A 57,671-nucleotide genomic window follows, 5' to 3' on the forward strand; every position below is an offset into this window, starting at 1 on the left:
TCCTGCCCCAGCACGACATAGAGCTGGCCATTCCAGCGGGTCAGCAGAGCGGCCTCCGTCGTCGTCGTGGGCGGCGAGGCGAAGAAGCGGGACTGCGGGTGGATCAGGACCGGCTCCCCACCGCCCCGGCTGGCTTCCATATCCGCCTGGAGCGCGGTCCAGTTATCGCCCGCTATCGGCAGAATCTGCTTGAACCGGATCGTCCAGCCCGCCGTCTCCACAGTATCGCCGGGGCGGGCGGCCACCAGCTTTTCCACCGTGAAGGCCGAATCGTAGGCCATGCCCGCCAGGCTGACCGCGCAGCCCAGATGCGCGATCACCATGCCCCAGGTGAAAAGCGGCGTGCGACGCAGATTGCGCTTCCAGAGCGGCGCGACACTCCCCACAGCGACGGCCAGGGCGATCACCAGGCCGAGGAAAGGCAATATGCCGATCCGTCCCCAGGCGAATGCCGATAAGGCGAGGAAAACCAATCCCGCCATTATCAGCGGGACGGCTATGCGCCGGCTCACCTCCCGCATCCGGTCGCGCCGCCAGCGGGTCAGCGGCCCAAGGACCATGACGATCATCAAGGCAAGTGCGACAGGCCCGGCGATGCGGTCGAAATAGGGCGCGCCGACCGACACCTTATGGCCGAAGGCCTCGGTCAGCAGCGGATAAAGCGTGCCGATCAGCACCAGCCCCAATATGACCGACAGCAGCAGATTGTTGACGACCAGCATGGTTTCCCGGCTGACCAGCTCGAACGGCGCGCCCTCGCGGACCGCGCCCACGCGCCAGCCGAACAGCGCCAGCGCCCCGCCGATATAGATGCCGAGCAACGCCAGGATGAAGGTTCCGCGCTCCGGATCGACGGCAAAGGCATGGACGCTGGTCAGGATGCCCGACCGGACGAGGAAAGTGCCGACCATCGACATGGAGAAGGCGACGACCGCCAGCATCACCGTCCAGGCGCGCAGGGCGTCGCGGGTGGCCAGCACGGTCACGCTATGCAGCAGCGCCGTCGCCGCCAGCCACGGCATGAGCGAGGCGTTCTCCACCGGGTCCCAGAACCACCAGCCGCCCCAGCCCAGCTCATAATAGGCCCAATAGCTGCCCGCCGTGATGCCGAGCGTCAGCAATATCCACGCCCCCAATACCCAGGGCCGCATGGCGCGCGCAAAGGCTGCGTCGACCTGCCGGGTCAAAAGCGCCCCCACGGCAAAGGAAAAGGCGACGGACAGGCCGACATAGCCGAGATAGAGGGTCGGCGGATGGAAGGCGAGCCCAGGGTCCTGCAGCAGCGGATTGAGACCCTGCCCGTCCGGGGCCGGCGGGTCGATCCGCGCGAAGGGATTGGAGGCGAAAAGCAGGAAAGCGTAAAAACCAAGGCTGATCGCCGCCTGTCCGCCCAGCGTCGCCATATGGGTTTCACGCCGCAAGGCCCGCTCGAATAAGGCGACGGCCGATCCGGCGACGCCCATCACCGTCACCCAAAGCAGCATCGACCCTTCATGATTGCCCCAGGTTCCAGCGAATTTGTAGAGCCACGGCTTCATCGAATGGCTGTTGGTGGCGACGAGCAGGACCGACATGTCGGATCGCAGGAACAGCATGATCAGCAAGGCGAAGGCCGTCGCGGTCAGCACCCCCTGCGCGACCGCCACCGGACGGACGGCGCCCAGCAGCTCGCTCTTGCCGCCCGCCAGGCCGACAGCGGCCAGCGCCAATTGGAGCAGCGCCAAGGACGCGGCGAGCCATAATGCGGCAAGGCCGGCCTCAGCGATCATGCTGCCGCTTTCCTCCCGAATGCTTCATGGCCATGAACCAGATGCCGGGCCTGCTCCGCCCCTTCGAGTTGCGGAGCGCGGGGCCTGATGGATACTGAACCAACCCCAGCATGACCTTGCCAATGAAGCTGGCTCTCGCTCACCTTTCGGCCTTCATCTTGTGGGTTTTTTCATCATAGCTCATGCCTTCCAGTTCACGCGGCATGTAGCGTTCGTCGTGCTTGGCCAACAGGTTGGTGGCCTGGAATGTGCCGCCCGCATCGAAAGCACCTTCTGCCACCACACCTGAACCTTCGCGGAAAAGGTCGGGCGTGATGCCCTTGAAGCTCGCCGGAACGGTCGCCTTGCCGTCGGTGACGTCGAAATGGATGGTGACGCCGTCGCTGGCGCGCTTCAGGCTGCCCTTGACCACCATGCCGCCCAGCCGGATCGCCTTGCCCGGCTCGACGCCCTTGGTCTTAACGTCATTGGGCGCGTAGAAATAAGCCGCCTCGTCCTTCAGCGCGGAAGCGGCCAGCAATCCCGCGCCGATCAGCGCGAGCAGGGCCACCACGGCCAGGATCAGCCTTTGATGCTTTGCCTTCATGCCCTGTCCGCCGATACCCTGTCCGCCGACGCCCTGCGTTCAGCGTTGCGCATCGCGCGCCAACTGAACAGGCTGATGAGGCCGGTGCCCGACAAGGTCAGCGCATAGGCGCCGATGACGAAAGCCCACTGGTTCATATCCTCACCCCCGCGCCAGCCTTTGCATGCGCGCTTCGATCTTGTTCTGCGCCAATATGGCGCGCATGCGCATCAGCACGATCGCGGCGAAAAGCAAGGTAAATCCGGCGAGGGTGAAGCCGAGCGGCCAAAGCAGCGCGGTATCGATGCTGGACCCGCGCAGCGTGATGCTGGGCCCCTGATGCAGGCTGTTCCACCAGACGACGGAGCGGTTGATGATCGGGATGTTGATCGCGCCCACCAGCCCGAAAATGGCTGTCACCGGGCTCACCCCGCCGCTGCCCTGCCGCGCGCTGGCATTGGCGAGCGCGATGTAGCCGAGATAGAGGAAGAACAGCACCAGCATGGAGGTCATGCGTCCGTCCCATTCCCACCATGTACCCCAGGTCGGCCGGCCCCAGATCGATCCGGTGACAAGGCAGATCGCCGTGAAGAAAGCGCCCGGCATGGCGATGGCCCGGCCCGCGACGGCCGCGAGCGGATGGCGCCAGACGAGCTGCATGAGGGCAGCGACGGCGATCCCGGTCCATCCGCCCATGCCCAGCCACGCGGCCGGCACATGGATGTATAGGATGCGCACCGTATCCCCCTGAAGATAGTCCGCCGGGGTCACGAACAGGCCGCAGCCGGCGCCGGCCAGCAGCAGGATCAGCCCCGGCCAGAACAGCCAGGCGGTCAACGGCCGGGCAATTTTGAGGAAGCGTGCAGGATTGGCGAAACGATGCATGAGAAGAGGCTATTAGCCTCCCCAATGGCTCAAGGCCAGTAGGCCTTTTTCCCAATTTCATCGCTGGAAAATAGCGGCCGGTAGGTATTGCATCCCTTTTTTGTGACAGGCAGGCGACAAATCGTCCTCAACGCACTATATGCGCGCGAAAGCCGTCCCGATGAGGGCGCACAGGATCGGCAGTGGACCATCAAAAACCCATGTTTACGACCAACCCGTTCGACGACGACAAATTGCGTGAGGAATGCGGCATTTTCGGCGTCTTCAACGCTGAAACCGCCTCCGCCATGGTGGCACTTGGCCTTCACGCGCTCCAGCATCGCGGCCAGGAAGCCGCGGGCATCACCAGTTGGGACGGCCATGATTTCCACACCCATCGGGCGATGGGGCATGTGGCCGGGAATTTCGACCGCGACGAAGTGATTCGGGGCCTTCCCGGCACCGCCGCCTGCGGCCATGTCCGCTATTCCACCACCGGCGAGACATCGCTCCGCAATGTCCAGCCGCTTTATGCGGAACTGAGTTCGGGCGGTTTCGCCGTCGCGCATAACGGCAACATCTCCAACGCCATGAAGCTGCGGCGGGAACTGATCCGCCGCGGTTCCATCTTCCAGTCGACGTCGGACACGGAAGTCATCATCCATCTGGTCGCCACGTCCACCTATCGCACGCTGCTCGACAAGTTCATCGATGCGCTGAAGCAGGTCGAGGGCGCGTATTCGCTGATCGTCATGACGCCCGAAGGCATGGTCGCCTGCCGCGACCCGCTGGGCATCCGGCCGCTGGTCATGGGCAAGCTGGGCGATTCGATCATCTTCGCTTCGGAAACCGTCGCCTTCGACGTGGTGGGCGCGGAGCATGTCCGCTCCATCGAACCGGGCGAACTGGTCATCGTCACCCATGACGGCGAGGTGCGCAGCCACCGTCCCTTCGGCGACACCCATGCCCGGCCCTGCATCTTCGAACATGTCTATTTCAGCCGTCCCGATTCGGTCGTGGACGGCTCCAGCGTCTATTCGGTCCGCAAGGCGATCGGCGCGCAACTGGCCATCGAAAATCCGGTCGAGGCGGACTTCGTCATCCCCGTGCCCGACAGCGGCGTTCCGGCAGCAATCGGCTATGCCCAGCAATCGGGCATTCCCTTCGAGCTGGGCATCATCCGCTCGCACTATATCGGGCGCACCTTCATCCAGCCGGGCGACAAGGTCCGCCATCTGGGCGTGAAGCTGAAGCATAACGCCAATCGCGCCCTGATCGAGGGCAAGCGGATCGTCCTGATCGACGATTCGATCGTGCGCGGCACCACTTCGCTCAAGATCGTGCAGATGATGCGCGAGGCAGGCGCCAAGGAAGTGCACATGCGCATCGCCAGTCCGCCGACCAAGCATAGCTGCTTCTATGGCGTCGACACGCCAGAACGGACCAAGCTGCTGGCGCACCGTCTGGACATTGGCGGGATGCAGGACTTCATTCATGCCGACAGCCTGTCCTTCATCTCGATCGACGGCCTGTACAAGGCCTTGGGCGAGGCGAAGCGCGCCGACATACGGCCGCAATATTGCGACGCCTGCTTCACCGGCGACTATCCCACCACTCTGACCGACCAGGACGAAGCCGTGGTTCAGAACCAGCTCGAACTGCTGGCCGAACGAGTGGTCTGAACGCCTTTCCTACCGCTGGACGGACAGCCCGACGCTATGCGGCCTCGGGCTTGTTCCTTCCTGACCCCATGAGGGATATTCATGTCGATCCAACCCCTTTCCAGCCAACCCCTTTCCGGTAAGCTCGCCCTCGTCACCGGAGCGAGCCGCGGCATCGGCGCCGCCACGGCGGAAGCGCTCGCCGCCGCCGGCGCCCATGTCATCCTGACCGCCCGCACCACGGGCGGGCTGGAAGAGGTGGAGGATCGCATTCACGAGGGCGGCGGCAATGCGACCATCGCGCCGCTGGACCTCATCGACGGCGAAAGCATCGGACGATTGGCGCATGCCATTTCGGGTCGCTGGCAGGCGCTGGACATATTGGTCCTGAACGCGGCGACGCTGGGCAGCCTGGCTTCGGTTCCAGCCATCGACGCCAAGGAATTCGCCCGGTTGCTGACGCTCAACGTCGCCGCGCCCCAGGCGCTGATCGCGGCGTTCGACGGCATGCTGCGGGCGAGCGGCGATGCGCGCGTGGTGGCGATCACCTCTTCGGTCAGCGCGACGCCGCGCGCTTATTGGGGCGCCTATGGCGCTTCGAAGGCGGCGCTCGAAACCCTGGTCGGCGCCTATGGCGAGGAAGTGAAGAACATCTCCGCCATCCGAACCCATATCGTCGATCCGGGCGCCACCCGTACAGCGATGCGGGCGCGGGCCTTTCCGGGTGAAGACCCGGCGACGCTCAAGGAACCGGCTGCCGTGGGCCAGGCGATTCTCGATCTGGTGATTGCGGACACGCCCGACGGATACCGGACGCGTATCGATTAGAGGCTGAGCCTTGGGGATGACTGGACTGGCCGGTTGCGGGCATGGCACTTCCCCTATCCACCCGCCAAGGCCGCTAGAGCAGATTCCGATCCGATTGCATCGGCTCGACTGCTCTAAATTTTTGTTTTGTCGCGTTTTCCGAGTCAGCAGATGATTCCATCTGCTTGGAAAACGCTTGTCTTATGACATTGCGGTCCGTTTGGGTCATGCTGGATTGCCCGGGCCGGGGTGGCCACCCCGGCCCGGGCGGAAGGGGACGGATCGTGAAAGCGCCGGTCGTTGTGGGACCGGGTTAGAGTAGGATCGCCCCTTTCTTTTCCATCAGACCCGAACGGATACCGGGGTTTTGGACCCGGATGACAAGCATGGGACAGCGGAAAAGATGAGCGACAATCTACCACAGACGATCGGCATCGACATCTCCAAAGCGAGCCTCGACTGCCATGTCCACCCTGCCGGCGCCGAACGCCAGTTCGCCAACACCGCCAAGGGCCACAAGGCGCTGATCGCCTGGCTGCGACAATGGCCGGTCGAGCGGATCGCCTATGAGGCAACCGCAACCTACCATCGAGCGCTGGAGGCGGCTCTGGCCGACTGGCCCTGCGTTAAGCTCAACCCAGAGCGCGCCCGGCGCTTCGCCCAAGCGACTGGCACTCTGGCCAAGACCGATCGCATCGATGCCATGTTGCTGGCCCGTATGGCGGCCACCTTGCAGCCGCCGGTCAGACCCGCTCGAAGCGCACAGCAGGCGCAGATGGCGGAGCTCATCAATGCCCGAGACGGCCTCGTGCGCGATCGCACCGCGCTCAAGAATCGCGAGAAGAACCTCACCATCGCCTTCCTCAAGCGCCAGTGCCGGCAGCGGCTCGAGCAGATCGATCGGCATATCGAGGCGCTCGATACCGAGATCGCCAACCTGATCGCCGCCGATGCTGCGCTCGCCCGCCGGCATGAGATCCTCACCAGCATCGCCGGCGTCGGAACGCTGACCGCCAACCAGCTCATCGCCACCATGCCCGAACTCGGCAGCCTCGAGAACAAGCAGGCCGCATCCCTCGCCGGTCTCGCCCCCGTCGCTCGACAGTCCGGACAATGGAAAGGCAAGAGCTTCATCCGTGGCGGACGCGCCAACGTGCGGCAGGCTCTCTATATGCCGGCCCTCGTCGCCGCCCGGTACAATCCCGATCTCAAGGCAAAATATCAGCAGCTCGTTACTGCCGGGAAGCCCGCCAAGATCGCCATCACCGCCGTCATGCGAAAGCTCGTCGTCACCGCGAATGCCCTGCTCAAAGCCGATCGATGCTGGACGCAATCTCCGGCTTGATCATCACGGATACTCTAGCCGAACCGAATTCCTCCCGCCCTAAGCCGGCTTCACCAGCGTGACCTGCGCGACATCGATGGTGCCGCCGCGAAAGCCGCCTTCGCAATACATCAGATAATAGCGCCATAGATCGACGAAATGCTGGTCGAAACCGGCCGGCAACCATCCCCTGTCGACCGCCCGGTCGAAGCGTTCGCGCCACCGCCGCAGCGTTTCGGCATAGTGCAGACCGAAGCGGCGTACATCACGCCACTCCAAACCGTTTGCTTCGGCCAAGGCCCGGAAACGGCTTTCCGAAATCAGCATGCCACCGGGGAAGATATAGGTCTGGATGAAATCCGCGCCCCGGGCGTAGCCTTCGAAGATCGCATCATCGATCAATATATATTGTATGGCTGCCCGCCCACCGGGCCTGAGCAGACGCTCGATCGCCCCGACATAGGCCGGCCAGTAACGTTGCCCGACTGCCTCCACCATTTCCACGCTGGCAATGGCGTCATATTGCCCCTGCGCGTCGCGATAGTCGCGCAATATGATGTTCGCTCCCGACCCCAGGCGGTCACGTGCGAAATGCGCCTGTTCCACAGACAGGGTCAGCCCGTCATAACGGATCGGGCAACGCGCCATCGCCTGTTCGGCCAAGCCGCCCCAGCCGCAGCCGATTTCCAGCAGCGAATCGCCATCGCCGATGTCGAGCCGGTCGAGAATGGCGTCGACCTTCCGCTGCTGCGCCCGCTCCAGGCTTTCGATCCGGTCGTCCGGGTCGCGGAACAGGCCGCTGGAATAATGCATGCCCTTGTCGAGCCATGGCTGGTAGAAATCATTCCCCAGATCATAATGATAGGCGATGTTGCGCCGCGAACCCTTGCGGCTGTTGCGGCGCGCCCAATGGAACGCGCGCCCGATCCAGCGTGCCGGCCCATGCGGCCGGGCGACATTGCCCAGGTTGGCGGCATTGGCCATGAACAGGGCGAAGAGCGGAACCGGATCGGGACTGGTCCACTCTCCACGCGCCCAGGCCCTGTACCAGCCGGCCGATCCCCCGGCGATCAGGCGAATCAGCGCCCGCCAGCGCAGCAGATGAACCTCGCATTCCGGTCCCGCTGCGCGGCCGCCGAGCAGGCGCCGGCTGCCGTCCGGCAGAATGGCGAGCAAAGAACCCTGTTCGAGCCCAAGGTCGATGCGGTCGAGCAATTTGTGGAACTGCCGGGCGGCGAGACGATCCGGCCAGCCATGGCTCCGGCGCTCCAGCGGTCGCCTGACCGGCACTGCGGCCCGGCCACGACGGGGTTCAATGGCGTTCATGCTTCCACTCTGCCCGATGGTTTAACGCGTCGCAATCATGGCCTGATCCCGCGCCATGCGGCGAGAGCCCGTTCACGCCCCTCCCGATGACCGATGCACTTGGCCGGATAATCGGACGAACGCGCGTCATGCGCTTCGGGGTCGTGAATGATGTCATCGTTCAGATGCGCCAGTTCCGGCACCCAGGCCCTGATATAGTCTGCGGCGTCGAACTTTCCCGACTGGGTCAGGGGCGCCATGATCCGCGAGAAGATATTGGCATCGACGCCGCTGCCTGCAACCCATTGCCAGTTGACGCTATTATTGGCGTAGCTCGCATCGACCAGCGTATCCCAGAACCAGCGCGCCCCATGCCGCCAGTCGATCAGCAGATGCTTGATCAGGAAGCTGGCCGCGATCATGCGCACCCGATTATGCATCCAGCCCGTCGTCCAGAGCTGCCGCATGCCGGCATCGACAATGGGATAGCCCGTGCGCCCTGTCTTCCACGCCTTGAAATCGGCACCAGCCTCGCGAAGATCGCGCCAGGGCATCGCGTCGAAGGCTGGCCGCGCATTTTCCGATCCATAGGCGGGCATGGCCCATATCTGCGTATGGGCATAGTCGCGCCAGATCAGTTCCTTGAGGAAGGTCGTCGCATCGCCGGGCGCTCCGGCAACCCGGCGCCAGACATAGGCGGGGGAGACCTCCCCGAAATGGAGGTGCGGCGACAGGCGAGAGCTCCCCTCCTGCGAGGGCAGGTTCCTGGCCCTGTCATAATCCGCCACCTGGTCGAGAAAGGCGGCGACATTGGCCCGCGCCCCCGCTTCCCCAGGAGTCCAGTCGCGTGAAAAGGCCCTGGCCCAATCCGGCTTGGTCGGCAAAAGGCCCCATCGGTCCAGCGAATCGCTTTTCGGCCAACGTCCTGGCGCATCGATGCGCGAAGGCGCGCGAACCGGTTCGGCCGGCGGCATATGCTCCATCACGGCGCGGGCGAAGGGGGTATAGATCCGATAGCTGTTTCCTTCGCCCGTCCGCACCGCGCCGGGCGGCAGCAGCAATGCGCCGTCATGCAGGCACAGCTCCAGCCTTTTGACGAGCGACTTCTCCGCATTGCGCCACCAGGGTTCGTAATGATGCAGGGCATGCACGCGCCGGGCGCCCGTTTCCTCAGCGATCTGGACGATCTGATCGATGCAGTTTCCCTGCCTCAGGATCAGGCGCGATCCCTTCTCCCGAAGATTTTCGTCCAGGCTCTTCAGGCTATGGTGCAGCCACCAGCGCGACGCTCCGCCCATCTTCCATTGGCGCGGCGCCTGATCGTCCAGCACATAGACGGGAATCACCGGCCCTTCCTGCACGGCGGCTGCCAGTGCGGCCTGATCGGCAAGGCGCAGGTCCTGACGAAACCAGAGAATTACGGGGTCTGACATGCGATCGGGCATGCCATGGGCCGCCCGATGTTCCAAGCCCCCGCCCATTTGAAGCGATGCACAGCACAAATCGCCGCGTCAGGATTTTTCCGGCATGGACGCGCCGCCCCGCCCCGCTTATTCTGCACTGCACAAAGCGACGGGCGGGCTGGAGCCTCCGGATGGCTTGTCGGGATTAACGACCAGGGACTATGATGGCTTCGATGCCGAATGATTCAGAACTCGCCTACCGGCCATGCGTCGGTGTCATGCTCGTCAACATGGATGGCAAGGTTTTCGTCGGTCAGCGGATCGATAATGCGGTGGAAGCCTGGCAAATGCCACAGGGGGGCATCGACGACGGCGAAGATATGAAGGCGGCCGCCCTTCGGGAGCTGAACGAGGAGACCGGCATCGTTCGCGAGCATGTGGAGATCATCGCCAAGGCGCGCGAAGAGCATTTCTACGACCTGCCGCCGGAACTGATCGGCAAGCTGTGGGGCGGCAAATATCGCGGCCAGCGGCAATATTGGTTCCTTGCGCGTTTCCTGGGGTCGGATGAGGACATCGACATCCAGACGGCGCATCCTGAATTCCGCGAATGGAAATGGACGGAGCCGGAGAGCCTGCCTGACCTGATCGTGCCGTTCAAGCGCAAGCTGTATCGGGATATTCTCCAGGAATTCAGGGATTTGATCTGAAAACAAGGGTTAAAATCCGCCGCCATGCCGGTATGAGAAGGCGCATGCGTTACTGGCTGGCCGTTCTGCCCCTCTTCCTCTCCACCCCGGCGCTCGCCGATTACCCCGTGCTCCTGCCGCCATCGGTGCGGGAAATGCTGGAGGCGGCCATCGCCAACGGCAATGAGACCGAGATCGCGACCGTCGCGAAGATCGCCAAGCAGACCAATCCCGGTTCCGCCGACGAGATTCAGCGCATGGTCAACAGTTGGAAGGAACGGACCAGGGCGACGCAGGAAACCGTGATCCGCGAGGCGCGCTTCACGGAATTGTGGACGGGCAAGATCGAAGCGGGCGGCTTCCGCTCCACCGGTTCCACCAGCGAAATCGGCATCAGCGCCAGCGCAGCGGTCAAGCGCACCGGTATCCAATGGTCGCACAAGCTGGCCGCCAGCGTCGATTACCGGCGCGCCAACGGCGTGACCTCGCGCGAACGCTATACCGCCAGCTATGAGCCGCGCTATGAATTCGATCCACGGGGCTTCGCCTATGGATTGACGCAGTTCGAGCGGGATACGTCGATCGGCTATGACGCGCGCTACACCGCCTCGGCCGGCATCGGCTACAAGCTGATCGTCAGCGATCCGGTCGACCTCTCGCTGGATGCCGGTCCTTCGATCCGCCATGCCAAATATGTGACCGGAGAGCGGGAGACCAAATTGGGCGCCCGTGCCTCCATGGACTTCGCCTGGCGCCTGACCCCTGCGCTGACCTTCAGGCAGACAGCCTCCGGCTATGCCGAAAGCGACGTCTATACGCTGAATTCGCTGACCTCGCTGGTGACGAAAGTGGGAACACGCTGGTCGGCCGCCTTTTCCTACAATGTGCAATATGAATCGGAGACGCTGCTTTCGGCGCGGGATTCGGACACGATGAGTCGCCTGACCCTCACCTATGATTTCTAGGCGGTCGCCGACTTTCAGGACCAGGGGTGGAGGCGCGCCCTCCGCTCTGATAGGGTCGTCAGGATGAGAGGCATTTCGTCGTTCGAACGGAGCGTCATGGAAAGCGCCGCCGACGCGCCCATGCTCGCCCAGACTGAAAAATGGGCGGCGGTGAACAGCGGGTCGCGCAATCTTCCCGGCCTTGCGGCCATGGCGGCCATGCTTGCCGATGCCTTCGCCGGCCTGCCGGGCGCGATGTCCCTTGTCGATCCAGAGCCGGTTGAAACCGTGCGCCCCGACGGTCGTCTGGCGATGGTCGCGCATGGCAGCCACCTGCGCCTCTCGGTCAGGCCGGAGGCTCCGGTGCAAATCCTGCTCACCGGGCACATGGATACGGTCTTCCCCGCCGACCATGGCTTTCAGGCGCTGCGGTGGGTCGATCCGTCGACGCTGAACGGACCGGGCGTCGCGGACATGAAGGGCGGGATCGCTGTCATGCTCGCCGCCTTGCGCGCGGTGGAAACCGCACCGGATGCAAGGCGGCTGGGCTATGACGTCATCATCAACAGCGATGAGGAGGTCGGCAGCCCTTCCTCGGCGGCGCTGTTGCGGCAGGTCGCGACGGGCAAGATCGCGGCCTTCACCTATGAACCGGCCCTGCCCGACGGCACACTGGCCGGGGCGCGCGCCGGCAGCGGCAACTTCGCCATCGTCGTCACCGGACGAAGCGCGCATGCCGGGCGCAATCCGCAGGATGGCCGCAACGCATTGCTGGCGGCCGCCGACCTGGCGTTGCGGCTGAAGGCGGCGAGCGGCGGCGGCTTTTCCTGCAATCCCGCGCGGATCGAGGGCGGCAGTCCCAATAATGTCGTGCCGGACCATGCGGTTCTGCACGTCAATTTCCGGCCGAAGACGCCTGCCGACGAGCAGGCCGCGGACGAACTGCTGAAGGACGCCATGGCGCGGATCGCCCTGGAGCATGAGGTGACGCTTCACCGGCATGGCGGCTTCGGCCGGCCGCCCAAGCCGATGGATGGGCGGGCGGAAGCCTTGTTCGGGCTCGTCCGGCAATGCGGCGCGGACCTGGGCCTTTCCATCGCCTGGCGGGATACCGGCGGGGTGTGCGACGGCAATAATATCGCGGCCTGCGGCGTGCCCGTGGTCGACACCATGGGCGTGCGGGGCGGCAATATCCACAGCGATTCGGAATATCTGATCGTCGACAGCCTGGCCGAACGGGCGCAACTATCGGCCCTGGCGCTGCTCCGCATCGCCCAGGGGCATTTCACCGGGGGGATGAAGGCGTGAGTTTTTTCATGCGCACGGCGCGCGCCGACGATTTGCAGACCCTTTATGAAATGGCGAAGCTGACCGGGGGCGGGTTCACCAACCTGCCGCCGGACCGGAAGTCGCTTGCCGCCAAGCTGGAGCGGACGGGACAGGCGCTGGCCCGGCAAGGCGAAGGGGTCGAGGACGAACTGATCGTCATGGTGCTGGAAAACAGCCAGACGGGTCAGGTCCGCGGCACCTGCCAGATATTCAGCAAGGTCGGGCAAAGCTGGCCCTTCTATTCCTATCGGCTGGGCGTTCTCACCCAACATAGCCGGGAGCTTTCGCGCACCTTCAGGGCGGAGATGCTTTCGCTCGTCACCGATCTGGAAGGGTCGACGGAAGTGGGCGGCCTGTTCCTTCACCCCCGCGAGCGCGCGGAGGGGCTGGGTCTGCTGCTGGCGCGCAGCCGCTATCTCTATATCCGCAACCATCGCGCCCGCTTCGGAGAGCGGATCATCGCGGAACTGCGGGGCGTGATCGACGAGGCGGGCGGTTCCCCCTTCTGGGACGGCCTCGCGGGGCGCTTCTTCGGCATGAGCTTTCAGGAGGCGGACGAGTTCAACGCGGTGAACGGCAACCAGTTCATCGCCGACCTGATGCCAAAGACGCCGATCTACACCGCCATGCTGACCGACACCGCGCGCGGCGTCATCGGCATGCCCCACCCCAATGGCCGCGCGGCCATGCGCATGCTGGAGACGGAGGGCTTCACCAATCCCGGCTATGTCGACATATTCGACGGCGGACCGACGATGGTGGGGCAAATCAATTCGCTGCGCACCATCGCCCATGCCTCCGACGCGGTGCTGGGCGCGGTGCACGAAAAGGGCGGAGACAAGATGCTGGTGACCACCGGACGGCTCGCGGATTTCCGCTGCACCTATGCCTTGGTGACGGAACGGGAGGATGGCGGCATATCGCTCGACCGGGCTTCCGCGGAACTGCTGGGGGTGGAACCGGGACAGACATTCACCATGGCGGAACGGGCATGACGGCAAGGGAGATCAATTTCGACGGCCTGGTGGGTCCCAGCCACAATTATGCGGGCCTCAGCCTGGGCAACCTTGCCTCCGCGCGCAACGCGGGCGCCATCTCCTATCCCCGCGCGGCGGCGCTTCAGGGGATAGAGAAGATGCGGTCCAACCTTCGCCTCGGGCTGCCGCAGGGGCTGTTCCTGCCCCAGTGGCGGCCGGATGGCGCCTGGCTGTCAGCCCTCGGGACCGATGTCGGCAATGCGGAGGCGCATATCCGCGCCGCCGCCATGTCGGCCTCCTCCATGTGGGCCGCCAATGCCGCGACCGTTTCGCCGGCCGCCGATACGGCCGATGGGCGCACGCACCTGACCGTCGCCAATCTCGTCACCATGCCGCATCGCAGCCATGAATGGCCGCAGACGCTCGCCCAGTTGCGCCTTGCCTTTTCCGACCGGAACGCCTTCGCCGTGCATGGCCCTGTCCCCGCCCCCTTCGGCGACGAGGGCGCGGCCAATCACATGCGCCTGTGCGACAGCCATGGCGAGGCAGGCGTCGAGGTGTTCGTCTATGGCCAGTCCGGCGGCCCCTTTCCCGCCCGCCAGCATGTCGAGGCGAGCAAGGCCGTCGCCCGGCTGCACCGGCTCGATCCGGATCGGACGCTGTTCGTCATGCAGTCGGAGGAAGCGATCGCGGCGGGCGCCTTCCACAATGACGTGGTCGCCGTCGCCAACGAACGCGTGCTCTTCACGCATGAACATGCCTTTGCGGACAAGGAGCGCTTCTACGCCGCTCTCCGCGCCAGGCTGCCGTCGGTGGAGATCGTGGAGGTTCCCGCCAGCGCCATCAGCCTGTCAGACGCGATCCGCAGCTATATCTTCAATGCGCAGCTCGTCACCTTGCCCACGGGCGACCCTTCGAATTCGCCCGGGACAGGCATGGCGCTGATCCTGCCGACGGAGGCGCGGGATATGCCCGCCATCTGGAACTGGCTGGAGGAGATGGTCGCGGGCAACGGCCCCATTCGCAAGCTCGTGCCTGTCGACGTGCGCCAGTCCATGGCCAATGGCGGCGGTCCTGCCTGCCTGCGCCTGCGCGTGGTGGCCGATCCTGCCAATATCGATCCCCGCTTCCTGGTGGACGAGGCGAAGCTGGACGGCATTGCCGACATCGTCCGCAACTATTGGCCAGAAGCCATAGCGCCAGAGGATCTGGCCGATACCCGGCTGATCGCCCGCATCGAACAATCATGGTTAACGGTTGTTGACCATTTGCAACTTTCAGGCGATCTAATCCCCTGACGGCGGGCAAGCCGAGTGGGACCGGATGGAACGGATCAAGCGCCTCTTCACGATCAAGACCAAGTTCGAGGCGTTTCTGGTGATTTACGCCCTGGCCCTTGGCGCGACCGAGCGCGGCTTCGTCTACATGCAGCAATATCCCGGCACCGGGGGGCATTTGCTGGCGCTGGCCTGCACCGGCAGCGTCTTCATGGCCGGCGGCATGATCCTGGACGCCGTGGAGATGCGGCACAGCGCCATTTAACTTGTATCTGCCGCCCGCTCCATGCAGGAGCGGCGTCATGGCTGCGATCATGCTTCAGGGAACGGGTTCGGACGTCGGCAAATCCTTGCTGGTGGCGGGCCTTTGCCGCGCGCTGGTGCGGCGCGGATACAGCGTCCGGCCCTTCAAGCCGCAGAACATGTCCAACAATGCCGCCGTCACCGCCGATGGCGGAGAAATCGGGCGGGCGCAGGCTCTTCAGGCCATGGCGGCAGGAATCGAGCCGCATACGGACATGAACCCGGTGCTGCTGAAGCCGCAGGCCGACCGCACGTCCCAGCTTGTCGTCCATGGCCAGGTGCGCGGCAAGCTGGGCAGCGAAAATTTCCGGTCCGCGCGCGGCGAATTGCTGGAGGCCGTACTGACCAGCTACCGCCGCTTGCAGGCGCAATGCGACATTGTCGTGGTGGAGGGCGCCGGATCGCCCGCAGAGGTGAACCTGCGCGCCGGCGACATCGCCAATATGGGCTTTGCGCGGGCCGCGAATGTGCCGGTGATCCTGGTGGGCGACATCGATCGCGGCGGCGTGATTGCGGCCGTCGCCGGAACAAGGGCAGTCATCGATCCCGCCGATGCGGCGATGATCCGTGGATTCCTGATCAACAAGTTCCGGGGCGACCCCGCGCTGTTCGAGGATGGTTATCGCCATATCGAGCAGTTGACCGGCTGGAAGGGCTTTGGCGTCATCCCCTGGCTCGGCCAGGCCAGCCGCTTACCCAGCGAGGATGCCGTGGTGCTCGAACGCCGGCAGGGCGTCGGCCACGAAAAGCTGCTGATCGCCTGCCCCATCCTGCCCCGGATCGCCAATTTCGACGATCTGGACCCCCTGAAACTGGAGCCGGGCGTCGAAGTCATGATGGTGCCGCCGGGCCAGCCCATTCCGGCGGAGGCCGCGCTCATCATCCTGCCGGGTTCCAAGGCGACGATCGCCGACCTGCAGGCGGTCCGCGATCAGGGATGGGACATCGACATTCTCGCCCATCGCCGGCGCGGGCGGCCGATATTGGGGATATGCGGCGGTTACCAGATGCTGGGCCGCAGGATAGACGATCCGGACGGGATCGAGGGGCCGCCCGGCGGCATCGAGGGGCTTGGCCTGCTGGACGTGGAAACCCGGCTGACGCAGGTCAAGACATTGGAAAGAACCGGCGGAACCGCAATGGGCCAGGCCTTTTCCGGCTATGAGATGCATGTCGGACGGACGGACGGCGCCGATTGCGCGCGCCCGTTCGCCATGCTGGAGGGCGGTCGTCCCGATGGCGCATCGAGCGGAGACGGCACGGTGATGGGCACCTATGTCCACGGCCTGTTCGCCAGCACCGCGCTGCGCGCCGCCTTTCTGTCCCGCCTGGGGCATGAAGCCGCATCGGAGGATTATCAGGCTTCGGTGCATGAAGCGCTGGACCAGATCGCAATGCAGTTGGAAGAGCATGTCGATGTGCAGGCGCTGATCCGGATCGCCACCGCCTGACCCGGTTGGAGCCTTGCCGGCGGGCCGGGCCATTACGGCACGCATGCGCACCTATGCTATTGGTTATATTTACCGAAAATCAGCAGGATAGTATAAGCAAAGCATAGGACATAGCGCCGACAGCATGGCGCGACATGGGGGCGAGGCGGAACTTATGTTGCGTGACCTTCATAAACCATCCGCTCCGATGAAGGCTGCCCTGTCATCGTGCAGGCGCCACTTTCTTTCTTCCTTGATATTCAGCGCATTGATGAACGTCCTTTATATCGGACCCGTTCTCTACATGCTGCAAATCTATGACCGGGTCGTGACGGGACAGGGCAGACTTACCCTGTTCTTCCTGACAATCATCATCATCTTCGTGATCGGCACGCTCGCGCTGCTGGAGCAGGTGCGCTCCCGCCTGCTGGTGCGGGCCAGCATCCGCTTCGACCGGCAGCTTTCGGGGCTGCTGCTCGATACGACGCTCAGTGGACGCGGCTCGACGGGCGAGGCGATGAACCGACAGGCCCTTCGGGAGTTCGACACGCTCCGCCAGACGCTGACCGGGCCGACGATCCTGTCGATCTTCGATTTTCCCTGGAGCCCCATCTATGTCGTCGTCTGCTTCCTGATCCATCCGGCCATTGCGGCCATGGCGATGGCCGGCGGCGGCGCGCTCCTCTTCATCGCGCTTTGCAATGAAAGGCGGACAAATGCGCCGCTGAAGCAGGCCAATGACGCCGCCAACAAGGCCTATGTCAGCCAGGAACAGACGATCGCGGGCGCGGAGGTGATCCGCGCGCTCGGCATGCGGAACGCGCTGGTTCGGCGGCACCTGCTCGAACGCCGGGCGATGCTGAACCTCCAGGCCCATGCCAGCTTCGCGGGCGGGCATTATGTCGCCATCAGCAAGTTCATCCGCCTCGCCCTGCAATCGCTGGCGCTGGGCCTGGGCGCGTGGCTGGCGATCAACGACCAGATTTCGGCGGGCGCGATCTTCGCTTCCTCCTTTCTGGTCGGAAGGGCGCTGGCGCCGATCGACCAATTGCTGGGCGCGTGGCGCAGCGTCGTCCATGCGCGGGCGAGCTATGCGACGCTCAACGATCTGCTGGCCGCGAGGGATGCCGACATCGCCCTCACCCGGTTGCCTGCGCCGAACGGCCATATCGCGGTCGAACATCTGACCTGTTTCAACCCAGGCCAGGAAAGACCTGTGCTGGCCGACATCAGCTTCACGGTGGAGCCGGGGGAGGTCATCGCCATTGTCGGACCCAGCGGCGCGGGCAAATCGACCCTGCTGAGCATGCTGTCCGGCGCGGCGCGGCCGCTGCGCGGATCGATCCGCTATGACGGCGCGGACATCCAGGACTGGGAATCGGAACGACTGGCGAGCTTCGTCGGCTATCTGCCGCAGGACACGTCCCTGTTCGCCGGGACGATCAAGGAGAATATCGCCCGCTTCGGCAATTTCCTGTCGGACGATGAGGAAGCGATAGACAATGCCGCCATCGAAGCCGCCCGGCTGAGCGGCGCGCATGACATGATCCAGCATCTGCCGGGCGGCTATAATCTGACGCTCGGTTGGGGCGGACGTGGCCTTTCCGCCGGGCAGGCGCAGCGCGTCGGTCTTGCGCGGGCGCTCTACGGTGCGCCGCCGCTGGTCTTTCTGGACGAACCCAATGCGCATCTCGACGCTGAGGGAGAGGTGCGGCTGGTCGCGACGCTGGCCGACCTCAAGAAGAGGAATGCCTCCGTCATCATCGTCGCCCATCGCATGGGGATATTGGGCGTGGTCGACAAGATCATGGTGATGCGCGACGGAAGGGTCGAGGCCTTTGGCGCACGCGACGACGTGCTGGGCCGTTTGAAGGCGATCCGGTCGGAAGAACGTCCCGCTCCCCAGACGGCGGAGGGGTAAGGCGCCATGGGAACTATTCAGATCAGGGATGCGGCCGGCGCCGTCGAGCTTTACTATCCCGCCGGAAGCGGCGCGGAGATCATCGACGACCGGCCTGAGCGCGACATGCGCGCCGGCATGATCATCGCGGCGCTGTTCTTCGTCCTGTTTCTCGGCTGGGCGGCCTTTGCGCGGCTCGATGCGGCCGCCTATGCGCCAGGGCGGCTCACCGTGTCAGGCCAGCGGCAATCGGTGCAGCATCGCGACGGCGGCGTGGTGGGCGCGATCTTCGTGAAGGAAGGCCAGCATGTCAGCCAAGGCCAGCCGCTGATGGAACTGGCCTCCGCCGAGGTGCGGGCGCAGGCGCGCATCTTCGGCGCGCAATATATCGAGTTGAAGGCGCAGCGGGCAAGGCTGATTGCCGAGCAGCTTGGCGCAAGCCATGTCCTGTGGCCTGCCGAATTTGCGATGCTGAAGGGGCGGGAGAAGGCGGATGCGGAGGAGGCGATCCGCCTTCAGCTGACCCAGTTCAACGCGCGTAGCTCCGTACTGGCGGCGCAGACCGGCGTGCTGCGCCAGCAGGCCAGTCAGGTGCAGCAGACGGCGCGCGGCTATCGTTCGCAACTGGCGGCCTCTTCAGAGCAGGCCCGCCTGATCGGAGAGGAACTGGAGAGCCTGCGCGGCGTGGCGGAAAAGGGGTTTGTGTCCCAATCCCGGATCAGGGCCCTGGAACGCGCAAGGGCCGATCTTCAGGGACAGGAGGGGCAATTTTCCGCCAGCATCGCCCGGTCCGGGGCGGAAGCGGGGGAAAACCGGCTGAAGGCGCTCGAAGCGGAAAAGGCCTATAAGGAACGCGCCTCATCGGAATTGCGCGACGTCGAATTCTCGCTCAACGAAGTGCTGCCCAAATATCGCGCCGCCAGGGATCAGCTTGCCCGGCTGCAAATCCGCGCACCCGCCACCGGCACCATCGTCGGCCTCAACGTCTTCACTGTCGGCGGCGTCATTTCCGCCGGCCAGAAGCTGATGGACATCGTTCCCGACCGGGCGGGTCTCGTCATAGAGGCGCGGATTTCGCCCGAAGACATTGACGACCTGAAAGTGGGGCAGCAGGCGCAGATCAAGTTCAGCAGCCTGCATGAACGCGACCTGCCGATCATGGACGGCCGGATCACGCGGCTTTCGGCCGACAGCTTCCAGGATGAAAAGGCGGGGGTCTCCTTCTACACCGCAGAGGTGATGGTGCCGCCGAAGGAACTGGACAGGATCAGGAGCGTGCGGGGGAAGGATTTCAGCCTGAAGGCAGGGATGCCGGTGCAGGTCCTGGTGCCGCTGCGGCGGCGGACTGCGCTCCAATATGCGCTGGAACCGCTGACCCAGTCGCTCTGGCTGTCCTTCCGGGAGCATTGAGCCAGACGGTCATTGCAGTTCGGAAAAGCGGACCCGCGCGCCCAGCGCCTCGTAGATGTGCCGATATTCCGCGATGATGGCGCTGCGGTCATAATCCCGCACGACACGCTCGCACAGCGCTTCGCCCATCGCCCGGCGCAAGGAAGGCGAGCGCAGCAGGTGCAGGATCGCCGCCGCCGTGCCCTCCGGGTTGACCAGTTCGGTGACGATGCCGCCCGGCCGGTCGATCCCAGGCGCCCGCCCCTCGATCATTTCCCGGCAACTGCCGACATCTGGCGCGACCACCGGCACCCCGCACGCGCCCCCTTCCAATATGACGAGCGGCTGGGCTTCCGACAGGCTGGTGAGGACGATCAGGTCGATCCGGGGCAGCCATTCCGCGACATTGACCCGCCCGGCAAATTGCACCGCATTGCCGATGCCCAGTTCAGCGACCAGCGCCTCGCAATCCGCGGCATAGTCCGCATCCTCATCGAGCGGCCCCAATATGGCGAAGCGGACTTCGGGCATGTCCGTCAGGACCAGCGCCGCCGCCCTGATGAAGGTCTTGACGTCCTTGATCGGCACCACCCGGCCGATCAGCGTCACCAGCGGCCGGGCGGGATCGCAGGCGCGCTCCATCGACGCGAAGCGCTCCGCATCGATGCCGTTGGGAATGACGCGCAGCCGTTCCTGCCGGGCGCCCAGGCGGCGCTGCGTCTGGTTGTTGGCCCCGTACAGCGCGATGATCGGGTCGCAGGCGTCGTAGCAGGCGCGGGTATAGGTCTGGAAGACCGCCAGCCACAGGTCGCGCAGATCATGCCCTTCCCGGTCGAGCGTCAGCCCGGTTTCGATCTGGTCCCCGATCCAGTCGGCCATCATGATCTCTATCTGCCGTTCCAGCATGTAGATTCCATGTTCGGTGATGAAGGCGGGATGGCCGGTCTCATAAGCGGCCCGTGCAGCCAGCAGGCCCGCAAAGCCGGTGGATATGGTGTGATAGACACGCGCTTTCGGCAAGGGCGCGAGCAGCATCTTGAGCAGCCCGCCCAGCAGCACCCGCATCGCCCAGAAGAAATGATGGAAGGAGGCCGAGCGGAAAGCCGTGTCGTAATAATGGGTGAAGAGGTCAAATATCTCCGGATTGGAGAGGAGATCGCCTGCGCCGGGGCACGGCTTCAATCCTTCCAGCGCCTGCCGCAGACGGATCAGTTCATCCCTGCCGCCCGTCGACAGGAAGGCGAGCAGCAGGCGGCCGATCCGCTTCATCTGCGACGCCGGATAGCGGCGCGGCAGGCAGGGTTCGATCAGCAGCGGGATTTCCACCACCTCCACGACATTGGGCGGCGGCGCCATGCGCCAGGGCTGCGCGCCATTGCCCGCCTTGATGGCGACGAGCGAAAATCGCAGGTCGGGCATGCTGAGGATCAGGTCCTGCAACCAGCTGGAAACGCCCCCGACCACAAACGGATAAGCGCCTTCGACGATCAGGCATATGTCGCTGTCCTGCCCGTCGGACATCATGACGCCGGCTCCACGTCCCCCCTGCGCGTGGGCCGGGCCTTGCCTGCCGGATGCCGTTCCAGCGCGCGCCTTATCCGGGCGCGCGCCGCCTGCAATGACCGGCGCCTTATGTCACCGCTCTTCAGCAAGCCGGCAATCTCATCCAGCTTCCTGTTCGCGTCCTGACAGAGCCGAAGCCTCTGCCCCTGCGGCAGCAACTGGTTGAAGCAGCCATGATCGGCCAGCAGCATGGCAAGGGCATAGCGATCGTCCAGATGCTGGGCGGGGGCGATCCTCGCCTGCAATTCGCTGCGTTGCTGCGCCAGATTATAGCTGACCTGCGCGGCCGCAGCGGCGGCGAGCGCCCGGATGGTCTGGTCCTCGTCCGACAGGGCCATGACGATGAGGGGGGACAATCGCGGCTCGAAAGAGATCACGGCGGTTTCCAGGGCCCGGTAGCGGGCCTGCAGATTTCCGTAGCGGAGCATGGTGGCCAGTGAACCGATCTCGTCGCTTTCGGGATAACGCACACGATCGTCGAGTATCCGGCCAAGCCGCTCTACCGGCGACAGGTCGTTGACGTCCCGCCGCTTGCCCGTTCGGACGTCCCGATAGGCGATCTGCCTTTTCCGCCTCGACGGCCGGACCAGCGGCGCCAGAATCAGGCAGACCAGCATCCCGGCAGGCCCAATGGCGGCACCGATCGGCAGGGCGAAACGCTGGCGCACGCCCAGCCCATCCAGCCCTTTCATCATGACCAGCAGCGCGGCGCAGGAGAGCGCCAGATGGATGGGCGCGAACCAGAGGATGCTCCCCTCTCCCACCGCCAAACCGGTGAACAGCAGGAACAGATCGGCAGCCGAAAACAGGATGAGCAGGGCGATCAAGCCACTTTTCCTTCCGGGACCAGCCATTTCGGCGCAAAGGCCTGTTCGCGGCCGAACAGCGCCGGGCATTTGCCGAGCAGGTCCGCAACCTGTAGCAGTTGCGCCACATAGGCCTCCGTGATCCTGATCCCGGCGGCGCTGTGGACGAGAATGATGGCCGCCAATCCTTCCTCCGCCCCCGCGACCGGCACGGCCAGAAGACCCCATTCCGACAGCAGCGGCCGGTCGGCGGCACGATCGGCCCGCAACGGCCTGGGCGTCGCCAGCATCGCCTGCGCCATCGGCGAGCGCGAAAGGTCCGGGGCCTGCCCCTGGGCCGTCTTGCCGCCGAAGCGCGCCGTCACCTGGGCGCCGCGCACATCGTAGAAGGTGAAATCCTCCGTCTGCGCGGCGAGCGCGATCAGGCGGGCGACCGCGTCGGCCTGGCTTTCCGGATCGGGTTTGGAAAGGTCGAGGCCGGCAGCCATGGCCTGTACGATCGTGCGCTGCCCGGTGGCGATCCGGACCTGCAGCTTGCGGTTGGTGTCGGTGAGACGGGCGATGATTTCCGCCAGCTTCTTCCAGTTGCGATCCATCGCCTGATGCTGCCGTTCCTGATCGGCAATGCGGTTCCTGCGGCTGGCGGTCACCTCGCCCGTCACCAGGGCCGTCACCATCCACAGCATGGGCTGGATGGAGAGGCGCAGCTGCTGTTCGATATGATCCGTCGCGCCCGACCATGGGTTCGACCAGCGGAACCAGATGGCGGAGGCGATTGCGGCGGCGGCCAGCCCCGATCCGGTGCCATAGGTCGTCGCCATGACCAGCACCGGCAGCCAATAGGGATTGGGGTTGATGTCGCAAAAGGCATTGCCGCTCATCAATCCCTGGTCGATCGCCATCAGCGTAGCGAACAGGATCAGCATTTCCGCGCATTGCAGCAGGATGGGCCGCTTCTTCAGCATCAATGCCTCCCAAGAAAGCGAGTGAGCGCCACGCGCAGATAGAGTTGGCGTCCCGAAATGCCCGGCCGGCTGATCGAACTGATCCCGCCGCTCGCCTGAAGGCGCCAGCCCTCGCTCAGCCGCCCGGTCGCGCTGACGTTCGCGGTGGGGCCGTCGGTCTTGCCCTTGCGGTCGAAGGTCCAGCCTGCCGCGCCGCTGAGCTGCCAACCTGTCCAGGACATGCCGGACAGCAGTTGGAAGCTGTGATTTTCCCGGTCGCTGAGAGGGATATAGGCAAGGCCATTGGGCCGCAGCGCCCTGCGGCCGACATATTCCGCATCCAGCCGGTAGCTGACCGCCAGCGATGGCGATCCGCGGCGGAGCAGATAATCGAGGCCGCCCGCCACGGTGATGCTGCGCGTCCGAACACCGGTGCCGGTCAATCCATAGCCATTCCAGCCGCCATCCGCCTGCACCGCCAGTTCCGGCGTCAGGCGGATCGTCCCCCCGATCCCCGCGCGGCTGATATGACCGCCGAAGGTCGATTGCTCAGGCGTGGCGAGATCCGGCAGGCGGTAGGCGAGGACCAGCCTTCCCTGCTTTTCGGGAGGACCGGCGAACAGCCGAAGGCCGGCGCCCGCCACCTTTTGGTCCAACTGGGCACTGCCCTGAAACTCGATGCGGGAAACCGCGCCGAGATCGACGGTCGCGAACAGGTCCCCGATGGCGGAGCGGGACGTGCGGTTGGCAAGAATGCCGTTGGCGCCATGGACGGTGTCCGCTTCGGAGCGGAACCAGCGGACGCCAGCGCCGAGCGAGAGGCGGTTGTTGAACGGCACCAGCGCATTGAGGCCCGCCTCCGCCTGCCAGAAGACCTTGCCGCCGCGCGCCGTCACGGCCCCGGCGACATTGCCGCCCGATTCGGCCAATGTCTGCCGGGCAAAGGGATCGTCCGCGGCGAGATTGCGATAACGGGCCGCGCCAAGGGCCAGCGCGCCCTCCGCAACCTCCATGTCGCCCAGCAGGCGCTGGATTCGCTTGTCGCCGGGATATGCCGCCGCCAGCGGAGCAAGCCGCCGCCGCGCCAGATCGGGATAGCCGGCGGCGGCATCGGCTTGCGCCCGGGCGATGGCGAGTTCGACGCCCAGATCCGACGTTTGCGGTTCGCCTGCGATGGGGGGGGCAGGCGCCGGCTCTCCATCGGGCAGGAAACGGACGTGCAGCCCATGCTTGTCCGCCACCGCCTCCAGCTTCCGCCCCTCGGCGGCGCGCAGAACCAGACTCTCGTCATTCCAGCGCAAATCCGCCAGGTCCGCCCCGGCGGCGGCGGCAAAGTCCTTGAGGACGGCATCGGCAATCGGCCGGTCGAACCGGACGACCAGCTCATAGCCGCTGTCTTCCAGTTCGAGATGCACGTCCCCGCTCCATTGCAGGTCCACCGTCCTGACTTCCGATGCCGTCACATCCGTGTCGGGCGGCAATGCCGCGACCATGAGCGGCGGCGGCCCCATCAGCAGCAAGGCGGCGGCCAGTGGCGTCATGGCCGCAACACCTTGCGCGCACGTCCCGGATCACCCGAGGCGATAAGCAAGCGGGCCAGCATGATGTCGAGCTTGCGGTCTGCCGGAGTGGCCCGGCGCAGTGCCTCGACCATGGCCGTCGCCTCCGACATCCGGCCCAGCCGGGTCAGCAGTTCCGCCCGCTCCACCGAAAGCGGCGAGGTGAGCGCCAGCGATCTTTCGATCCAGGGACGGGCCCCGGCTTCGCCCTTCAGCTTCTTCTGCGCATCGGCCATCAGGCTCAGCGCTGCCCGGTCGTCGGGACGTTCGCGAAGATAGAAATTCAACTGGTCGGCGGTAGCCCGCGCATCCCCCCTGTTCCAGCCGTCCCAGGCAAGGCGAAGGTGATCCGACGGCTCGGCGGCGCTATTGGCGACGCGGGCGTTCGCAAGCGCCAGATCATAATAGGCCGCTCTATCGGGCGGAACCTGCGCGCCGGCTGCCGCCTTCAACTGCAGGGCGGAAAGGGTGCGGCCGTCCAGCAGCCGGTCGAGCGCCCGCGCCGCCGCCGCCCTGTCGCGCGCCGCATTGGCCAGTGCGATGCGCTGGACCAGCATGTCGCTGCTGTCGGCGGCGTCAGTCGCTTCCAGAAACGCCAGCGCGTCCGCAGGCCTTGCCCGCTCGACATAGGCCTGCGCCCATTTCGGATCGGCCAATGCCCGCGCCTTCAACCAGGCAAGGTCCTGCGCGACAGGGCGCGGCCCCATGAGGTACAGCATGCGCGCGTCGGACGGGTCATCGCTTTTAACCGTCGATTGCTGCCGAAGCAGCGCGATAGCGTCCGACCGGAAACCCCTTTCCAGCAGGCGTTGCGCGATGGCGGGGCGGTCGGCGCCTGTCTCGGCCGCCCGACCCAGCAGCCATTGCCGTATTGCATCCCTGTTTCCGGACCCCATGATGATGCTTTCCCGCACAGCATCGCGCCCCGTCGGCAGCATGGCGGCATAGCGAAGCGCCGAACGGATGTCGCCGGACCGCTGCGCCAGCGTCATGGCAAGCCAGGGGTTCCGGTCGCGCCAGCCCGGCGTCCCGGACCGGTCGATCCGAGCAATGAGGTCATAGCGCCCCGCCCCACTCGCCCAGGACGCCAGATCGAGCGACTGTGCCGGGTCGAGCGGCGCTATGGCGCCATGCTCCGCGGCCAGGATCAGCAGATCGGGCTGGCCGAGCGCATAGCTGGCCTCGACCAGATCCTTGGCCGGAGCCGTTCCGGGATTCATGGCCGCCGCCCGAACCATGTCGGCGGCACCCTGCGCGTCGCCGGCCTTGCGACGCAGGTCGAGGCGGAGGCGCCAATGGGCGGGGGCGGCGTGATCCGGACGGCCCTCCAGAAAGGCAAGCGCGACCTCCGGACGGCCGCCCGCCATGATGTCATAGGTCAGCCTTGCGCTCGGAACCGGCGCGCCCTTCCCCGCCAGCGCATCCGCAAGCTGCCCCAGAACCTTAGCGTCGGCCGTCGTCACGGAAGCGTTCAACAACCGTTGAAGGTCCGGAGGAGAAAGCCTTTTCCCTTGCGCGAAGCGCTGCATCAGCATGGCCGCATCGGGTGGAGGCAAGGGGATGGCGACCGGCGGCGGCGCGAATGTCGCTCGCCGGATCGCATCGGCAATCTGCCAGTGGCTGGGCATCAACAGCACCGCAGCGGCGAGCAGCAACCCACCCCCCGCGATCGGTCCGATGACCGCCATGTTCGGGTGGCGCAGCGCTTCGATCTTCATGACAGGGGCTCCGGTATGAGCCGGTCGAGAGCCAGGGTGGACACATAGGGCTGGAATCCGGCGGCGCGCTCCCGCGCATAGAGGCTGGCGATGGTGGCCTTGTCGCGCGGGTCCCAATAGTCGAGCGTGGCAAGCCCCAGACGGGGATTGATCCGCCGGGCCGCGAAAAGATGGTCCGCCTGCCATTGCCAGTCGTCGGCGGAGGTCATCTCATAGCGCCCCTCCGCGAAGTTCCAGCGCGAAGCCATGGCTTCCGCCAGCACGAGGTCGATCTGACCCGCGACCTGCGGCAGCAGGGCATAGCCCCGGTTTATCATGATCGCCATGTCCGGAAAGCGCGTGCGAATGGCCTGCACCAGCCGCGCGGCGCCGGCCACCATGCCCTTGTTGCGGTCGGCATCCTGCCGCTCCAATGCCTCCGCATTGTCGAGCGTGTCCATGAAGATGCCGTCATAGCCCTTGCGCAATATGGCGGGGATCAGGCGATCGACCACAAGGGCGGTCCAGGCCGGATCGCGCAGGTCGACAAGCCGCGCCTGCGGCCAGTTCGGATTGGCCTGCCGCAGCGCGCCCGCCTTTTCCAGTTCTGCGGCGAAGGGACGACCGTCATGGACCTCCCCCAGGCTGATATAGCCCAGCAGGCGGCTGCCGGGGCCACGCAGCGGGGCAAGCGGGCGGGCGAAGTCGGGTTCCAGCACCAGAAGGCCGAAGCGGCGGGCGATGGCGGGATCGGTCGCTTCGCCATAATCCACCCCCCAGGCGTTGGCCCCGCCGATTTCGGGCAGGGCGCGGGCCGAAAGGCCGAACACCATGAGGGACAGCGCCAGCAGATCGCGGCGGCGGAAGGGAAGAACGCTCATGGCCAGAACCTCGCCCACAGGCCGCTATTGCCCGCCACCGCCGGATTATTGCCGACGAAGAGCAGATAGGTGAGCTTGCCCGTCGCCTCCGCCACCAGCGCGACGGCGAGCGAGGCTGCCGTCACCGCGCCCGCCAGATAGCCGAAGCCGAAGCCCGCGAAGCCGCTGTCGCGAAACAGCAGCGTGCCCGCCGCGCTCGCCAGCAGGAAGCTGCCCCAGACCGCCACAATCCGGCCGGCAAGGTCATAATAGGACAGGATGATGCTCATCTGGATCGCGACGAGGTGGAAGACGACGCCCACCGCCGTCAGCCGAAAGCCGAATATGCCGCGCGCGTTCATGTCGAGCAGGCGGATGATCTCCGGCGCGAGAACCCAGCAGAAGCCGGCCAGGATCGCCTGCTCGACCATCAGCAGGCGCAAGTCCAGCCGGATCGTCATGCCGACCTTCTGCCGCGCCTTTTCGATCCGGCGCCGGTTGGCCGTGCCCATGCAATGGCTCATCAGCGCCGCAAAGGCCCGGTCGAACCGCGTCTCCGTCGTGACGAGGATCAGCGTCAGGCCGGGAATCATCGTGAGCAGGCCGAGGAAGCTGGCCTGATCGTTGACCGGATTGACCCGCAGGGCGCCAACGGCCTGAACGCTGCCCGGCGCCCACCAGAGCAGCCATTTGTCGATCCAGATCGCCAGCGCGTTGGTCAACCCCGCCGCGCCCAGCGCCAGGACGCCGGGCGTCCTGCCGATCCAGCCCGGCCGCCATTCGGGACTGTTGGGAAAATCATCCCGGATCGCGGCGATCAGCAGCGCCAGCGTCACGATCAGACCCGCCGCGATCGCCGCAAGAACAGCGGCGGGCGCGGTCGGCCGGACCAGCGCCAGGCACAGGGCCACCATCGCGATCCCGCAAAGATAGGCCAGGAATATCGGCCGGTGCCGCCATGTCGCGTGCAGGAAGGGACTGGCGATCCAGATTTGCGAGAACAGCGTCAGGATCGCGGTGGCCAGCAGGAACAGGTCCGGCCGCATCCCGCCGGCAAGGCCGAACAGCAGGCCCCCCGCGATCAGCGACGCCAGCGTCGCCCAGACCAGCGCCGCCAGCAGGATGGCGGGGATCGCGTCGCGTTCCCCCAGGTAGAAGCGATCGGACGCCATGCGGGTCGCGATCATCGCCAATGGCGCGGTGATCACCGTCGAAACGCCGAAGGCATAGACCAGGCTGGTCTGGATGATCGCATGGTCGGCCGCAACCATGGTGGACCGCGTCCAGCCCTGTAGCAGGAAGACCGCGAGCGCGGTCATCAGCCACGGGCCGGAACTGACCACGGCCCCGTGGAAGGCGGCATTGGCGATCCCGCCCAAGCCGTCCTCCCGGGCTATCCGGTCCAGTCTGAAGCCGATGCCAGCCATTCCCCCGGCCCCGTCGCTAAAGCAGGAAGTCACTCGCGGTCAGGTTGTGCACCCCGATCAGCCTGATCGCGAAATCCACCGTCGCCGGATTATTGTCGACATTCGCCTCGACAAAGCTGTCCGTACCGTTGGAATAGACATGAAGCTGGCCCGGCCCGGAAAAGGCCGCATTGCCGATGAAGCTGAAGGCCTGGTTTCCCGACAGCGCCGGCATGGCGTCGATTGCGGACAGGTCGATCCGGTCGATCCCCTGCTGGAAATCCATGATCCGGTCCATGATCGCGGGCGTGCTGTTGCCTGTGGCGTTATAGATGAACAGGTCGGCATCGGCGCCGCCGGTCAATATGTCCGCGCCCGCCCCTCCTGTGATGCGGTCGGCGCCTGCCCCTCCATCGATGATGTCGTTGCCGCCCGCGCCGTTCAGCGTGTCGGACCCGCCATTGCCGATCAGCGTGTCGTTGCCGCCGGCGCCCCTCAGCGTGTCTTCCTCTCCCTGACCGATGAGTGTCGATCCACCGCTTGCCGCCGTCAGCGACAGGCCGGACACATTGTTGACGACGACCGTCAGGTTCTGGAAATCCTGCGCGCCCAGGCTGTCCGTGGCCAGCACCTGCACCTGATAGCGATTGTCCAGGTTGGAATCTGCGGGCGCCTCGAAATCCGGAGCGCTCTTGAAGGTCAGGACGCCGGTCTGAGGATCGATGGAAAAGAGCGCGCCATCAACGGCTGACCCCAGCGAATAGGTGATTGTCTGGCCCAGATTGACGTCCGTCGCCACGACCTTCGTCACGGCCGTACCATTTTCGGCCATTCGGATGGTTGCGGAAGCCCCCCCGCCATTCGAGATGATGATCGGCGCGGCGTTGAGGATGGTGACGGTGACGGCGATGGCCTGGTCGTCATAGAATGTTCCGTCGGACGCGCGGACGATGACGTCATAGACATTGTCCTTGCCCGTGTCCGTCGGCAGCAGATAATTGGGCGTGTTGACGAAGTTGAGCTGCCCTGTCGAAGCGTTGATCGTGAATTTGCTCGCATCCACGCCGCCCGCAATGGAATAGGCCAGCGTCGTGTTGGCATCCGGATCGACCGCCGTCACCTTCATCACCGGCCGCGTGCCGGTGGAGACGGAAACGGCAGCCGTATCGCCGCCGCCGCCGGAAGTGATCACCGGCGCATGCTCGTTCGCATTGGTGACGGTGACGTTGATGGCCTGATCGTCGAACAGCGCTCCGTCGGACACCCTTACCGTCAGGCTATAGACATTGTTCGCGTTCGCATCGCCGGGCAGGTCGTAATTGGGCGGGCTGAGGAAGGCGAGCGCGCCGGTCGATGCATCGATAGAGAAAAGCGCGCGATCGGGTCCGCCGACGATAGAATAGGCGAGAACCGTAGCCGCATCGGGATCGGTCGCGGTCACGCTGGTCACGGCGGTTGTGTTTTCGGCGACGGAAATAGCCGCGGACGCGCCGCCGCCGTTGGAGGTTATGACCGGCGCCTCGTTCACATTGGTGATCGTGACTGCGATCGCCTGATCATCGTACAGCGTGCCGTCGGACGCACGCACCACGACGTCATAGACATTGTTCGTCCCGGCGTCGGTAGCCGCCTCGAAATTCGGCGCGGTGAGGAAAGCCAAGGCGCCCGTCGCGCTGTCGATCTTGAATTTCGCGGCGTCCGCTCCGCCGGAGATGGAATAGCCGATCACCGTTCCGACATCCGCGTCGGTCGCGACAACGGTCGTCACCGCGGTGCCGTTCTCTGCCATGGAAAGCGCCGCTGTCGGACCGCCGCCACCGGAGACGATCACCGGCGGATTCTTATATTCCAGCGTGACATTGTGCAGGCCATAGCCGCCCAGATCGACCGTCACGATCTCCCCGACCCGGCTATAGCCCAAGGCTCCGGTGACGACGATCCCGTCCGTGCCCGGATTGGCGATGTCGATGACGACCTTCCCCTCCCCCTGAACGGAAAAGGCAAGATTGTGACCGTCGCCGGCGACGCTCAGCAGCACGGCCCGCATCGGCAGGTCGGTGATGTGCGTCACATCGTCCGCCGCTGCTCCCAGATTGATCCTGAAGGTTCCGCCGCTCTGGGGAAGGAAGACGCTGTCGCTGTCATAGGCGTACCAGCCGGCCACATTCTGGATGACCAGAGCGCCTTGGCGGTCGACGTCCAGCGACAGATTGCCGACATTGGCGCCGCCGACGCTGGCGGTGATGCTGTTGCCCGCCACCGTGGTCGTGATCGTCGCATTCCTGACCGCCGTCATGCGCGCGGCCAGATCGTCCAGGGTGACGAACTCCATGTTCGCCGCCACCGCATGCTGCAACCAGCTCGTGAACATCGAAATATCATAGGGACTGTCCACCGTCGGGCTGCCCGACAGGAAATCCGCAGCGCCATAATCATGCCAGGGCCAGACGATCACCGGCGTCTGCGCATTGGCGACCAGCTTGTCGAACTCCCCGATCCAGGCGGCTGTCGCCTCCGCCACGGTCTTCTTCTGAAATTCGATGAGTGTGTAGTCGAAGGAGGTGTTGGGCGCGAAATAGATCTGGTTCTGATTGTCCGGCGTCAGATAGCCGAAGGCATTGGGATAGCCCGCCCCCTGCGCCGCATAGCCGCCGGTCAAATAGTCCGACACATATTTCATGATCTCCTGCGAGGTCGGCAGCAGTTCCGGCGCGCCCGGCACGGCCGCGCCCGTGATCTGGAACGGCTGGTTCAGATAGGCGCCGATCTGCTGGTTGAGGATCGTGATGCTGTTCTGGAATTCGGTCTGGATCTGCTGCGCGCTGAGCAGGTTGGTGTTTTCCGGATGCGTCAGGCTGTGCGTGCCGATCTCATTGCCAAGGTCCAGCAGCGCCTTGTAATAAGGCAGGGACACCGCCCAGTCGGTACCGGTGCCGTTCGTGCCGTCGCCGACGTTCAGATAAAAGCTGCCGACGAAATTATAATCCGCCTTCCACTGCGTCAGGATGGGCAACAGCTTGTCGTAGATGCCGGGCGTGCTGCCCGCGGGATTGACGTCTTCCAGTTCCTGGCTCTGGTCCATGTCGACGCGGGCCGCGACGATGCCGGAATCTCGCGACAGGTGCAGGCCGACCGACAGGCCGGTGCCGTTCGCCGCATAGGAGATCGCCTGCTGCAGCATATTGGCGTCGGCCATGATGCCTTCGCTGGAGAACAGAATGTTGCGCGCCGCCCCGGTCTGCGTCGCCAGCGCGGCCGAATAGACGGAGCCGCCATCGATGGTCTCGGTCGCGATCTGGTGGCCCGTGCCGCTGACGCTGGTAAAGGCGTTCCAGCCGACGCCGGTGTAGCTGTTCACCTGCTGGCCATTGGCATAATGGTCGAGGACGAGGCCCGTCGCGTCGGTCGCGTTCACCACCACATTGCCGGTGCCCCCGGTGACGCGGGTTGCGTCGAACAGCAGCTTCATCTGCGCATAGGGATCGCCGGGCAGCGGATCGCCGCCGATCGTACCGCCCTGCACATGGGGCTGGTTCGTCATGAACTCGCCCGCCGTGACCAGGCCGATGCCCAGTTGTTTGCTCGCCATTTCCAGCGTGTGGGAAATCGCCTCCACCTTGTCGACGGGCACGTTGCGGAAGGACGGGAACACCAGCGCATCGTAATGGGACAGCTTGGCAAGGTCGGTCAGGTCCGCTTCCGTCAATATGTCGAAGGGGATGCCGGCCTGGATCGCCTGCGCCTGAACCGACATGAAAAGCTGCGAATAGGCTGTGGGGCTGAAATAGGCGTCGGCTGTCGTCTCGGAAAAGACGATGCCGATCCGCATGTCAGGCGCCTGGGTTGCGATCGTCTGGTTGAAGACCGTGAACGGCGCCGACAGATAATTGGACGGCATGAAGCTGTTCGACAGGTTGTTGATGTCGTAATAGGTGTACATCGCCGCCGGATTGCCCACCGCCGAAGTGGGGAGGCGGAATTCGACCGTGGTCCGGTCAGCCGACCAGGCCGTCTGCAGCCCGGACAGCACCAGCGTCTCCCCCGCTGCGCCGGTGTAGAGGTTCACCGTGCCGTCCGCCGCGAAGTTCACATTATATTCGGCGCCGCCGGCAAAGCCGAAAATCTGATAGCCCGTGGCGGTCCTGCCGTCCGTGTTCAGCCAGACGGTGGTGTCCGCGCCTATGGCGACCGGGGCCGTCAGGGCGAAGACGAAGGCGTCATTGTCCAGGGTCGCATAAACCTGATAGCCGGGGGCGCTGTTGTCGTCGATCCGGTCGGTTGCGAGCCAGTCATTCAGAGAGCCGTCGATGGTGACGCTGTGGCCATAGGTCATGGCAAACCCCCAAACTTATGGATGCCGAAATCATTTCATAAGTTTGCGACCGAATATCTTTTGGTTTTTCCAAGTAAAAACCAGTCACGTCCTGCATATTGGGCCATGAAGCACAACGCTTTTGCCCGACACCGAAGACAAAGGATGCCGTTCCGGGACATGCCCAGCCATTATCCATGTCGATGAGGCTGTATCAGGGTATAGAAGTCATCTTCTCATGCCCGTAGCAGTTCCCATGACCGGGATTCCGCCCAAGGCTACAGTCACACCGCGCATCTATCTGGGGCGACTCGGTTTTTGAAGTTTTTACCCATGGTTAATTTGCGGTTAGGCATGTTCCAATGTCAACTTCAATGAACAGAATCTCCCGAAAAATCCAAAATAACGGCAAATATGCCGACAATTAACGATGTCATTTCGTTAAGTATAGCTGACGGTTTATATCCATAGCCATATCCCTACCTTCTTTATTTTACTTTATACCGCTTCCGCTTCGACCACCTGTCCCGCCGGAGGCCGTTCATCAGATCGGGATCGATGTTCCGCGAGAAGGGACTGGGATTGTGCTTGGGGCGTGCGAAAAACTATCGTCGATCGGCCTTCTTGCCGTCGCAACGCTGATGCTGGCTGCATGTGGAGGCGGAGATGAAGGTTCGCCAACCCCCGCACCCACGCCGACCCCGGTCCCGACACCATCACCCTCCCCCAGCCCTTCCCCCACCCCCACTCCGGCACCCGCGACGCTTTCCAGTTGGGACTGGATATTGCAGAGCCAGGGCCTACCCCCGGCGCCGCCTCCCGTTGCCTATCTCGACGTCGACGGGTTCGACACGGCCGCATCCTATGTGGCGCTGGCCAAATCCCGTGGAACCAGGACGATCTGCTATCTCGATGTCGGATCGGCGGAGAGCAACCGGCCCGACTATGCCAGCCTCTCGGCCATATCCGGACTATTGGGCAACAGCTATCCCGGCTTTGCGGGCGAACGTTATATCGACATTCGCCGCTACCCCGAATTCATCCAGATCATGGACGACCGGCTGCGCATGTGCCGGGACAAGGGTTTCGACTATGTCGAATTCGACGTGATGGATGCGTTCGAGGATGGAGCCGCGACGACGGGGTTCAACCTGACCGAACAGGACATGATCGCCTATGTGACCGCCCTGTCCGCCCGGGCGCGCGGCTATGGACTGAAACCGGTGCAGAAGAACGCCAGCGGTTCGTCCGCGGCGCTGGTGCCGCTGTTCGATGCCATATTGTTCGAAGGATGCGTGCTGGGCGATTTCTGTGCCGACAGCGCGCCCTATGTTACGGCGGGCAAGCCGGCGTTCAATGCCGAATATCCGGAGGAATGGCCCGCCGGAACCTTCGACCGCGCCAGAACATGCAGCGTGTCCGCCAGCGCCACCGTCTCCACGATCATCACCGTCGTGGACCTGGACAGGCCCGCACCGGACCGCTGCGTTCCTTGAAACGGGCTTCGCAGGAATGTGAAGGGAATGGCGCACCCGGAACGATTCGAACGTCCGACCCTCAGATTCGTAGTCTGATGCTCTATCCAGCTGAGCTACGGGTGCGTTGTGGAGGGGCAGATAGAAGGGGGCGGGCAGTCTGGCAACCCCTAAACTGGACAATCTTGAATTTAAAAGATGCCGTGCGACCGAGCCTGAGGACAAGCGGCTTCACGCCCGTGCAAGCAAGGGAAAACGGAATTTGGGGAAATGGCGCACCCGGAACGATTCGAACGTCCGACCCTCAGATTCGTAGTCTGATGCTCTATCCAGCTGAGCTACGGGTGCGTTGGAGTGGCGCAGATAGAAGCGGCCAGACATTTGGGCAAGCCCTTTTTGCACTTTTTTGGCGGACTGCCTGATCGAAGGCGCCGTACCGCAACCTTGTCCCGCTCCGGTCGTTCGAGAGGCAGGAAAGGATGCTGAGATGACCTTCACTCCCAACGAAATCGCGCTGCTGGTGATCGCGCTGCTGATCGGGCTGCTTCTGGGCCTCATCATGAGCGGACGCGGCAAATATAAGCGCTACTGGCGTGATGAGCAGCTTGCCCACGCCCAGGCGGTTAAGGACCGCGACGCCCGCCTGACGGCGGCGCAGGAGCGGATTGCCGAACTGGAACGTCAGTCGGTTCCTCCACGCTCCGCCACCCTTGGGACCGCCGAAAGCACGCATGAACGGGATGATTTCAGCCGCATCCGGGGCATCACCCCTCAGGACGAGATCGCGCTCAATCAGGCGGGCTATCATCGCTACGATCAGATCGCGGCGATCAGCAGCGAGCAGGAGGCAGCGCTTGAAACGCGCCTCGGCCTGCGAAGCGGCGTGATTTCCCGGGAGGAATGGCGGAAACAGGCCCGCCTGCTGGATGCGCGTCAGGATCATGAACATGCGCGGCTCTACGACCAGCGCGCCACGCCTGTCTGAAAAGGAAGGGGGCGGGATAATCTCCCGCCCCCTTCCTGTCATTTCCGGTTCGCCAGCGCCGCCTGAGCCGCCGCCAGTCGCGCGATCGGCACGCGATAGGGCGAGGCCGACACATAATCGAGGCCGGTCTTCTCGCAGAAGGCGATGGAGGCCGGGTCGCCGCCATGTTCCCCGCAAATGCCGAGCTTGATGCCCTCGCGGGTCGCTCGACCGCGTTCGGCGGCCAGTTCGATCAGTTCGCCAACGCCTTCCACGTCGATGCTGACGAACGGGTCGCGGGCGAAGATGCCCTTGTCCACATATTGCGTCAGGAAGCGCCCGGCATCGTCGCGGCTGATGCCGATGGTGGTCTGCGTCAGGTCGTTGGTGCCGAAGGAGAAGAATTCGCCCACTTCCGCGATCTCGCCCGCCTTCAGCGCGGCGCGCGGCAGTTCGATCATCGTGCCGACCAGATAGTCGACGCTGGCGCCCTGCTCCTCGAAAACCTGCTTGGCCACGCTGTCGACGATCGCCTTCATCAGTTCCAGCTCTTTCTTCGTCGCAACGAGCGGGATCATGATTTCGGGGATCGGCGCCTCGCCGCTGCGCTGCTTGATGATCAGCGCGGCTTCGAAGATGGCGCGGGCCTGCATCTCGTAGATTTCAGGATAGGTGACGCCCAGACGGCAACCGCGATGGCCGAGCATCGGGTTGAATTCGTGCAGTTCGGCAGCGCGGCGCTTCAATGCTTCCACGCCGACGCCCGCAGCCTTGGCCACTTCCTCGAACTCCGCTTCGCCATGCGGCAGGAATTCGTGCAGCGGCGGATCGAGCAGGCGAATGGTGACGGGCAGGCCCGCCATCACCATGAAGATCTGCGCGAAGTCGTCGCGCTGTTCCGGCAGCAGCTTGTCGAGCGCGATGCGGCGGCCCTTTTCCGTGTCCGCGAGGATCATCTCGCGCACGGCGGTGATGCGGGCCGCGTCGAAGAACATATGCTCGGTACGGCAGAGGCCCACGCCTTCAGCGCCGAAATCGCGGGCGGTCTGGCAATCCAGCGGCGTTTCGGCATTGGCCCGGACCTTGAGGCGGCGGACCTTGTCGGCCCAGCCCATCAGCGTGCCGAAGTCCCCCGCCAGTTCCGGCTGCACGGTCGGCACTTCGCCCGCCATCACCTCGCCGGTCGAACCGTCGATGGTGAGGATGTCGCCTTCCTTGAGCGTGCGGCCTTCGATGCGCAGCGTCTTGGCGGCGTTGTCGATCGACAGGCTGCCCGCGCCGGAAACGCAGGGACGGCCCATGCCGCGCGCCACCACGGCCGCGTGGCTGGTCATGCCGCCGCGCGCGGTCAGGATGCCCTTGGCCGCATGCATGCCGTGAATGTCCTCGGGAGAGGTTTCCACGCGAACGAGGATCACCGAATCGCCCAGTTCGTTGCGGCGCTCCGCAGTGTCGGCGTCGAACACGATGGCGCCCGAAGCCGCGCCCGGAGAGGCGGGCAGGCCCTTGGTCAGCACGTCGCGCGGCGCCTTGGGATCGAGCGTCGGATGCAGAAGCTGGTCGAGCGCGGCGGGATCGACGCGGGCGACGGCTTCTTCCTCGGTGATCAGGCCCTCATTCGCCATGTCGACCGCGATCTTGAGCGCGGCCTTGGCGGTGCGCTTGCCCGAACGGGTCTGGAGCATCCAGAGCTTGCCCTGCTGCACCGTGAACTCGATGTCCTGCATGTCGCGATAATGGGTTTCGAGGATCTGGAACACCCGCGCCAGTTCGGCATAGGTTTCCGGCATCGCCTCTTCCATCGACAGCGGCTTGGCCCCTGCCCGCTCGCGCGCCTGCCTGGTAAGGTATTGCGGCGTGCGAATGCCCGCAACCACATCCTCGCCCTGCGCATTGATCAGATATTCGCCATAATAGGCATTCTCGCCGGTCGCCGGGTCGCGGGTGAAAGCGACGCCGGTGGCGGAAGTATCGCCCATATTGCCGAACACCATTGCCTGCACGTTGACGGCCGTGCCCCAATCATGGGGAATCGAGTTCAGGCGGCGATAGACCTTGGCGCGGTCAGCCTGCCAGCTGCCGAAGACGGCGCTGATCGCGCCCCAGAGCTGGTCGTTCACATCCTGCGGGAAGGGCTTGTTCCAAAGTTTTGAAACAAGGCCCTTATATTCGGTGACGAGCGCCTTCCAGTCGTCGGCGGTCATTTCCGTGTCGAGCGTGTAGCCCTGGTCTTCCTTGGCGACTTCCAGCGCTTCCTCGAACGCGCCATGGTCGAGTTCCAGCACCACGTCCGAATACATCTGGATGAAACGGCGATAGCTGTCCCAGGCGAAACGTTCGTCGCCGGAAGCGGCAGCCAGACCCAGCACGGTTTCGTCGTTGAGGCCGAGGTTCAAGACCGTGTCCATCATGCCGGGCATCGAGATACGCGCGCCGGAACGAACGGAAACCAGCAGCGGGTCGGCCTTGTCACCGAACTTCTTGCCGGTGATGCCCTCGATATGGGCGATGCCGTTGGCGACTTCCGCTTTCAGGCTTTCAGGATAGACCCCGCCGTCCTGATAATAGCGGGTGCACATCTCCGTGGTGATGGTGAAGCCCGGGGGCACCGGCAGGCCGATCGCAGCCATGCCGTCCAGATTCGCACCCTTGCCGCCGAGAAGATTCTTGTCCCCTTTGCCGCCATCATCGACGCCGCCGCCGAAACGATAAACATAACGGGTTGCGGTCGTGCTCATGCTGGCCTCTTCCATTGTCAACATAATCGCGGCTCTCCTGCACTGATTGCCGTGTATTTGTGCGATGCAACAAAACTTAAACAACAGGCGGGCGACAAACGCACCCGCTTTTACGACGATTGCTCTCCGATTCCACTGATTTTCCCGCTTGTGCGGGTATGTTTTGGTATTAGCCCGTAATTTTCGAGAAGTCGGCCACCGCGTGGACGGCGTTCCGCACCCGCGCAAGCAGCGCGAGGCGAGCGGAACGTTTCGCCGGATCGGCATCGTTGACGGTGACGGTTTCGAAAAAGGCGTCGATCGGCGCCCGCAATGTTGCAAGTGCTGCCATGGCCCCTTCGAAATCTTCCGCCGCCAGAGAGGCGTCAGCGCGAGGCTCCGCGGCGTCCAGCGCGGCGATCAGGTCCGCCTCCGCCTGTTCGGGGGCATGGGAGAGTTCGACCTGCCCGGCTGTTTCGGCGCCTTCCTTCTTGAGGATGTTTGCCGCGCGCTTGTAGCCGGCGAGGAGGTTGGCGCCATCGTCGGTGGCGATGAAGGACTGGAGCGCCTTCACGCGGGCGAGCAGGCGGACCAGATCGTCTTCCCCGCCCAGCGCGAATATGGCGTCGATCAGGTCATGGCGGACGCCGGCTTCACGCTGCTGGACCTTCAGACGGTCCGCGAAGAAGTCGAGCAATTCACCCTCCGCCACGGACAGACGCAAATTATTGGCGGTGACGATCTGGATGACGCCCAGCGCTGCCCTGCGGAGGGCGAAAGGATCGCGCGAGCCGGTAGGCTTCTCATCGATGCCGAAGAAGGAGCGGAGCGTATCCAGTTTGTCGGCCAGCGATAGCGCCACGGTCAGCGGCGCGGTCGGGACCTCATCTCCCTGCCCGACCGGCTTGTAATGATCGCGGATGGCATCCGCCACGCCATCGGGCAGGCCTTCAGCCCGGGCATAGTAGCCGCCCATGATGCCTTGAAGCTCGGGGAACTCGCCTACCATTTCGGTGACGAGGTCGGCCTTGGCGAGACGGGCAGCCTGTTCGGCCAAGTCCGCCAGCGCCTTTTTCCCCTCGTCATTCCCATAGCGGGAATCCATCGCCGATGTTGCGTCCGGGTGAGAGATCTGGGGATGGGGTCCTGCCTTCGCAGGGGCGACGATGCCTTCTTCCACCAACCGGCGCGCCAGCTTTGCGACACGCTCCACCTTATCGGCCACGGTGCCGAGCTTTTCGTGGAAGGTGATGCGTTCCAGCTTCTTTGCGTGATCCTCCAGCTTCGTCCTGCGATCCTGCTCCCAGAAGAAGCGGGCATCCGACAGGCGGGCGGCGAGAACCTTGCGGTTGCCCGCCACGATCGCCGCGCCGCCATCCTTCGCCTCGATATTGGCGGTGCAGATGAAGGCGGGGGCCAGCTTGCCGTTCGCGTCGCGCAGGACGAAATATTTCTGGTTGATGCGCAGGGTTAGCTGAATGACTTCAGGCGGCACCTCAAGGAAGGCCGGGTCGAAATCGCCCAAGAGCGGGACCGGCCACTCTGTCAGCCCCGCATTCTCCGCGATGAGGCCCTTGTCCTCGATCACCGCGTAGCCGCGGGCTGCCGCGGCTTCGGCAGCCTTTGCCTCGATGATCGACTGGCGTTCCTGGTGGCTGGCGATCACATGGCATGCGCGCAGCTTTTCGGCATAGTCATGCGCGCCGCCGATGGTGATCTCGCCGGGATGGTGGAAGCGGTGCCCCAGCGTTGCGTAACCGCTGCGGATGCCTTCGATTTCGATGTCGACCAGGTCTTCGCCCAGGATCGCGACGATGCCTTGCAGCGGGCGAACCCAGCGCAGGCTTTCCGTGGTCTGCGATGCGGCGCCCCAGCGCATCGACTTGGGCCAGGGGAAGCTGCGGATAATGGCAGGGACGGCTTCGGCCAGAACCTCGGCAGTGGCGCGGCCGGGCTTGTTCACCGTGGCGAACCAGACGCCGTCACGTTCCTCAAGCTGATCCTGGGTCAGGCCGGTCTTGCGAAGGAAGCCCTCCAGCGCCTGCGCGGGCGCCGAAGTGCGGGGCCCCTTGAATTCTTCGCTGACAGCGGCGGTTTCCAGCGGCAGGTTGCGGGCTATCAGGGCCAGGCGGCGGGGGGTGACGAAGCTGTCGATGCTTTCGGGCTGCAGGCCGGACCTTGCCAGTTCCTCGGTGAAGAGGCGGGCAAGGTCTTCCGATGCCTTGATCTGCATGCGCGCGGGGATTTCCTCGCAGCGCAGTTCGAGGAGGAAATCAGTCATTATGCGACCCACCGGTTCTTCGCCATCCATGCTTCGCAGCTTCCCTTAGCAAGATCGCGAACGCGGCCGATGTAACTGGCGCGCTCCTGCACTGAGATCACGCCCCGCGCTTGCAACAGGTTGAAGATGTGTGAAGCTTTGATGGCCTGTTCATAAGCGGGGATCGGTAATTCCGCTACAAGGCAGTTTTCGCATTCCGCGACAGCCTTTCGGAAAGCATCGAAAAGGCTGTCGGTATTGGCCACTTCAAAGTTCCAAACCGACATCTGTCGTTCGTTTTCCAAAAAGACGTCGCCATAGGTGACACCGGCATCGTTGAACGCCAGATCGTAAATGCTGTCTTTACCCTGAATATAAAGGGCGAGGCGTTCCAACCCATAAGTCAGTTCGCCTGAGACCGGCTTGCAGTCGAAACCACCCATTTGCTGGAAATAGGTAAACTGGCTGATCTCCATGCCGTCGCACCAAACTTCCCAACCCAATCCCCATGCGCCCAGCGTCGGACTTTCCCAATCATCCTCGACGAAGCGTATGTCGTGAACCAGCGGATCGATGCCGATCGCCGCCAAGCTGCCCAAGTACAGTTCCTGTAAATTGGCAGGACTGGGCTTCATGATAACCTGATATTGATAATAATGCTGAAGCCTGTTGGGGTTTTGGCCATAGCGACCATCGGTCGGCCGCCTGCTCGGTTGTACGAAGGCGGCGTTCCAATTGTCCGGACCAAGCGCGCGCAAGGTCGTCGCAGTATGAAATGTCCCGGCGCCCATTTCCATGTCATAGGGCTGCAGGATCACGCAGCCCTGCCGTCCCCAATAGGCATGCAGGGTCAGGATCAGGTCCTGAAAGGAAAGCGCTTTACTTGTCGCCACCGGTGGTCCCCAGAAATCACGGCTTTAAGAAAATGACGGATCGATTGCGGCGCGCCTTGGCGCAGCGAGGGCGCAGGGTCAAGGGAAAGAGGGCGGGCTTAACCGTAAATCCGCTTGCTCTGGCGGCCGGTGGCCCGCATGGAAGGGAAAACCCTTAAGGAAACGGACCCGCAATTCAGATGAGATGGCCCTCTTTCCGCTGGCTGGCCCCCGCCATAATGCTGCTTGGCGGATGCGCGCTGGAACAGCCCGCCGCCGCCCGCGGTGCGGCGACGCGCTCCGCCTATGTGACGCCGGCCCTGTGGGAGGTGAAGGACGCCGACACCACCATCTATCTGTTCGGCACCGTCCATGTGATGAAGCCGGGGGTCGACTGGTTCAAGGGCTGGGTCAGATCGGCCTTCGATCAGTCGGACGAGCTGGTGCTGGAGATCGTCGAGCCGGAAGATCCCAATGGGCTGGCGTCCACCATGGCGGGCGCGGCGCTTGCGCGGGACGGCGTGAAGCTGTCGGACCGCCTGGGCGCGGACGACCGCGCCAAATATCAGGCGGCGATGAGCACGAACGGGCTTCCCTGGCAGGCCTTCGAGATGTTCAATCCCTGGATGGCGGGCATGGCGCTGTCGGTGAAGCCCCTGGAAGCGCTGGGCTACAAGTCGGACCTGGGCGCGGAGAAGGTGCTGACGGCGGCGGCCAGGGCTTCGGGCAAGAAGGTCGGCGCGCTGGAGACGGTGGAGCAGCAGCTCGGCTATTTCGCCGGCCTGCCGATGGAGCAGCAGGTGAACTTCCTGACCGCGACCATAGAGGGCCTGCCGGACATGGACCGGGAGTTCGCCAGCTTGGTCGCGCACTGGCAGGGCGGGGAGCCGGACAAGCTGGCGGCGGAGATGAACGAATCGCTGGAGGCGACGCCGGAACTGGCCCAGGTGCTGCTGATCCAGCGCAACGCCAACTGGGCGAAATGGATCAAGCGGCGGCTCAACCAGCCGGGCACGCTGTTCATTGCCGTCGGCGCCGGGCATCTGGCGGGCAAGGGCAGCGTGCAGGACCAGTTGGCGGCGCTGGGCATCGCGTCGGCACGGGTGAAACAATAGGATGATCGGCCTTCTGGCGCGCTGGCTGGGGCTGGCCGTCCTATGCCTGATTGCCGCTTGCGGGGAGAATCCCCCTGCCCCACCGCCCGGTGGAGGGCCCGCGCTTTGGCGGGTGGAGGGCAAGGGCGTCGACGGCTGGCTGTTCGGCACCATCCATATATTGCCGGACGGCGTGGAATGGCGGACCGGGCCGATCAAGGAGGCGATCGGACGAGCGGACAGGCTGGTGCTGGAATCGGCCGGGATACAGGATCAGGCGGGCACTTTGGCGCAGTTCGAGAGGATGGGGCGCAGTCCGGGGCTGCCCCTGCTGGAGACGCGCGTTCCGGCGGGAGACAAGGCGGCGCTGGAGGAGATCGTCGAGAATGGCGGCACCAATACGCAAACTCTCTCCGCTTATAAGGATTGGGCGGCGGCGATGCTGCTTTCGGCGGCGGCGCAACAGGCCCTGCATGTCAGCCAGGATCATGGCGTCGAACCCGCGCTGATCGCGACATTCGGAAAGGCGGGCAAGCCCATAAGCGGGCTGGAGACTGTGGAGCGGCAGTTTCGGGCCTTCGATACGCTCCCCCCGGATGCGCAGCGGCGGCTGCTGGTCGATACGGTGCGCGAGGCGAAGGAGATGCGGCGGCTTTACGACCATATCCTCAACGCCTGGATCAGGGGCGATCTCGCCACCCTTGCGCGGGACGGCAGGTTGGGCGAGACGCCCGATCCGGTGGTGGAACAGGCGGTGCTGGTGGACCGGAACCGTGACTGGGTGAAGTCGGTGGAGACGCTCGAGGGGCGGCCCTTCATCGCGGTGGGCGCGGGACATCTGGCGGGCAAGGACAATCTGGTCGACCTGCTTCGGGCCGGTGGATACAGGGTGACGCGGATGCAGTAGCACCCATCCCGCTTCCCGGCCCTTGCTTTCCAGCGCCTTTCTGCTATTGGGCCGCGGTCCCGACATGGTCATCCCTGGAGGCGTGGCGGGCACCTACATCAATTTGCTTTTGGAGACACGCAATGAGCGAGCAGCTTACGCTGTCGGCAGAGGCACGCGATCGGGCAGGCAAGGGAGCCTCCCGCGCTCTCCGCCGTGAGGGCCGCGTACCCGCCGTCATCTATGGTAACAATGAAGAACCGCAGTCGATCCACGTCGAGGAAAAGCTTCTCAACAAGCTGCTCGGCACCGGCCATTTCTTCAATTCGGTCGTCTTCGTCGAAGTGGGCGGCAAGAAGGTCCGCACCCTCGCCAAGGATGTGGCTTTCCACCCCGTGACCGACCGTCCGCTGCACGCCGATTTCCTGCGCGTTTCGGAACATGCCACCGTCCACGTCAACGTGCCGGTTGTCTTCAGCAATGAAGACGCTTCGCCCGGCCTGAAGAAGGGCGGCGTGCTCAACATCGTCGCGCACGAGATCGAACTGATCGTCGATGCGGCCGAGATTCCGGACGATGTCGTCGTCGACCTGACCGGCCTGGATGTCGGTGAGTCGATCCACATTGGCGCCGTGAAGCTGCCCAAGGGCGCCAAGGCCGCCCATGACGAAACCGACTTCACCGTCGCGACCATCGTTGCCCCCTCGGCTCTGAAGAGCGCCGAAGGCGACAATGAGACGCCGGCTCAGGGCGAATAAGCCCCTAGTCTGGCTGGCCGTTTATCGGTTCGCTCAACCCCCGTTCGGGCTGAGCTTGTCGAAGCCCCGTTCTTTTCGAAGAAGTGAGGCCGTTCGACAGGTTCAGGACGAACGGGGGTTTGTCTTATCGGGAGTATCGACGCGATGCAGATCTGGGTGGGCCTGGGCAATCCCGGAACCCAATATGCGATGAACCGGCATAATGTCGGTTTCATGGCGGTCGACCTGATCGCGGACATGCATCGCTTCTCTCCGCCGAAGAAGCAGTTCCAGGGCTGGGTGCAGGAAGGACGCATCGGTCCTGAGAAGATCGTCCTGCTGAAACCGGCAACCTTCATGAACGAGAGCGGACGCTCGGTTGGGGAAGCCATGCGCTTCTACAAACTGACGCCGCAGGATGTGACGGTCTTTCACGACGAACTGGACCTTGCGCCCATGAAGGTCAAGGTGAAGCGCGGCGGCGGCAATGCGGGACATAACGGCCTGCGTTCGACCGATGCGCATATAGGGGCGGAGTTTCGCCGGGTGAGGATCGGCATCGGCCATCCGGGGCACAAGGACCGGGTGCACGGCTATGTGCTGGGCAATTATCACAAGAGCGAGATGGACGCGCTGGCCGACATGCTGGGCGCGATCGGAGCGGAAGCGGAGTGGCTCGCCAAGGGAGAGGATGCGCGGTTCATGAATGAGGTGGCGCTGCGGCTGGCGGACTGAGACGGGCGAATTGCGCGTCCGTCCGCCCTGCCCTCACGGTGAAATGGCCAGGGTGGATTGCGGACTGTCGCAGTCCCACGCCATAGAGTAGGCCTGACTTTCCACTGACCAAGGGGATCCGGGTGATACAGACCTTCGCGACGCAGCCTTTCGACGACCAGAAGCCGGGCACGTCCGGCCTGCGCAAGAAGGTGCGGGTCTTCCAGCAGCCCCATTATGCCGAAAATTTCGTCCAGTCGGTCTTCGACAGCCTTGAAGGGTTCGAGGACCAGACGCTGGTGGTCGGCGGCGATGGCCGCTACCTCAATCGGGAGGTTATCCAGACCGTTTTGAAGATGGCGGCGGCCAATGGTTTCGGCCGTGTTCTGGTGGGGCGGGGCGGAATTCTCTCCACTCCGGCGGCCTCGCATCTGATCCGGTCGTCGGGGGCCTTTGGCGGACTGGTTCTGTCCGCCAGCCACAATCCGGGCGGGCCGGACGAGGATTTCGGGATCAAATATAATGTCTCGAACGGCGGCCCGGCGCCGGAGAAGGTGACCGACGCCATTCATGCGCGGACCCTGGCCATCGACAGCTATCGCTTTTTCGAGGCGAACGATGTCGACATCGACACGCTGGGCAGCACGACCCTGGGCGACATGACCGTCGAGGTGGTCGATCCGGTCGCGGGCTATGCCGAACTGATGGAGAAGCTGTTCGACTTTACCGCGATCCGGGCGATGATCGCGGACGGCTTCAGCCTTTCCTTCGATTCGATGAGCGCGGTGACGGGCCCCTATGCCGTCGAGATTTTCGAAAAGCGGCTGGGCGCGCCTGCGGGAACCGTGCGCAACGCCACCCCGCTGACCGACTTCGGCCATCATCATCCCGATCCCAATCTGGTTCACGCCAGGGAGCTGTACGACCGGATGATGGCGCCGGACGCGCCGGATTTCGGCGCCGCTTCGGATGGCGATGGCGACCGCAACCTGATCATCGGGCGACATTGTTACGTCACCCCTTCGGATTCGCTCGCCGTGCTGGCGGCCAATGCGCATCTGGCGCCGGGCTATGCGGCGGGCCTCAAGGGCATTGCGCGCTCGATGCCGACCAGCGGCGCGGCCGATCGCGTCGCGGAAAAGCTGGGCATTCCACTCTATGAAACGCCGACGGGATGGAAATTCTTCGGCAATCTGCTGGATGCCGGCATGGCAACCATCTGCGGGGAGGAAAGCGCCGGCACCGGGTCCGACCATGTGCGGGAAAAGGACGGCATCTGGGCGGTGCTGCTGTGGCTCAACATCCTGGCCGTCCGGCGGCAAAGCGTGGCGCAGATCATGGCCGAACATTGGGCGACCTATGGCCGCAACTATTATGCGCGGCATGATTATGAAGCGATTGCCAAGGACAGGGCCGATGCGCTGATGGCGGCGTTGCGGGACCGACTGGAGGCGCTGCCGGGCACGACAAACAGCGGCGGCACGGTGCAGAGCGCCGACGATTTCGCCTATAGCGATCCGACCGACCAATCCGTCAGCCGCAACCAGGGCGTGCGCGTGCTGTTCGAGGATGGTTCACGGGTGGTGTTCCGGCTTTCGGGGACGGGTACGGAGGGCGCGACCCTGCGCGTCTATATCGAGCGCTATGTGGGCGCGGATGGCGATCTGGCGCTGGAGACGAGCGAGGCGCTCGCACCGCTGGTGAAGGCGGCGCAGGAAATTGCGGACATTTCGGGCTTTACCGGGATGGAACGGCCGAGCGTGATTACCTGAGGACAGTCGCCAAAGCTTACCATGGGGAAATGGACCGGAAATGAGGGCACGCTAAAGGGCGGGCAATCGACCGACGCTCTTCGTGCTTCTGCGAAGGCAGTAGCCCAGTCCGGCCATTTGGAAGACGAATAAACGTCTGAACTGGGCTCCTGCCTCCACAGGAGCAGCATCATCAAGAGCGGCGCTTTTGTTTGCGAGGACGTGATGCGTCGCCTGTTGCCTGCCCTCTCCTGCGCGCTGATCGCCATGGCCGCCCCTGCCCAGGCCCGGACGGCGGAAGATGAGCAATTCTGGCTGAACCTCACCGCCATGGGCCCGATCTCCGGCGATCTCGTCTATTTCGCGGAGATTCAGCCACGCTTCGGGGATGGCGTTTCAGGGGTCGACCAGACCATCCTGCGCGGTGGCCTGGGCTGGAAACTGTCCCCCAGCGTGACCGTCTATCAGGGCTATGCCCATGTCGTGCTGCCGGTCGACAATGGGCGCGACGTGAATGAGGAGCGAAGCTTCCAGCAGGTCAACTGGACCATCGGCAAGCCCTGGGGCGGCGAGCTTTCGTCGCGGACCCGGCTGGAGCAGCGCTGGCGTTCCGACGGCGACGACATGGGCTGGCGACTGCGGGAGATGCTGCGCTACGAAAAGCCGCTGGGCAGCAAGGCGGTGAGCGCTCTCGTCTATGGCGAGGGCTTCGTGGCGCTCAACAGCACCGACTGGGGCGCGAAGGGCGGGTTCGATCAGTTGCGCAGCTTCATCGGGGCCGAGATCGCGCTGGGCGGCGCATCGACGGCCGAGATCGGCTATCTCAACCAGTGGATCGACCGGCGCGGCGGCAATGCGCGCGTGAACCATGTCGCTTCCGTCACGCTCTTCTTCCGTCATTGAGGCCGCACGGACTCTGGCCAAGCCGCCGGGAAAGCGCTATCGGCGCGGCCATCGGATTTGACGTGAAGGCAGTATCATGGGTTTTCGTTGCGGTATCGTCGGGCTTCCCAATGTGGGCAAGTCCACCCTGTTCAATGCGCTGACGGAGACGCAGGCGGCGCAGGCGGCGAACTATCCCTTCTGCACGATCGAGCCCAATGTCGGGCAGGTCGCCGTGCCCGACCAGCGCCTGCAGACGATCGCGAAGATCGGCGGTTCGGCCAAGATCATCGAGACGCAGCTTGCCTTCGTCGACATTGCAGGGCTGGTGCGCGGCGCGTCCAAGGGCGAAGGCCTGGGCAACCAGTTCCTGGCGAACATCCGCGAGGTGGACGCCATCGTCCATGTGCTGCGCTGCTTCGAGGATGACGACATCACCCATGTCGAGGGCAAGGTGGACCCCATTGCCGACGCCGAGACGGTCGAGACCGAGTTGATGCTGGCGGACCTCGAATCCCTTGAAAAGCGCGTGCCGAACTTCGCCAAGAAGGCGGCGCAGGGCGACAAGGAGGCGAAGGCCGCGGCGTCCGTGCTGGGCAAGGCGCTGGACCTGCTGCGCGAGGGCAAGCCGGCGCGGCTGACCCGGCCGGGCGACGATGAGGAGGAACGCATCTTCCGCCAGGCGCAACTGCTGACGGCCAAGCCTGTGCTCTACGTCTGCAATGTCGAGGAAGAAAGCGCGGCACAAGGCAACGCCCATTCGGCCCGCGTGTTCGAAAAGGCGGCGGCGGAAGGTGCGAAGGCAGTGATCGTCTCAGCCGCGATCGAAGCCGAACTCATCACCATGCCGGTCGAGGAGCGGGCTGAATATCTGGAGGCTCTGGGGCTGGAGGAAGCCGGCCTCGCCCGCATCATCCGCGCCGGTTATGAACTGCTTGGCCTCATCACCTTCTTCACCGTTGGACCGAAGGAGGCGCGCGCCTGGACAGTGGCCAAGGGATCGAAGGCGCCCCAGGCGGCAGGGGCGATCCATACCGATTTCGAAAAGGGCTTCATCCGGGCGGAAACCATGGCCTATGCGGATTACGTCCAGTATAATGGCGAGGCCGGGGCCAAGGAAGCGGGCAAGTGGCGTTCCGAAGGCAAGGAATATGTGACGCAGGATGGCGACATCATGCTGTTCCGGTTCAACGTCTGAGGGCCGATGCTGCGTCCGGGACAGATGGCTGCGCGACGCAAGGCGGCCTTTCCCCCCAGCGTAGACGAAGCGACGCGGCTGCTGATCCTGGGCAGCCTGCCGGGTGACGTATCGATCAGGCAGGGCGAATATTATGCGCATCGGGGCAACGCCTTCTGGGCGCTGATGGGCGATGTGCTGGGCGAGGATCTGCGCGGCCAGCCCTATGCGATGCGGTTGAAGCGGCTGAAGGCAAGGGCAGTGGGCCTTTGGGACGTGATCGAAAGCGCCGATCGGGAGGGCAGCCTGGACAGCGCGATCCGGGGCGCGGAGTTGCGCGACCTGTCGGCCTTCGTGGATCGGCTTCCCGCGCTGGAGGCTGTGGCCTTCAACGGCAAGACCGCCGCGCTGCATGGGCGGCGCCAGATCGGGGCGCGGCCGGGACTGGCTCTGATCGACCTCCCCTCCTCCAGCGGCGCTTTCGCCAGCATGTCGCGGGAGGCGAAGCGGAACGCCTGGATGGCGATGATGCCCTATGTGAGCGGGGCATAGGGCGCTCGTCACTTTACCGTCATGGTCCTTCTGCTAAGGCAGGGGCATGTTTTTCCGCCGCTTTTCCTTCGCCGGCCTTCTCCTTCTTCAGGTGCTCGGCGGCTGCGCGCGACCGGACGAGCGGCCGGTGTCCAGTTCCGCACCGGCCGAGCGGCGCGAACCGGTCACGATATTGATATCCATCGACGGCTTCCGCCCGGATTATCTGAAACGAGGCGTGACGCCGCATTTATCCGCGCTGGCCGCGAGCGGGGTCGAGGCAGCGATGCGCCCCTCCTTCCCCACCAAGACCTTCCCCAATCATTGGGCCATAGTGACCGGCCAGCGTCCCGACCGCAGCGGCATCGTCGCCAACAGGATGGAGGATACGGCGCGCCCCGGTGAGACCTTCACCATGGCGACCGACGATCCCTTCTGGTGGAACGGGGCCGAGCCGATCTGGGTGACGGCGGAGAAGGCCGGCGTACGGACGGGGACATTGTTCTGGCCCGGGTCCAACGTGGCCTGGGGCGGGACGGAAGCGGCGGAGTGGCCGCACAGGATCAGCGGCGGCACCCGGCCGGGCGACTGGGCACAGTTCAACCAGGAGATTTCGGGGACGCAGCGGGTGAACGGCGTGCTGGACCTGTTGCGGCGGCCGGCGGCGATCCGCCCGCGCTTCCTGACGCTCTATTTCGATGCGGTGGACACGGCGGGCCATGCAGCCGGACCGGAAGCGGCCGAGACGACGCAGGCGGCGGCGGAGATCGATGGCGAGATCGGCATGCTGGTCGACGGGTTGGAGGCCATGGGCCAGCCGGCCAATCTCGTGATCCTGTCCGACCATGGCATGGCGCAGAAATCGAGCGAGCGGGTGGTCGCGCTGGACAAGGTGGCGGACCCGGCTGACTACCGCATCGTCGAAAGCGGACCTTATGCCAGCCTGGCTGCGCAACCGGGGCATGAAGCGGCGCTGGAGACGGACCTGCTGAAGCCCCATGCGCATATGCAATGCTGGCGGAAAAGCGCGATCCCAGCGCGTTTCCATTATGGCGCGCATCCGCGCATCCCGCCTTATTTCTGCCTTGCCGAAACCGGCTGGATGATACAGCCGAGCGGTCCCGTCAAACCGTTCGTCGGCGGCGATCATGGCTGGGACAATCAGGCGCCGGAAATGCAGGCCCTGTTCATCGCCAATGGCCCGGCTTTCGACAGAGGGTTCACGCCACCTTCGGGTTTCGACAATGTCGACATCTATCCGCTGCTCGCAACGCTGCTGGGAATCGCGCCCCGCCCGGGCGACGGCAATTCCGCCACATTGGCAGGTCTTGTCAGGCATTGACGTTCGCGTAAACGGAAACTACTCCTTCACCCGTTGCGGAAGGAAACGGGTATGAGCGAGATCGTCTATTTCGAAGATGTGCAGGTAGGTGACAGGAACGAATTCGGTCCGCTCACCATCAGCCGGGAGGAGATCGTCGCCTTTGCCAGCGAATTCGACCCTCAGCCCTTCCATCTGTCCGACGAGGCCGCGGCGGGCACGCATTTCGGCAGCCTGGCCTCCAGCGGGTGGCATACCACGGCTCTGTCGATGAAGATGATGGTGGCGGAATGGCAGCGCAATCCGGGCATTCAGGCCGCCAGCCTGGGTGCGATGGGCGTGGATGAACTGCGCTGGTTGCAGCCGGTTCGTCCGGGCGACACGCTGCGCGGCGTTTCCGAGGTGATAGAGGTCAAGGCGTCGCGCAGCCGCCCCGAAATGGGGATCGTGAAGACCCACATCACGCTCTTCAACCAACGCGACGAACCGGTGCTGTCGATGAAGCCCATCGCCATGTTCCGGACGCGCCCGGCTTGAGTCAACGGGGCTGGTTGGCGCGGGCGTCGGCGGCCATGATGCGGATCGAAGGCTTTAAGGCGCTGGCGATCTGGATGGTGTGAAGGCCCGGCGACAGGTCGAACCACAGGATCTTGCGGATGCCGGAACAGGACGGCCCATGCTCATGGGCGACGGAGGTCAGCGCGGTCGTGCCGGTGGCGGCGTCCACCCAGGCGCCTTCCGACAGAGCGATGCCGATGCGCGCCGTATCCTTCACGGCCAGGGTGAAGAGGCCCGCATGGCTTTTCGGAAGGGACTTGCCGGGCGGGACGATGAACTGAACCTGCGGACCGGGTCGCAACTCTGCGACGACAGGCTTGCCCAGGATGATGCGCGGCGCGGTGGATGCCGTCGCGCCCGCGGTCACGGTGCCGCTCTGGGTCCAGCTTGTCCAGGGTTCGGGCAGGGATGGCGCACCGGCGCAGGGATCAGCCGCGGCTTGGGCGTGTAGCGGGGCGAGGGCAAGAAGGAGGAGAAGCCGCTTCATCGGTGCTTCCTTCACAGGCGATGGGATGGCGTCCGGACCGGATTTATCGCGCGCACGCATTGCGCTGAATGGTCGATCCCCGTCATCCTATTTCCTCCCGAACAGCTTTTCTATGTCGCCATGGCCCAGCTTCACCCAGGTCGGGCGGCCATGATTGCATTGGCCGCTGCGGGGGGTGATCTCCATCTCGCGGAGCAGGGCGTTCATCTCCGTGACGCTCAGCACCCGCCCGGCGCGGACGGAGCCATGACACGCCATGGTGGCAGCTACCAGATCCAGCCGTTCCTTCAGGGAGAGCGCACTGTCATAGGCGGCGAGATCGTCGGCCAGATCGGACACCAGTCCCTGCACATCTCCCTGCCCCAGCATCGCGGGCGTTGCGCGCACCAGCATGGCGGCGGGACCGAAGCGCTCCAGTTCCAGCCCGAATTCCTTCAGTTCCTCGATCCGCGCCTCCAGCCGGTCGCAGGCGGGCTCGTCCAGTTCGACCACTTCGGGCAGCAACAGCGTTTGGGCGGCGACGCCCTGCCCTTCCATGGCGCGGCGCATGCGTTCGAGGGTCAGCCGTTCGTGCGCGGCATGCTGGTCGACGATGACCAGCCCATCCTCTGCTTCCGCGACGATATAGGTGCGGGCGACCTGCCCACGGGCGACGCCCAGCGGGAAGCTGGTTCCTTCAGGCGCGGGTGCGGCGGCAGGTTCGGCGCGGGCCTGCGGCGGGGGCGTCAGGAAGCCGGGACGGCGCTCGGCCACAGAATAGGCCGGAACGGACGCGCCGGCGGCTTCGAATATCGGCATGGCGCCGATCGGCGTGGGGGAAACCGGTTCGGGCTTCCACGCCGAAAGGCCGGCGGGGTCGGCATGCTGGACAGCGCGGAAACCCTCCGCATCCAGCGCGCGGCGCAGACCGGAGACGATCATGCCCCGGATCAGCGCCGGATCGCGAAAGCGGACCTCCGTCTTGGCGGGATGGACGTTGACATCCACCTCCAGCGGCGGAACGTCAAGGAACAGCGCCACCACCGGATGCCGATCCCGCGCCAGCATGTCGGCATAGGCGCCCCTCACCGCCCCGACCAGCAGCCGGTCGCGCACCGGACGGCCGTTCACGAACAGGAACTGATGATCGCCCACCCCCCGATTATAGGTCGGCAGCGAGGCCACGCCAGACAGGCGCACCCCCTCTCTTTCCAGCGCCACGATGACATGATTGTCGGCCAGCGCCCGGTCGGTGAGCGCGGCGACGCGATCCTCCCGCGCCTCCCCCGCCTGCACGCCCAGCACGCGCCGACCGTCATGCTCCATGCTGAAGGCCACGGACGGATGCGCCATGGCAAGGCGACGGATGACATCGAGGCAGGCGGCATATTCCGCCTTGGCGGAGCGCAGGAACTTGCGACGGGCGGGGACGCGGGCGAAAAGCTGTTCGACCGTGACGCGCGTGCCGGGGGGCAGCGCGGCGGGGCCTTCGCTCACCACCACGCCATTGTCGACTGTTCGGTTCCAACCGTCCTGCCCCTGCGGCCGGCTGTCGATGGAAAGACGCGCGACGCTGGCGATGGAGGGCAGCGCTTCGCCCCGGAAACCCAGCGTCGCGACATTTTCGATGGCGTCGTCGGGCAGTTTGGACGTGGCGTGGCGTTCCAGCGCCAGCGCCATATCATCCCGGGTCATGCCGCAGCCGTCGTCGCTCACCTCCATCCGGTCGAGCCCGCCATTGGAGATGCGGATGGCGATCCGGAGAGATCCGGCATCCAGCGCATTTTCCACGATTTCCTTGAGCGCGCTGGCGGGCCTTTCGACCACTTCGCCCGCGGCGATGCGATTGACCAGATGTTCGGGCAGACGGCGTATTGACATTGATTAGTGACTAGCCCAAGCGAGCGCTTTCCGCGAGACACAAGCCTTATAAAAATTGACATCCAGGGGGCGGGTGGAACGTGGGGCGAACTTTCCGACTGTCCCGGTTCGCTTCGCCGGGGCATGCGGGCTGAACAGGAACAGGCATGTCGATCTTCTCGCGTCTCTTCAAACTCTCCTCCCAGGACATGGCCATCGACCTCGGCACGGCCAACACCGTGGTCTATGTGCGGGGGCGCGGCATCGTGCTCAACGAACCGTCCGTGGTGGCGGTCGAGACGCTGAACGGCGTGAAGCGGGTGAAGGCGGTCGGCGACGACGCCAAGCTGATGATGGGCAAGACCCCCGATTCGATCGAGGCGATCCGTCCGCTGCGGGACGGCGTGATCGCGGACATCGACGTGGCGGAGCAGATGATCAAGCATTTCATCACCAAGGTGCACGGCGGCAAGTCGCGGCCGTGGCGCTTCCCGGAGATCGTGATCTGCGTGCCTTCGGGTTCGACCAGCGTCGAGCGCCGCGCGATTCGCGATGCGGCGAGCAATGCCGGCGCATCCCAGGTCTTCCTGATCGAGGAACCCATGGCGGCCGCCATCGGCGCCGACATGCCGGTGACGGAGCCCATCGGTTCGATGGTGGTCGACATCGGCGGCGGCACGACCGAGGTCGCGGTGCTGTCGCTGCGCGGTCTGGCCTACACCACTTCGGTTCGCGTCGGCGGCGACAAGATGGACGAGGCGATCGTCTCCTTCGTGCGCCGTCATCATAATCTGCTCATCGGTGAAGCGACCGCCGAGCGGATCAAGAAGCAGTTCGGCGTCGCCCAACCGCCCGAAGACGGCGTGGGCGAGACGATCCATATCAAGGGCCGCGACCTGGTGAACGGGGTTCCCAAGGAAATCTCGATCAACCAGGGCCAGATTGCCGACGCGCTGGCGGAGCCGATCAGCACCATTGTCGAGGGCGTGCGCATCGCGCTGGAGAATACCGCGCCGGAACTGGCGGCGGACATTGTCGACCAGGGCATCGTTCTGACCGGCGGCGGCGCGCTGCTCAAGGGGCTGGACGACGAGCTGCGCGACGAGACCGGCCTGCCCGTCACCATCGCTGAAGATCCGTTGACCTGCGTTGCGATCGGCACCGGCCGCGCAATGGAGGATCCGATCTTCCGGGGCGTGCTGCAAACCGCTTAAGGGGACAAGATGGCGCGGCCACCCAGCCGACGCCCCGGGCATAACCGGAAGGCGCAATATAGCCTCTTCGCCAGCTATGTCGTGGCGATGACGGGCGCCGCCGTGGGCCTGCTTCTGGTGGTCGTCGCCATTTTCGATCCCACCGGCTTCGCCGCGATCCGCATCGCGACGGCGGAGATTACGCGCCCCGCGTCGGTGACGCTCAAGAATATGGTGAGCGGCGTCGCCTCCATCGACGAAGTGCTGGCGAGCTACTGGCGTGCCGGTTCCCAGAACGTCGCGCTGCGGCGGCAGGTGGAGGCCGACCGCAACCGCATCATAGAGGCGAAGGCGGTGGCGCAGGAAAATCTGCGCCTCAAGAAGCTGCTGAAGCTGGTCGAGGATGACGGCAGCGAATTGCTGACCGCGCGGCTGATCGCGTCCTCCTCCACCAGCACGCGTCGGCTGGCGCGACTGAACGCGGGACGCTGGCAGGGCGTGCGCCCGGGCATGCCGGTGCGCGCGCCGGAAGGGCTGATCGGGCGCATCCATACCACCACGCCCAACACGGCCGAAGTGCTGCTGCTGACCGACACCAGCAATATCGTGCCGGTGCGGCGGGCCAATGACAGCGTACCCGCGATTTCGACGGGACTTGGCGACGGCACGCTGGAGGTCCGCGCGCTGGCGGCCGGGCGTAATCCGTTCAAGCCGGGCGACCTGCTCGTCACCTCCGGCGTCGGCGGGGTCTATCAACCCAATATTCCCGTGGCGGTGATCGTGCGCATCGCGGGCGAGATCGCCTATGGCGTGCCGCTCGCCAACCCCTCCAGAGTGGATGCGGTTGTGGTGGAGCGCTCCTTCGAGGAGGCTGTGACCCGGCCGGAGGGCAATGGCCCGCCGGCTCCTGTCGAACCGGGCGCCGCGCAGAATTCGGTCACGCCATGATCGATCCCCATTTGCAGCATGTGCCGCGCCTTGGCCGTCATCCTTCGCGATTTCGGCTGGCGGGAACCCCGGTCATCACGGTGATGCTGGGATCTCTGGTGACGACGCTGCCGGTGATCGCGCAATCGCCGGTCATGCCGCCCTTCGGCCTGTTGCTGCTTCTGTCCTGGCGGCTGCTGCGCCCCGAATTATGGCGCACCTGGATCGGCGTGCCGCTCGGCCTGTTCGACGACATCGCCAGCGGCCAACCCATCGGATCGGCCATGTGCCTGTGGACCGTCACGCTGATCGGCATAGACGCCATCGAACATCGCATGGTCTGGCGCAGCTATCGGCAGGACTGGTTAATCGCCTCCTTCGCGATTATCTTCTGCATCGCCGGCGGCGTTTTCTTCGCGCGGATCACCGGCGGAGGAGACATCAAGCTGCTGTTGGTCGCGCCGCAAATTCTCTGGACGGTCCTGCTCTTTCCCTTTGTCGTCCGGCAATGCGCCCGGATCGACCGTTGGCGCGTGATGGCATGAAGCTGCCCCTGCTCAAGAAGAAGACCGTCACCGAAGCCTCCCTGTCCTTCACCTTCACGCGCCGGGCGATGGTGGTGGGGGGCCTGCAAGGGGCGATCGGGGCGCTGCTGGTCGGGCGCATGGGCTGGATCAGCGTCGCCGAGAATGAGAAATATAATCTGCTGTCGGAAAGCAATCGCGTCAACCTGACGCTGATTCCGCCGCGGCGCGGGTGGATCATCGACCGCAACGGACGGCCGCTGGCGAACAATCGCACGGACTTCCGCGTCGACCTGATCCCGGAGCGGGCGACGGACGCGGAGAACACCATCCGCAGCCTCGCCCATCTGCTGGCGCTCAGCGATGACGAAGTGGATCGGATCAAGGAGGAACTGGACAAGTCGGCAGGTTTCCGCCCGGTGCAGGTGGCGGAAAAGTTGACCTACGATCAGTTCGCGGCGGTCAGCGTCCGGCTGCCCGACCTGCCGGGCGTGGCCCCGAGCCAGGGCTTTTCCCGCAATTATCCGGCAGGTGCGACCGTCGGGCACCTGCTCGGCTATGTCGGCGCAGCTTCGGCCAAGGACTATGAGGAGCGCAAGGACCCGCTGCTGATCACGCCCGGCTTCAAGGTCGGCAAGGATGGGCTGGAGCGGTCTTTCGACAAGGAACTGACGGGCAAGCCCGGCGCGAAACGGGTGGAGGTGACGGCGCGGGGCAAGATCGTGCGGGAACTCACCACCCGGCCCGACACGCCGGGCAACGCGATCAAGCTGACCATCGACGCGGGCCTCCAGGAATATGCCGGGCGGCGGCTGGCGACGCAGAGCGGGTCGGTGGTGGTGATCGACTGCCATAATGGCGACGTGTTGGCCATGGCGTCCATGCCTAGTTTCGATCCGAACAGCTTTTCCGATGGCATCAGCCATCTGGAATGGGACATGCTGTCGAAGGACGACCATGTCCCGTTGCGCAACAAGACGTTGCAGGGGCTGTACCCGCCGGGATCGACGGTGAAGCCGATGGTGGCGCTCGCGCTGCTGGAGGCGGGAGTTTCACCCATGGAGACGGTGAACTGCGCGGGTGCGATCCGGGTCGGCAACACGCTGTTCCACTGCCATAAACGGCGGGGCCATGGCGGGCTCAACATGCGGGGCGCCATCGCCCAAAGCTGCGACATCTACTTCTACCAGATGGCGCAGCGGATCGGCATGGACCGGATCGCCAGCATGGCGCGGCGCGTGGGCATGGGGCAGAAATTCGCCCTTCCCTTCCCCAGCCAGAGTTTCGGCACCGTTCCCGATCCGGCGTGGAAGCTCAAGAAATACAACCAGAAATGGCAGGTCTACGACACGGTCAACGCGACCATCGGCCAGGGCTATATGCTCATCAACCCGTTGCAGATGGCTGTAATGGCGGCGCGGCTGGCGACGGGCCGGCAGTTGATGCCCAACTTCATCTTCGGCGCGCAGCGGCCCACGCCTGCGTCCGTGGGGGTGAATGAGGAGCATCTGGTGACCATCCGCGACGCGATGAGCGCGGTGGTGAACGGCGGCGGCACGGGCGGCGCGGCCCGCATCCCGCTGCCCGGCGTGATGATGGCCGGCAAGACCGGCACGGCGCAGGTCCGCCGTATCACCATGGCCGAACGCGGGGGCGGCGTGCGCAGCAACGCATCGCTG

General features: G+C 64.7%; 47 protein-coding genes and 2 tRNA genes (2 of these 49 running past the window's edge). 28 read left to right on the forward strand and 21 right to left on the reverse strand.

Translation table 11 applies throughout. The annotated features are described in order from the left end of the window. The 4 genes from EGM87_RS06315 to ccmC all read right to left on the reverse strand — a co-directional run. Positions 1-1,769: the 5' portion of a heme lyase CcmF/NrfE family subunit gene (locus EGM87_RS06315; RefSeq protein ID WP_044662382.1), read on the reverse strand. 172 nt of this gene lie to the left of the window's left edge; the window shows 1,769 of its 1,941 coding nt (coding positions 1-1,769); its start codon is at positions 1,767-1,769; the stop codon falls past the left edge of the window. Positions 1,770-1,908: 139 nt separating this feature from the next. Continuing rightward, a complete protein-coding gene (gene ccmE, locus EGM87_RS06320; protein ID WP_044662383.1) occupies positions 1,909-2,355 on the reverse strand; it encodes a cytochrome c maturation protein CcmE in 447 nt (148 codons plus the stop codon). Beyond that, a complete protein-coding gene (locus tag EGM87_RS06325; protein WP_165363354.1) occupies positions 2,352-2,492 on the reverse strand; it encodes a hypothetical protein in 141 nt (46 codons plus the stop codon). Before EGM87_RS06325 ends, ccmE begins: the two co-directional genes overlap by 4 nt. A 4-nt stretch (positions 2,493-2,496) precedes the next feature. Further along, the gene (ccmC, locus tag EGM87_RS06330; RefSeq protein ID WP_044662384.1) at positions 2,497-3,219 is read right to left on the reverse strand and encodes a heme ABC transporter permease CcmC; all 723 of its coding nucleotides are present in this window, start codon (positions 3,217-3,219) and stop codon (positions 2,497-2,499) included. Positions 3,220-3,419: 200 nt separating this feature from the next. On the opposite strand from ccmC, the gene purF reads away from it, so the two are divergent. The 3 genes from purF to EGM87_RS06345 all read left to right on the forward strand — a co-directional run bounded on the left by purF (position 3,420) and on the right by EGM87_RS06345 (position 7,011). Beyond that, positions 3,420-4,880 carry an amidophosphoribosyltransferase gene (gene purF, locus EGM87_RS06335; protein ID WP_044662385.1) on the forward strand — a complete coding sequence of 487 codons (1,461 nt, stop codon included), beginning with the start codon at positions 3,420-3,422 and terminating at the stop codon, positions 4,878-4,880. Positions 4,881-4,961: 81 nt separating this feature from the next. Continuing rightward, positions 4,962-5,687: an SDR family NAD(P)-dependent oxidoreductase gene (locus EGM87_RS06340; RefSeq protein WP_044662386.1), complete on the forward strand. Its 726-nt coding sequence runs from the start codon at positions 4,962-4,964 to the stop codon at positions 5,685-5,687. A gap of 382 nt (positions 5,688-6,069) precedes the next feature. Further along, entirely contained in the window at positions 6,070-7,011 is a 942-nt protein-coding gene (locus tag EGM87_RS06345) for an IS110 family RNA-guided transposase (RefSeq protein ID WP_137709083.1), read from the forward strand. Positions 7,012-7,050: 39 nt separating this feature from the next. On the opposite strand, the gene EGM87_RS06350 is transcribed toward EGM87_RS06345, so the two are convergent. Continuing rightward, the gene (locus EGM87_RS06350) at positions 7,051-8,316 is read right to left on the reverse strand and encodes an SAM-dependent methyltransferase (protein WP_044662387.1); all 1,266 of its coding nucleotides are present in this window, start codon (positions 8,314-8,316) and stop codon (positions 7,051-7,053) included. A gap of 35 nt (positions 8,317-8,351) precedes the next feature. After that, positions 8,352-9,728: a cryptochrome/photolyase family protein gene (locus EGM87_RS06355; RefSeq protein ID WP_044663161.1), complete on the reverse strand. Its 1,377-nt coding sequence runs from the start codon at positions 9,726-9,728 to the stop codon at positions 8,352-8,354. A gap of 194 nt (positions 9,729-9,922) precedes the next feature. Between EGM87_RS06355 and EGM87_RS06360 the strand changes: the two genes are divergently transcribed. The 9 genes from EGM87_RS06360 (at position 9,923) to EGM87_RS06400 (ending at position 19,957) form a co-directional block, all read left to right on the forward strand. Next, positions 9,923-10,408 (forward strand): RNA pyrophosphohydrolase, encoded by a 486-nt coding sequence (locus tag EGM87_RS06360; RefSeq protein WP_044663162.1) that lies wholly within the window; start codon positions 9,923-9,925, stop codon positions 10,406-10,408. A gap of 44 nt (positions 10,409-10,452) precedes the next feature. Next, positions 10,453-11,352, forward strand: a complete 900-nt coding sequence (locus EGM87_RS06365) for a DUF481 domain-containing protein (RefSeq protein ID WP_025550074.1) — start codon at positions 10,453-10,455, stop codon at positions 11,350-11,352. 63 nt (positions 11,353-11,415) lie between these two features. Continuing rightward, positions 11,416-12,639 carry a hydrolase gene (locus EGM87_RS06370; RefSeq protein WP_044662388.1) on the forward strand — a complete coding sequence of 408 codons (1,224 nt, stop codon included), beginning with the start codon at positions 11,416-11,418 and terminating at the stop codon, positions 12,637-12,639. Further along, positions 12,636-13,655 carry an arginine N-succinyltransferase gene (locus tag EGM87_RS06375; protein WP_044662389.1) on the forward strand — a complete coding sequence of 340 codons (1,020 nt, stop codon included), beginning with the start codon at positions 12,636-12,638 and terminating at the stop codon, positions 13,653-13,655. The genes EGM87_RS06370 and EGM87_RS06375 overlap by 4 nt, the downstream gene beginning before the upstream one ends. Further along, positions 13,652-14,935 (forward strand): N-succinylarginine dihydrolase, encoded by a 1,284-nt coding sequence (locus tag EGM87_RS06380; protein WP_044662390.1) that lies wholly within the window; start codon positions 13,652-13,654, stop codon positions 14,933-14,935. Before EGM87_RS06375 ends, EGM87_RS06380 begins: the two co-directional genes overlap by 4 nt. A gap of 25 nt (positions 14,936-14,960) precedes the next feature. Further along, entirely contained in the window at positions 14,961-15,179 is a 219-nt protein-coding gene (locus tag EGM87_RS06385; RefSeq protein ID WP_025550071.1) for a hypothetical protein, read from the forward strand. A 37-nt stretch (positions 15,180-15,216) separates the two neighbouring features. Next, on the forward strand, positions 15,217-16,668 hold the full coding sequence (locus tag EGM87_RS06390) for a cobyric acid synthase (protein WP_044662391.1): 1,452 nt from the start codon (positions 15,217-15,219) through the stop codon (positions 16,666-16,668). Between the two features lie 187 nt (positions 16,669-16,855). Further along, positions 16,856-18,568, forward strand: coding sequence for a type I secretion system permease/ATPase (locus tag EGM87_RS06395; protein ID WP_083198865.1), 1,713 nt, complete (start codon positions 16,856-16,858; stop codon positions 18,566-18,568). A 6-nt stretch (positions 18,569-18,574) separates the two neighbouring features. Next, on the forward strand, positions 18,575-19,957 hold the full coding sequence (locus EGM87_RS06400; RefSeq protein WP_044662393.1) for an HlyD family type I secretion periplasmic adaptor subunit: 1,383 nt from the start codon (positions 18,575-18,577) through the stop codon (positions 19,955-19,957). A gap of 9 nt (positions 19,958-19,966) precedes the next feature. Here the strand turns inward: EGM87_RS06400 and pelF are convergent, their stop codons facing one another. From pelF to EGM87_RS06440, 8 genes are read right to left on the reverse strand one after another with little or no spacing between them, the layout of a single operon-like run. Beyond that, positions 19,967-21,460: a GT4 family glycosyltransferase PelF gene (gene pelF / locus EGM87_RS06405; RefSeq protein WP_044662394.1), complete on the reverse strand. Its 1,494-nt coding sequence runs from the start codon at positions 21,458-21,460 to the stop codon at positions 19,967-19,969. Then, a complete protein-coding gene (locus EGM87_RS06410) occupies positions 21,457-22,326 on the reverse strand; it encodes a hypothetical protein (RefSeq protein ID WP_044662395.1) in 870 nt (289 codons plus the stop codon). Before EGM87_RS06410 ends, pelF begins: the two co-directional genes overlap by 4 nt. Next, positions 22,323-23,270, reverse strand: coding sequence for a hypothetical protein (locus EGM87_RS06415; RefSeq protein ID WP_044662396.1), 948 nt, complete (start codon positions 23,268-23,270; stop codon positions 22,323-22,325). Before EGM87_RS06415 ends, EGM87_RS06410 begins: the two co-directional genes overlap by 4 nt. After that, complete coding sequence (locus tag EGM87_RS06420; RefSeq protein ID WP_044662397.1) at positions 23,270-24,790, reverse strand: hypothetical protein; 1,521 nt, start codon at positions 24,788-24,790, stop codon at positions 23,270-23,272. The genes EGM87_RS06415 and EGM87_RS06420 overlap by 1 nt, the downstream gene beginning before the upstream one ends. Further along, positions 24,787-26,526: a tetratricopeptide repeat protein gene (locus tag EGM87_RS06425; RefSeq protein ID WP_044662398.1), complete on the reverse strand. Its 1,740-nt coding sequence runs from the start codon at positions 26,524-26,526 to the stop codon at positions 24,787-24,789. The genes EGM87_RS06420 and EGM87_RS06425 overlap by 4 nt, the downstream gene beginning before the upstream one ends. Further along, positions 26,523-27,386, reverse strand: coding sequence for a glycoside hydrolase family 191 protein (locus EGM87_RS06430; protein ID WP_170825558.1), 864 nt, complete (start codon positions 27,384-27,386; stop codon positions 26,523-26,525). Before EGM87_RS06430 ends, EGM87_RS06425 begins: the two co-directional genes overlap by 4 nt. After that, positions 27,383-28,792 carry an exopolysaccharide Pel transporter PelG gene (gene pelG / locus EGM87_RS06435; protein ID WP_025550062.1) on the reverse strand — a complete coding sequence of 470 codons (1,410 nt, stop codon included), beginning with the start codon at positions 28,790-28,792 and terminating at the stop codon, positions 27,383-27,385. Before pelG ends, EGM87_RS06430 begins: the two co-directional genes overlap by 4 nt. A gap of 16 nt (positions 28,793-28,808) precedes the next feature. Then, a complete protein-coding gene (locus EGM87_RS06440; RefSeq protein ID WP_044662400.1) occupies positions 28,809-33,104 on the reverse strand; it encodes a cadherin domain-containing protein in 4,296 nt (1,431 codons plus the stop codon). Positions 33,105-33,724: 620 nt separating this feature from the next. Between EGM87_RS06440 and EGM87_RS06445 the strand changes: the two genes are divergently transcribed. Next, positions 33,725-34,579, forward strand: coding sequence for an endo alpha-1,4 polygalactosaminidase (locus EGM87_RS06445; RefSeq protein WP_262857313.1), 855 nt, complete (start codon positions 33,725-33,727; stop codon positions 34,577-34,579). A gap of 28 nt (positions 34,580-34,607) precedes the next feature. Here EGM87_RS06445 and EGM87_RS06450 read toward each other — a convergent pair. Together EGM87_RS06450 and EGM87_RS06455 are read right to left on the reverse strand one after the other, a co-directional pair. Continuing rightward, positions 34,608-34,684, reverse strand: a tRNA-Arg gene (locus EGM87_RS06450). Between the two features lie 145 nt (positions 34,685-34,829). Beyond that, positions 34,830-34,906, reverse strand: a tRNA-Arg gene (locus EGM87_RS06455). Positions 34,907-35,045: 139 nt separating this feature from the next. Between EGM87_RS06455 and EGM87_RS06460 the strand changes: the two genes are divergently transcribed. Then, complete coding sequence (locus EGM87_RS06460; RefSeq protein ID WP_044662402.1) at positions 35,046-35,543, forward strand: helix-hairpin-helix domain-containing protein; 498 nt, start codon at positions 35,046-35,048, stop codon at positions 35,541-35,543. Between the two features lie 38 nt (positions 35,544-35,581). Here EGM87_RS06460 and ppdK read toward each other — a convergent pair whose 3' ends face one another. From ppdK to EGM87_RS06475, 3 genes are all read right to left on the reverse strand, one after another. Continuing rightward, a complete protein-coding gene (gene ppdK, locus EGM87_RS06465) occupies positions 35,582-38,284 on the reverse strand; it encodes a pyruvate, phosphate dikinase (RefSeq protein WP_044662403.1) in 2,703 nt (900 codons plus the stop codon). A 145-nt stretch (positions 38,285-38,429) separates the two neighbouring features. Next, complete coding sequence (gene glyS, locus EGM87_RS06470) at positions 38,430-40,520, reverse strand: glycine--tRNA ligase subunit beta (RefSeq protein ID WP_044662404.1); 2,091 nt, start codon at positions 40,518-40,520, stop codon at positions 38,430-38,432. After that, positions 40,520-41,392 carry a glycine--tRNA ligase subunit alpha gene (locus EGM87_RS06475; protein WP_044662405.1) on the reverse strand — a complete coding sequence of 291 codons (873 nt, stop codon included), beginning with the start codon at positions 41,390-41,392 and terminating at the stop codon, positions 40,520-40,522. Before EGM87_RS06475 ends, glyS begins: the two co-directional genes overlap by 1 nt. Positions 41,393-41,571: 179 nt before the next feature. Here EGM87_RS06475 and EGM87_RS06480 point away from each other — a divergent pair, with 179 nt between their 5' ends. The 10 genes from EGM87_RS06480 to EGM87_RS06525 all read left to right on the forward strand — a co-directional run bounded on the left by EGM87_RS06480 (position 41,572) and on the right by EGM87_RS06525 (position 51,001). Further along, positions 41,572-42,486 carry a TraB/GumN family protein gene (locus EGM87_RS06480; RefSeq protein WP_044662406.1) on the forward strand — a complete coding sequence of 305 codons (915 nt, stop codon included), beginning with the start codon at positions 41,572-41,574 and terminating at the stop codon, positions 42,484-42,486. Position 42,487: 1 nt separating this feature from the next. After that, entirely contained in the window at positions 42,488-43,372 is an 885-nt protein-coding gene (locus EGM87_RS06485) for a TraB/GumN family protein (protein ID WP_044662407.1), read from the forward strand. A gap of 122 nt (positions 43,373-43,494) precedes the next feature. Next, positions 43,495-44,109: a 50S ribosomal protein L25/general stress protein Ctc gene (locus EGM87_RS06490; protein WP_025550158.1), complete on the forward strand. Its 615-nt coding sequence runs from the start codon at positions 43,495-43,497 to the stop codon at positions 44,107-44,109. A 144-nt stretch (positions 44,110-44,253) separates the two neighbouring features. Further along, a complete protein-coding gene (gene pth / locus EGM87_RS06495; RefSeq protein WP_044662408.1) occupies positions 44,254-44,823 on the forward strand; it encodes an aminoacyl-tRNA hydrolase in 570 nt (189 codons plus the stop codon). 122 nt (positions 44,824-44,945) lie between these two features. Continuing rightward, a complete protein-coding gene (locus EGM87_RS06500) occupies positions 44,946-46,574 on the forward strand; it encodes an alpha-D-glucose phosphate-specific phosphoglucomutase (protein WP_044662409.1) in 1,629 nt (542 codons plus the stop codon). A gap of 204 nt (positions 46,575-46,778) precedes the next feature. After that, positions 46,779-47,456, forward strand: coding sequence for a DUF2490 domain-containing protein (locus EGM87_RS06505; RefSeq protein WP_044662410.1), 678 nt, complete (start codon positions 46,779-46,781; stop codon positions 47,454-47,456). Positions 47,457-47,532: 76 nt separating this feature from the next. Next, positions 47,533-48,633, forward strand: coding sequence for a redox-regulated ATPase YchF (gene ychF / locus EGM87_RS06510; RefSeq protein WP_025550155.1), 1,101 nt, complete (start codon positions 47,533-47,535; stop codon positions 48,631-48,633). 6 nt (positions 48,634-48,639) lie between these two features. Further along, positions 48,640-49,164 (forward strand): DNA-deoxyinosine glycosylase, encoded by a 525-nt coding sequence (locus EGM87_RS06515; RefSeq protein WP_025550154.1) that lies wholly within the window; start codon positions 48,640-48,642, stop codon positions 49,162-49,164. Positions 49,165-49,210: 46 nt separating this feature from the next. Beyond that, positions 49,211-50,485 carry an alkaline phosphatase family protein gene (locus EGM87_RS06520; protein WP_044662411.1) on the forward strand — a complete coding sequence of 425 codons (1,275 nt, stop codon included), beginning with the start codon at positions 49,211-49,213 and terminating at the stop codon, positions 50,483-50,485. Positions 50,486-50,536: 51 nt separating this feature from the next. Further along, the gene (locus EGM87_RS06525; protein WP_044662412.1) at positions 50,537-51,001 is read left to right on the forward strand and encodes a MaoC family dehydratase; all 465 of its coding nucleotides are present in this window, start codon (positions 50,537-50,539) and stop codon (positions 50,999-51,001) included. Position 51,002: 1 nt separating this feature from the next. Here EGM87_RS06525 and EGM87_RS06530 read toward each other — a convergent pair whose 3' ends face one another. Both EGM87_RS06530 and mutL read right to left on the reverse strand, forming a co-directional pair. Further along, positions 51,003-51,509 carry a hypothetical protein gene (locus EGM87_RS06530; protein ID WP_044662413.1) on the reverse strand — a complete coding sequence of 169 codons (507 nt, stop codon included), beginning with the start codon at positions 51,507-51,509 and terminating at the stop codon, positions 51,003-51,005. 87 nt (positions 51,510-51,596) lie between these two features. Further along, entirely contained in the window at positions 51,597-53,369 is a 1,773-nt protein-coding gene (gene mutL / locus EGM87_RS06535; RefSeq protein ID WP_044662414.1) for a DNA mismatch repair endonuclease MutL, read from the reverse strand. Positions 53,370-53,515: 146 nt separating this feature from the next. On the opposite strand from mutL, the gene EGM87_RS06540 reads away from it, so the two are divergent. The 4 genes in view from EGM87_RS06540 to mrdA are tightly spaced (at most 9 nt apart) and all read left to right on the forward strand, a layout consistent with a single transcriptional unit that may run on beyond the window. Further along, on the forward strand, positions 53,516-54,562 hold the full coding sequence (locus EGM87_RS06540) for a rod shape-determining protein (RefSeq protein ID WP_007685698.1): 1,047 nt from the start codon (positions 53,516-53,518) through the stop codon (positions 54,560-54,562). Between the two features lie 9 nt (positions 54,563-54,571). After that, positions 54,572-55,489: a rod shape-determining protein MreC gene (mreC, locus tag EGM87_RS06545; protein WP_025550150.1), complete on the forward strand. Its 918-nt coding sequence runs from the start codon at positions 54,572-54,574 to the stop codon at positions 55,487-55,489. Continuing rightward, a complete protein-coding gene (locus EGM87_RS06550; RefSeq protein WP_025550149.1) occupies positions 55,486-56,013 on the forward strand; it encodes a hypothetical protein in 528 nt (175 codons plus the stop codon). The genes mreC and EGM87_RS06550 overlap by 4 nt, the downstream gene beginning before the upstream one ends. Continuing rightward, a protein-coding gene (gene mrdA / locus EGM87_RS06555) for a penicillin-binding protein 2 (protein ID WP_044662415.1) crosses the window boundary here: on the forward strand, positions 56,010-57,671 show its 5' portion. The gene runs 408 nt beyond the window's last position; the window shows 1,662 of its 2,070 coding nt (coding positions 1-1,662); its start codon is at positions 56,010-56,012; the stop codon falls past the right edge of the window. The genes EGM87_RS06550 and mrdA overlap by 4 nt, the downstream gene beginning before the upstream one ends.

The sequence above is a fragment of the Sphingobium sp. RSMS genome (assembly GCF_005406185.4).
In the GTDB taxonomy this organism is placed as follows: domain Bacteria; phylum Pseudomonadota; class Alphaproteobacteria; order Sphingomonadales; family Sphingomonadaceae; genus Sphingobium; species Sphingobium fuliginis.

Coding starts and splice junctions, on each gene's coding strand:
- EGM87_RS06505 (WP_044662410.1), top strand. CDS start 46,779: ATGCGTCGCCTGTTGCCTGCCCTCTCCTGCGCGCTGATCGCCATGGCC.
- EGM87_RS06440 (WP_044662400.1), bottom strand. CDS start 33,104: ATGACCTATGGCCACAGCGTCACCATCGACGGCTCTCTGAATGACTGG.
- EGM87_RS06360 (WP_044663162.1), top strand. CDS start 9,923: ATGGCTTCGATGCCGAATGATTCAGAACTCGCCTACCGGCCATGCGTC.
- pelF (WP_044662394.1), bottom strand. CDS start 21,460: ATGATGTCCGACGGGCAGGACAGCGACATATGCCTGATCGTCGAAGGC.
- EGM87_RS06380 (WP_044662390.1), top strand. CDS start 13,652: ATGACGGCAAGGGAGATCAATTTCGACGGCCTGGTGGGTCCCAGCCAC.
- EGM87_RS06420 (WP_044662397.1), bottom strand. CDS start 24,790: ATGACGCCACTGGCCGCCGCCTTGCTGCTGATGGGGCCGCCGCCGCTC.
- EGM87_RS06480 (WP_044662406.1), top strand. CDS start 41,572: ATGAGATGGCCCTCTTTCCGCTGGCTGGCCCCCGCCATAATGCTGCTT.
- mreC (WP_025550150.1), top strand. CDS start 54,572: ATGGCGCGGCCACCCAGCCGACGCCCCGGGCATAACCGGAAGGCGCAA.
- ccmE (WP_044662383.1), bottom strand. CDS start 2,355: ATGAAGGCAAAGCATCAAAGGCTGATCCTGGCCGTGGTGGCCCTGCTC.
- EGM87_RS06550 (WP_025550149.1), top strand. CDS start 55,486: ATGATCGATCCCCATTTGCAGCATGTGCCGCGCCTTGGCCGTCATCCT.
- pelG (WP_025550062.1), bottom strand. CDS start 28,792: ATGGCTGGCATCGGCTTCAGACTGGACCGGATAGCCCGGGAGGACGGC.
- EGM87_RS06430 (WP_170825558.1), bottom strand. CDS start 27,386: ATGAGCGTTCTTCCCTTCCGCCGCCGCGATCTGCTGGCGCTGTCCCTC.
- EGM87_RS06340 (WP_044662386.1), top strand. CDS start 4,962: ATGTCGATCCAACCCCTTTCCAGCCAACCCCTTTCCGGTAAGCTCGCC.
- ppdK (WP_044662403.1), bottom strand. CDS start 38,284: ATGTTGACAATGGAAGAGGCCAGCATGAGCACGACCGCAACCCGTTAT.
- EGM87_RS06365 (WP_025550074.1), top strand. CDS start 10,453: ATGCGTTACTGGCTGGCCGTTCTGCCCCTCTTCCTCTCCACCCCGGCG.
- EGM87_RS06425 (WP_044662398.1), bottom strand. CDS start 26,526: ATGAAGATCGAAGCGCTGCGCCACCCGAACATGGCGGTCATCGGACCG.
- EGM87_RS06350 (WP_044662387.1), bottom strand. CDS start 8,316: ATGAACGCCATTGAACCCCGTCGTGGCCGGGCCGCAGTGCCGGTCAGG.
- EGM87_RS06530 (WP_044662413.1), bottom strand. CDS start 51,509: ATGAAGCGGCTTCTCCTCCTTCTTGCCCTCGCCCCGCTACACGCCCAA.
- EGM87_RS06355 (WP_044663161.1), bottom strand. CDS start 9,728: ATGTCAGACCCCGTAATTCTCTGGTTTCGTCAGGACCTGCGCCTTGCC.
- EGM87_RS06520 (WP_044662411.1), top strand. CDS start 49,211: ATGTTTTTCCGCCGCTTTTCCTTCGCCGGCCTTCTCCTTCTTCAGGTG.
- EGM87_RS06390 (WP_044662391.1), top strand. CDS start 15,217: ATGGCTGCGATCATGCTTCAGGGAACGGGTTCGGACGTCGGCAAATCC.
- EGM87_RS06415 (WP_044662396.1), bottom strand. CDS start 23,270: ATGCTGAAGAAGCGGCCCATCCTGCTGCAATGCGCGGAAATGCTGATC.
- ychF (WP_025550155.1), top strand. CDS start 47,533: ATGGGTTTTCGTTGCGGTATCGTCGGGCTTCCCAATGTGGGCAAGTCC.
- EGM87_RS06540 (WP_007685698.1), top strand. CDS start 53,516: ATGTCGATCTTCTCGCGTCTCTTCAAACTCTCCTCCCAGGACATGGCC.
- EGM87_RS06345 (WP_137709083.1), top strand. CDS start 6,070: ATGAGCGACAATCTACCACAGACGATCGGCATCGACATCTCCAAAGCG.
- EGM87_RS06485 (WP_044662407.1), top strand. CDS start 42,488: ATGATCGGCCTTCTGGCGCGCTGGCTGGGGCTGGCCGTCCTATGCCTG.
- EGM87_RS06395 (WP_083198865.1), top strand. CDS start 16,856: ATGAAGGCTGCCCTGTCATCGTGCAGGCGCCACTTTCTTTCTTCCTTG.
- EGM87_RS06445 (WP_262857313.1), top strand. CDS start 33,725: ATGCTGGCTGCATGTGGAGGCGGAGATGAAGGTTCGCCAACCCCCGCA.
- EGM87_RS06370 (WP_044662388.1), top strand. CDS start 11,416: ATGAGAGGCATTTCGTCGTTCGAACGGAGCGTCATGGAAAGCGCCGCC.
- mutL (WP_044662414.1), bottom strand. CDS start 53,369: ATGTCAATACGCCGTCTGCCCGAACATCTGGTCAATCGCATCGCCGCG.
- EGM87_RS06460 (WP_044662402.1), top strand. CDS start 35,046: ATGACCTTCACTCCCAACGAAATCGCGCTGCTGGTGATCGCGCTGCTG.
- EGM87_RS06525 (WP_044662412.1), top strand. CDS start 50,537: ATGAGCGAGATCGTCTATTTCGAAGATGTGCAGGTAGGTGACAGGAAC.
- ccmC (WP_044662384.1), bottom strand. CDS start 3,219: ATGCATCGTTTCGCCAATCCTGCACGCTTCCTCAAAATTGCCCGGCCG.
- EGM87_RS06490 (WP_025550158.1), top strand. CDS start 43,495: ATGAGCGAGCAGCTTACGCTGTCGGCAGAGGCACGCGATCGGGCAGGC.
- EGM87_RS06325 (WP_165363354.1), bottom strand. CDS start 2,492: ATGAACCAGTGGGCTTTCGTCATCGGCGCCTATGCGCTGACCTTGTCG.
- glyS (WP_044662404.1), bottom strand. CDS start 40,520: ATGACTGATTTCCTCCTCGAACTGCGCTGCGAGGAAATCCCCGCGCGC.
- purF (WP_044662385.1), top strand. CDS start 3,420: ATGTTTACGACCAACCCGTTCGACGACGACAAATTGCGTGAGGAATGC.
- EGM87_RS06385 (WP_025550071.1), top strand. CDS start 14,961: ATGGAACGGATCAAGCGCCTCTTCACGATCAAGACCAAGTTCGAGGCG.
- EGM87_RS06400 (WP_044662393.1), top strand. CDS start 18,575: ATGGGAACTATTCAGATCAGGGATGCGGCCGGCGCCGTCGAGCTTTAC.
- EGM87_RS06515 (WP_025550154.1), top strand. CDS start 48,640: ATGCTGCGTCCGGGACAGATGGCTGCGCGACGCAAGGCGGCCTTTCCC.
- pth (WP_044662408.1), top strand. CDS start 44,254: ATGCAGATCTGGGTGGGCCTGGGCAATCCCGGAACCCAATATGCGATG.